The sequence below is a fragment of the Arthrobacter sp. ISL-28 genome, assembly GCF_018613875.1.
In the GTDB taxonomy this organism is placed as follows: Bacteria; Actinomycetota; Actinomycetes; order Actinomycetales; family Micrococcaceae; genus Arthrobacter.
The window spans coordinates 1-56,942 of the sequence record NZ_JAGGPJ010000024.1 but is presented as its reverse complement, the minus strand read 5'-3'; the positions used below and the strand labels follow the sequence as shown (position 1 = coordinate 56,942).

Below are 56,942 nucleotides of genomic sequence, written 5' to 3'. Positions count from 1 at the left end.
TGCCGACTGCGTGCGACTGCTCCGCGACGCCGGAGCTGTCATCGTAGGCAAAACCGTGACCACAGAATTTGGCTACTTTAAGCCGGGCCCGACCCGGAACCCGGCCAACCTGTCGCACACGCCGGGCGGATCCTCCAGCGGATCAGCCGCCGCGGTCGCGGCGGGAGCAGTGCCTCTTGCCCTCGGAACCCAAACCGCCGGATCCTTGACCCGGCCGGCCTCGTTCTGCGGGGCGGCAGGCTTCGTGGCGCCCACCGGCACGTTTTCACTGGAGGGCGTGACAGGACTAAGCCACTCCCTCGACACCCTGGGCTTCCTTGCCCCATCAGTCGCAGATCTTCACTTCCTATGGGAAGCCCTCAAAAACCCGGTACCGGCTACTCCAGCCAAGGATGCTGATCAGCCCGCGCGGGTGCTGCTGTGGAACGGCAGCGGCCTGGGGCAGATCAGCACAGACATGACCGCGGCAGTTGAAGACGCCGGCGCCCGCGTGGCCGCGGACGGGGGATCCGTAGGGGAGTGGTCAGAGCACGACCTCATCAGACGGCTCTCCGAAGCTCACATGGATGTCATGGCATTCGAAGCTGCACAGGAGCGCGCGGCAGAGCTCAACCATGCCGAGGAACTGAGCGCCCCGCTGGTGGAGCTCCTCACAACCGGGCTGCACCTTACCCAGGACGAGTACCGGGCCGCGCTGCAGACAATCGCCGATGGCCGCCAACGAATCATGACCGTCATGCAGTTCTGTGACGCTATCCTGGGCCCCGCTGCCCTCGGAGCCGCCCCTGCCGGCATCGGAGCGACCGGTTCCCCCGTGCTCAGCAGACCCTGGCAGGCCCTCGGATTCCCGGTTGTCACCATCCCAGGTCTTCGCGACGGCGCCGGCATGCCGCTCGGCATCCAGCTCATCGGGCTCCCCGGCTGCGAGGACCGGCTCTTCTCCATCGCGAAGAGGATTGAAACCGTCCTGTCTTCACCGCGCATCCCCATCGTCCCCAACCGTTAGGCACAAAGATGTCCCCAACGCACGTATCACCCAAGCCAGGGTCGCTGGCTGAAGCCATCTCGACGCGCACGATGAACAGGCGCGCCTGGGTAATCACCGCCATGCTCATCCTGTTCCAGATCATCGCCTTCGCCGACAAAGCCGTACTTGGCCTCGTGGCGCAGCAGGCCATCCCCGAACTGGGCATCAGCACGGTGGAATTCGGTTTCATCGGCAGCGCCTTTTTCTTCCTGTACGCCATCGCATCCGTAGTCCTTGGCCTGTGGGCAGGCCGGGTCCCGATAAAATGGGTGCTGCTCGTCATGGGCTTAAGCTGGGCGGTCCTGCAGTTTCCGATGTTCCTTGGTGGCGGCGCGGCCGTCCTGCTGGTCACGCGCATTCTGCTTGGCGCCGCAGAAGGGCCGGCCACTGCGATGTCCCTTTCCTCAGCCCACTCCTGGTTCCGGCCCGCTGAGCGTGCGCTTCCCAGCAACCTGATTGCGATCGGTTCAACACTGGGCCCGGTGATCGCTGCTCCCGCCCTCGCACTGGTGATCTCCTCCCTTGGCTGGAGGTGGGCCTTTGGAGCCCTGGGCATCATCGGAACCGTCTGGGTCCTGCTCTGGCTGATCATCGGTGCAGACGGGCCCTTCGGCGGCAAATTCGCCAGGAAAGCCGAACCGGAAGCCGTCCACAACGCGGCAGCGCAGGACAATGTCCCTGCCGAGCCGGCAGCGAAAGAGAACGACCGGCTAGCTGCCTTCGACTCCCAGCACAAGGTGCCCTGGCGCGCGATCCTGCTGAGCGGGTCCTTCATCGTTGCCGTGTTCGCGGGCTTCACCAACTTCTGGACGCAGGGCTTCCTCACCACCTGGTCACCCAAGTACCTGGCCGGGGCAGTGCATCTTCCACCCGAACTGGTAGCCCTGTTTTTCACCTTCCCCTGGCTCTTTGGCGCGGCAGTGCTGTTGGGCCTCGGAGTACTGGGAAGACATCTGATGCGCCGGGGCCATAGTGTCCACAAGTCCATCGGCATCCCGTTCGGCATTTCCCTCGCCGTGGCCGGACTGTGCTTCCTGCTGCTGCCGGCCACCACCGGCACGGCATCCGTAGTGCTGTTGACGGTCGCGGCCGGATGCAGCGTGATCTACCCGATGGCCCCGAGTGCCATGGCCTATGCAGTGTGCCCCAAGCAGCGGCCCGTGCTCATGGCCGTCCTCGGCGGGGTTGCCTCTGTCGGCGCCATCATTTCCCCGACCGCCGTTGGACTGTTCATGGACGGGGCCGGGTACCGGACTCCCGCTCCCGGGACGAAGGACACGGCGCAGATGATCCTGAACATGACCACCGGGGTCCATCAATCCTTCGGCGTGGCAGGCGCGCTGCTCCTCATCGCAGGCGTGCTCTCGGTCCTCTTCCTGAACCCGGACAGGACCGCCGCACGGCTTCAGACCAAACACGCAGCCGAAGCAGGCAAGCCCGACCCCGCCGCCTAGTTTCCTGGCCGCCTGGTTCCCCAGGTGTCCTGCTGAGACCTGAAAAGTTACGGTCCCTCCGGATTTCCGGAGGGACCGTAACTTTTTTGTTTGACCTAGGAATAATCCCGCCTGCGTCTGACGGACCCTTCAACGCCAGGGACGTTCACGCCCAGGCGGCATCAGCGGTCCAGTACTCCAAACCGTTCTCGCTGCGGCCGTGCTTCCATTCCGACGTGCGTCGCAGCTGCGGCTCCACCTTCGCGGTGACGGCGTCCGCGGCCTCAGGCCCGTCCTGATCCACCTGCCAGTGCACCCAGTTGACCTCCAGGTCATTCTCGTCATGAACGAACAGGTCGACATGGTGCCAGCCATAGCCAAAAGTGTCCGTGTAGCACGTCAGGAACATACGGTCATGGTTCTTGGGGTAAGGCATGGAGTTTCTCCTTTCACGTTGTTTGTCAGAAGGCTATTGGGGATTTCCTTACCCTGAAAGGGGATAAATCTTTACCCCAGGCGGGGATTTCTCGTCTTTTCCGGCCCTCAAATGCGGCCGAGGATATAGGTAGGCGGCGGCGCCCGGCTTCTTGAGTGGCCGGGTGCCGCCGCGGCAACCACCTCTCCTACCCGAAGGCACTCCCACGTGAAGAGTGAGCGAATCGAGGCCATTCCGTACTCGATCCCCTACGTCAAGCCACTGAAGTTCGCAAGTGGCGAGGTAGCGGACGCGGAACACGTCCTCATCCGTGTCCACACTGATGACGGGTTGGTGGGCACCGCGGACGCCCCGCCCCGTCCCTTCACTTACGGGGAAACCCAAGAGTCCATCATCGCGGTCATCAACAAGATCTTTGCCCCGGCCATCACGGGCCTCGATCCGCTGGAGCGTGGAAAAATCCATCACATCCTGAACAGGACGATCCACAACCAGGTGGCCAAGGGGGCCCTGGATATAGCGCTCTGGGACATCGTAGGGAAGGCCACTGCAACACCTGTTCACCGGTTGCTCGGCGGCTTCACCGATTCCATGGAAGTCAGCCACATGCTGGGCTTCAAGCCCGCCCAGCAGCTCCTGGAAGAGGCACTGAGCTTCCGCGAGACCTACGGCATCAACACCTTTAAACTCAAGGTCGGGCGCAGGCCCCTGGCACTGGACATTGAGGCCTGCCGTGTCCTCCGCGCTGGACTGGGACAGGACACCGAGCTGTATCTGGACGCCAACCGTGGATGGACGGCCAACGAGGCTCTGGAAGTGCTCCGTCGCACCTCGGACCTCGGCCTGTCCCTCCTGGAAGAACCTTGTGATGCCAAAGAAGTCGTGAGCCGCCGCCGTCTCGTGCAAAAGTCCCCGATTCCCGTAGTTGGCGACGAAAGCGTCCCGACCGCCGGCGACGCCTCCCGGGAACTCCTGTCTGGCGGATGCGATGCGATCAGCATCAAGACCGCGCGCAGCGGCTTCACCGAAGCGCAGCAGATCCTCGGCCTTTGCATCGGCCTGGGCGTGGACGTGGTCATGGGCAATCAGATCGACACCCAAATCGGAACGCTCGCCACAGTCACCTTTGGCGCCGCCCACGAAGCAACCTCCCGGCGCGCCGGCGAGCTGTCCAACTACCTGGACATGGCCGATGATCTGCTGGCCGAGCCAATCAGCATCCAAAACGGGCGGATAGCGGTCAGGGACGTCCCCGGTGTCGGTGCCGACGTGGATGCGGACAAACTCGGGCGCTACCGGCAGGACAGGTAGCCGGTCCCCGGCCAGATCCAACCACCCCTATTTGCGAAGGAGCACCCGTGCTGTACCTGGTCCGTATGGACGTTAACATCCCGCCCGAAATTCCCGAGGATAAAGCTGCGGCCATCAAACAGGAGGAGAAGGCCTACTCACAGGCCCTTCAAAAGCAGGGCCGCTGGCCACACCTCTGGCGGGTCGTGGGGGAGTACGCCAACTACTCAGTTTTCGATGTCGAAAACAATGACGAACTCCACGACCTTCTACAGGGCCTGCCGCTCTTCCCGTACATGAAGATCGACGTTACCCCGCTAGCCCAGCATCCATCAGCAATCACCGCATCAGGAAACTGAGCTTCCTCATAATCACCGCCTTATGAATAAGGCGGACCTAGAAAGGATCAAACTATGTCTGTGGAAACCGCAACAGCTGCCGCTTCCGGCGCCAACGCGACCGAAAAATTCCGGTTGAACAAGTCCGTCGGCGCGCAGGTCAGTGCCGAACGCGTAAACCAGCTGGCCTCCCGGGCCATTAAGGCCCTCGTCGACACCGTCACTGAGGAAAAGGTGACTTACGACGAATACAACGCCCTGAAGGCTTGGCTGATCCGTGTTGGAGAAGATGGCGAATGGCCACTGTTCCTGGACGTCTGGATCGAACATGCCGTGGAGGAAGTCGCCAATGCCGACCGGGAAGGAAGCAAAGGCACCATCGAGGGCCCCTACTACGTGCCGGGATCGCCCGTACTTCAGTCCCCCGCGACCCTGCCTCAGCGTGAGGACGAGGCCGGGACGCCCCTGCTGTTCCAGGGCCGGGTTACCAATGTCAATGGAGAAGCACTCCCTGGAGCGCATGTGGAAATCTGGCACGCTGACGACGCCGGCTTCTACTCCCAGTTCGCCCCTGGCATTCCGGAATGGAACCTCCGGGGCACCGTGGTCGCCGACGATCAGGGCTTCTACCAGATCAACACCCTGCAGCCGGCACCGTACCAAATCCCGACCGACGGGGCTTGCGGCCAGCTCATCTCGGCGGCTGGGTGGCATGCCTGGCGGCCGGCGCATCTTCACCTCAAGGTCAGCGCGCCCGAACATCAGCTCATCACCACCCAGCTTTACTTCACCTCTGACGAGCACCTGTCAGATGACATCGCGTCAGCGGTCAAGCCGGAACTCATCCTCGATCCGAAGCCGACGGCAGACGGTAAGGGCCGCGAAGTTTCGTACGACTTCGTGCTCGCGCCCGGGACGGCCGAGTAGTCGCCACGGATGCATAGCCCCGCCCTGCTCAGGCAGTGGCGGGGCTATGCGCCGTCGCCCTGGGAACCGGGTTTCGGACGCCGTTCCGCACAGAAAGGATCATGATCCTGAAAAACTGTGACCACCGAGAACACAAGATCGGCTGGGCGCCTGGGCGGCGATACACCCAAGAGACTTCGTCGTACTCCACGGAACTGGCATCAGGGCACGCGCAACCGTCGAGGAGCGGAACGAAGAGGGTCCATAATTTGGATCCGCAACGAATTCAACGAGCGGCGGCTTGTCCACGTCGATGACTGCCGGGACGTGCGATTCATTCCAGTCGCACCGCTGAGTGCATCAACCAAGGAAAACGCCCTCTAAGCCCCCTCGTCTTCGCGACGACAACTCCTGCGCCGACTCTGCTGGGGCGGCTAGGTGCGTCCGGGCATAACGCGCCGCTGCAAAGCGCCCTTTCTTTCGCTGTCCCCGGTAGCCGTGGTCATCAAGGGACAGCAACGCCTCCTACCCAGGACTCTGCGCGGCCCTCGGATGGTGCTTGCCGCCGTTGTGTGAAAGGGCTGCTTGCCAGTCAGCGTGCCTGGGTGAAAAGGCAGCCGGTCTGGGCGCGCAGCGATGGCACGGACCAGTCGGGCGGGGGCGAAAACTTCAAATATCAGGGCCAAGAAAGGCTGGAGCTATGGATGTGGAACAGGAAATGTCGGGGAAGCTGGCAACGGTTCAACCGCAACAATCACGAACCAAGGTGCTTCGAGCCCGGGCGGCGAGCATGGTTGGGACAATGGCGGAGGCATACGACTTCGCGCTCTACGGGGCGGCCGCCGGCATTGTCTTCCCGCGACTGTTTTTTGCGACTCTGCCACCGGCAACCGGTGCCTTATTGGCGTTCATAATCCTGTTGGGCGGATACGTTGTTCGTCCTCTGGGAGGTGTGGTTTTCGGTCATTTCGGTGACCGGTACGGGCGAAGAAAAGTCCTTTTCATAACGCTCATTCTGATGGGTGGCAGCACCTTCGCAATGGGTCTCCTGCCTCCTACAGAGCAACTGGGGCTGGCGGCTCCCGTAATTCTCGTATTGCTTAGACTCCTTCAAGGCCTCGCGTATGGAGGTGAATGGGCCGGGGCAACACTCATGTCAATGGAGCATTCGCCAAAGCACCAGCGCGGCTTGGGAGCAAGCATCGCGGCAGCCGGGGGACCGGCCGGAAGTTTGATGGCTGCGTTTATTCTAGGTATCGTCGCACTGTCGCCCGAGGAGCAATTCCTCTCATGGGGTTGGCGACTACCGTTCCTTGTCTCAATGCTCGTAGTCATATTCGGTCTTTGGCTGAGGGCGGGAGTTGAGGAATCCCCGGAATTCGTGAGCGAGCGTGAAACGCAGAACAAAAAGGACAAAGCTCCCCTGCTCAACGTGCTCAAGCTTTACCCAAAACAGGTCATTGGAGGGGTTCTCGTAGGAACGGGAGCCTTATTCGTTCAGGGACTGCTTGCCGCGTTCATGATCCCGTACCTGGTCGGGAGAGGGGACATCGACCGCTCCACGGCCTTCATGCTGTTCTCGCTTTCAAGCCTTCTGCAGATCTTTGCACTCCCATTTTTTGCCGCACTTTCGGACAAATACGGGAGGAAACGGTGGATGACAACCGCCAACGCGGCCTCAGTGCTGCTGGTTGCGCCCCTGTTCGTGCTTTTTGATTCCTCCAGCACGCCACTTATTGGGCTCGCCTTCATCGTCGGAAATACCCTGATCGTCGGCGCAACGTTTGGCCCTTTCGGTGCTTACATTAGCGAACGCTTTGAAGTGAGATCCCGCTATACCGGCGTATCCCTCAGCTTCCAAATCGCAGCGATGCTGGGGGCCGGAATGGCGCCGGTACTGGCACAAACATTGCTAGGAGAAAACGGGTCGATGGTCCCTGTGGCGCTGATCATCGCTGCGCTCCTGAGCCTTGCCAGCGTGGTGGTGGCAGTAAGTTCAATGCCAGCGGGAGCCAGAGACTAAACCTGACTGCACATCAGGGCAAGCACGATGGTTGGGCGGACGGGGTCGTCTATGCCCGTTTCCCCGCCGAAGCATCAACTACGGACCCATCCAGGTCCCCACGAGAACAGCCAGCAAACGCATAAGGATCCAATGGACTTCTCACGGGGCAAGGCCAAAGCCTCCGAGGCCGTGGGATTTTCCCTCCTTCCGCCAGGGCCGCGCCCGGCTCGGAGGTTTCACCGACATGGCGCCCATAACTGGAAAGGGCTCTGGGTAGGCAGCCCCGCAAGAGTCGGTACCCTTGGCCTGCGGATGATGCGGATGATGCCGATGATGCGGATGATGCGGATAGCCCGGATTCGCTAGTGCGGATCCACGTGACCGTCCAGGGTTCCGGCTTCGCCCGTCAAAACGTCCTGGGTTTCTTCAACTGCTCCAGAGCAGCCTGCCAAGACCTGCTGACACCTTTCGACGATCAATTTATAGGGCCCTTGTCATCTTGATAAAGCGGACTCCGCTTCGCGTTAGTCAGGAAAGCTACATGCCGAAGCGGCAGATTTCATGCCCCCGGTGAGCCAGTTTTACTGGCCCACCGGGGGCACTTTCGTGGCCGCAATATTCTTTCGTGCCTGGTTATGGCACTTCAGCTATTGGAAGCGGGACCGCTGGCGTGGGGAGGTTGAACCCGTGGATACAGCCCTTTGGCCTTAAGGACTTGACGGCCGGGCAGGAACACAAGTCACATGTGAACTCGTGTTCCTGCTGGCACTCACCCCCGCCCGCAAATGGCGGGGTCCTGATCCTCACCCTCTGGATCGCTTTCACGCGGTGCTAGTTGAGATCGAGTACAAACGATTCATCTGGCTGCTCCGCAGTTTCCTGCGGCGGCGTTTCCTTGTCTTCGCTTCCATGCCCTATGCCGGCGTATACAAGTGGCGCCCGGGTCTTGAGGTGATGTCCCCACCACAGGCCAGCAGCACCGGGAGCCAGCGCAACCAGTGGCAGCAGCCAGGACAGGACAGAAGGACCCGATGAACCGATAAGGACATCAAAGTTCAAAAGGATCTGAACGAAGACCCCTCCCAGGGCGGCCGCGCTCATAAGGGGCGCAACCAGCCTGGTCCAGGTGGATTGACTATGACGGCGGCGACGGAAATAGCCGACGACTGAAAGGGACACCAGGACCATGAGAAACACCAGGCCCAGAGCAGCAGAGTTCGACAGCCACGTGAAAAGAGTAAGGACGGGGAAGATCGGTCCCAGCTCGGAGCCGTTGCCGGCGAACGCGAACAGCGCTACAACAACTAGGGCCACAACGGACTGAGACAGCGAACCTGCTACCGGTGCGTGGCTGCGCGCGTTGACGTAGGCCAGGCGCTGGGGAAGGACTCTTTCCCTTGCCAGCGAAAAAACATAGCGGGCAACGGCATTGTGGAATGCCAGGAGTGACGCAAACAGGCTCGTCAGAAACATGACCTGTGCCACGTCAGCCATCAGCGTGCCCACGTTCGTGCTCAGAAAATTGAAGAGCAGTTCCGGGCCCTGCTCTCGTGATGTCGTGATGATCTGGCCGGGCCCGGTCCCGATCATCATCGCCCAAGCTGAGAAGGCATAGAAGACTGCGATGATGACCACGGAAATGAAGGTTGCACGGGCAATGGATCGCTTGGGGTCCTTAGACTCTTCGCTGTAGATCGCTGCGGACTCGAAACCCATGAAGCTTGCGATGCTGAAGGCCAGTACGGCGCCGACACCGGCTGTAAAGAGATCGGCGGGAACGAGGCCGGTCACGGAAACACCTTCCGGCTGCACAGCCAGTGATGCGACATCGAAGACAATGACTGCGAGGAACTCCATTGCCACCATGACAGCCACAACTTTCACGGAAAAGTCCACCTTGTTGACTCCTAGCCAGGCCACGACCACGAAGGCCACACCGGCGGTGGCCCACCAGGGTATGTCGATCCCGAGTTTGGCGCTGATGAAGGCCGCGGACGAGAAGCCGAAGAGCCCGTATACCGCTATCTGGATTGAGTTGTAGGCAATGAGCGCCAAAAATGCAGCGCCTACCCCAGCCCTCTTGCCCAGTCCCTGCGCGATGTACGCGTAGAACGCCCCGGCGTTCTTGATTCGGGCGCTCATGGCCGCGTACCCGACCGTGAACAGAGCCAGGCATGCACCGAGGACGATGAACGAGAGGGGCACGCCAAGGACACCGCTCACAGCGAAGTTGCTTGGGTCCCCGCCGGCAACGACGGTAAGCGGAGCAGAGGCCGCAATGGTCATGAATACCAGCGCGGGAACACCGAGAGTACGTCGACTTAGATGTGGCGAATCAGTGGAAATGTCAGAGTTTGAAATCTCTTGTGACACGAATTGCCTCCGAAATGGAATGAGAAGGGCCAAGATTGGTTATTCCGGCCGCGGGCAAACTGGCAAGTGGGTCCAGTTGAGCGTGGAGTATCGTCCCGCAACGGAACGTTGCCGGGCCTTGAAAAGATGTTGGCTATGGAGTGGATGCGATGGGCGGCAGACCGCGCCTATCCGCCTGTCAATGGTTCCAGTGGTTGTTTCCTACTGGTGCTGGTCAAATCGGCTTCTACGAAGTGATTCGTTATTAGTCCACGAGGCCGTCAGGCACTCGTAGAGGCTTTCCTGCCTTCAAAGACGGTCCCTGGGGTAGCGGCAACCGCGGAAGTGAAGTATCCCTGCCGGGTCAGCGAGGGAACATATTGTTTGGCGTCGTGCCTATGGCAGCGACCGGTTGGCGTCGCGCCAGATGGTTTGTGCCACAGGCCGATGCTGTCAGCGGCCTGAAGGGCTTTCGCAGGTGCGCGAAGGGAAGGGGCGCGCCTTGGTGCTTGGTTCTCACGGTGCTCCTTTGGACTCTGAGGGGGAACGCTGACCGTGTCAACAGTTGGGGGACCAGTGCCGGTCATCAGGAAGCAGCCACTCACAGTGTGGCCCATGACACAACAGAGTAAGGGGAGTGGACCCGGCTGTCATCTTTTTTCCCCAAATGTCGAAAAAAGATTTTCCACGAGCTGCCGGCTGGGGCCAGCGTAGCTGCTGTTCCAGGCAGCAGTCCCGCGGCGCGGAAGGCGTAATCAGGTGGTTACCGGGCAGCCGGCCAGCCTCCCGACCAGAAAGCGGAAAGAAGACAGCAGTTGGCCTGCTTTCTCGGGATGGAGGGCTGTTTCTATTCCTGCGTCCCGAAGGCTGCCGGCGAGCAGGACAGCTAACGGCTCCACGCTCTCGACTGGAATTTGTCCTTGGCCGGCTCCGAGCTCGAGTTCAGCACGGAAGGCCGAGAAAACTCCGGAGGAACCTATGCCTCGCTCCTTGCTGAAGCCCAGGAGCTGGGGGCCGGAGACGTTGTAAAAATAGCCGGGGCCTGGGTCGCCGGCGAGTTCAAGCAAGGCCTCTGCGTATGCCTGGATTCGCAGGGTCCAGTTCTCGCCTGCGATTCCCCGGGAACCTGCATATTCCCGGGCGTGATCCAGGAACTGGTGGGCGACTTGCTGGTAGGCCGCAGCCAGGAGCTCTTCCCTTCCGCCCGGGAAATGTGAGTAGAGGGTCGCGCGCGCCATCCCGCCTTCGGACAGAATCCTGTCAACTGTCACTGCAGCGAGGTCCTCAGCACCTGCTCTCGCGATGGCCGCCAGGGCCGACTCAATCAGGTCGTTGCGCGTCCGAATCTGCCTCCGCTCCCGCAGACTCAACCGCCCGTCGTTTTTGGCTGCCACTCGTTCCTCCCATTCCGGCCTAAAGCCTCACTTCACATTACGTCCTGGAAAAAAATACTTGTCATCTGAAAACCAGACTCTTAGTCTTCTTTTCATGACATCTTCCTTTCCGGCTTCCACGGACCTTGTCCGCGAAGCCCTGTCCCACTTCGGCATCGACGCCGGGGCGCGGATTACGTTCATAAAGCAGCGAGAAAACCAAGTCTTTCGCGTGGAGTCCGATGGGCAGGATTTTGCCGTTCGCATCCACCGGCCGGGTTACCGTACAGCAGAGGAAATAGAGTGCGAGGCTCACCATCTGCGCGCCCTGCGTGATGCTCAACTACTCGTGCCCGATCCTGTAGAAAGTGAGTTCGGCGTGTTCGCCCTGCCGGTGGGGTCCAACCAGCAATTGGTGTCCGTTCAACGCTGGCTGCCGGGTGCGCTGCCGATTGCCGACTCCTTCGAAGTTTTTACCGGAACGGGTAGCTTGGACGAACGCCACGTCTCTGAGCTGGGATCCGTTATGGCGCGCCACCATCTTCATGCAGAATCCGCACCTACACGCAAAGACTTTTCACGGCCCGCGTGGGACGCCGACGGGCTGTTCGGGCCGCGGGCGTTGTGGGGTGATGCTGCAGGACTGAGGACGCTTACTCCGGAGGACCGGCTGGTCCTGAGTGAGGCCGTATCGGCAGCCTCGCTTAAAATTCAGGCCCTGGGCAAAGACCCCAGCGTATTCGGCCCTATCCATGCCGACATGACGTTCGAGAATGTATTGGCGACCGACGAGGGCCTGGCCATCATAGATTTTGACGACTTCGGTGAAGGCTGGTTTGCCTTCGACATCGCTACCGCCCTCTTTTTCGCCACGCCGAGTCCCCAGTATCCGGCTCTTGAACGAGCTTTCCTCGAGGGATACCAACAGGTCCGCAGATTGGAGGCTTCAGTGCTCGCCGCCATGGACGCGTTCCTGCTGGCTCGAGGCCTGACCTATTTGGGCTGGGCCGCGGACCGTCCGGAAAACCCTGCGAGCGAATTCGCCGCAGCCCAGCTTTGCCCCTGGGTAATGTCCGCCGCCAAAAAATACGCCCTGTCCGGTTCGACCGGCTGGACCTCCTACCAGTATTCAACCAACCTTGCCCAAGGAGAACTAAGATGACCGCTTCGCTTTTGCAACGCCGTTTTGCAACCCTGGGCCCCTATTCTCCCCTTTTTTACGATGAACCCTTGGAGTTCGTCTCCGCCGCGGGAGTATGCCTCACCGACAGCCGAGGCGAGCAGTATCTGGACGCCTACAATAACGTACCTCAAGTCGGCCACTGCCACCCCCGGATAGTAGCCGCAATAGCAGAACAAGCAGGCCGGTTAAACACGCATACGCGCTACCTGAACAACCGCGTCGTGGACTACGCCGAGCAGCTCCTCAGCACTTTTCCTTCCCGCCTGGATAAGGTTCTCTTCACCAACAGTGGCTCGGAAGCAAACGACCTGGCATTCAGGATGGTCCGCCAGGCCACCGGCGCCTCAGGCGTTCTCGTATCCGACTTCAGCTACCATGGCCACACTTCCTATTTGGCCGGCCTCACAACTGGCTTGCGTACGGGCGAACGGCTGGCCCCTGAGGTCAGGCCGATTCGCATTCCGGACCTGGACCGCACCACGCTGAGCGAGTCCGAGCTCCTTTCGCAGTCCCTCGAGGAGGTGGACGCCGCAATCGACTCCCTGAACGCAGGCGGGTTCGGTGTCGCCGGCTTTCTGTTCGACTCCCTCTTTTCCACCGAAGGCCTGAATTCCTTGCCCAACGGATACATTTCAGCCGTCATCGACCGGGTCCATGCAGCAGGCGGACTCATTGTTGCCGACGAAGTACAGTCCGGGTTCGGCCGCACGGGAACTCATTTCTGGGGTCACCAGCGCGTCGGTGCCCAGGCGGACTTCGTCACTTTGGGTAAACCCATGGCGAACGGCCACCCGGTCGGGGGAGTGGTGACGAGCAGCCACATGCTGGATCAGTTCGGCCCGGTCAACAACTACTTCAATACTTTCGCAGGAACCCCCGTATCCGCGGCTGCCGGAAGCACGGTTCTGTCAATCCTGCAGGATGAGCAGTTGCCTGAAAAGGCCGTCCTCCTTGGCGCGGAAATCAAAGAAGCCCTTGAACTGCTGGGGGAGGAGTATTCCTTCATCGGTCCCATTAAAGGTGCCGGGCTGTTCTTCGGCTTCGAGATCTTCGCCGACGACTCACGGCAAACGCCCTCGCCTGAGCGAACGAAACGAATAGTTGAGGCAATGAAGAGCAATAAGGTGCTGATCAGCCGGATCGGCAGGGACGACAGTGTGCTGAAGATCAGGCCACCCCTGGTATTCAAGAGCAAGCACGCAGACCAGCTACTCGAATCCCTGAGGCTGAGCCTGAAGGAAGTCTGAAGCCCAGAACCTTTCCATCCCCTTGAGCCGGTGGTTGCCATGACGCAACCGCCGGCTCAAGAGGCTCGGAACGAGCGCAAGCAGGGGGAAAGCCGCGGCCCTTAGGGAGGACTTGTTCGAGCCGGTGATGCTCGCCCCGCAACCCAACCTGTGTAGGCAACTACAACGCCCGGTGGCCGCTGGTTTGGATCAGCAAGAGTTAGCGCAGCAGCTCCTGGCCCAGGCCAGAGAGCAAGGAATCGACCTGGTTGGCCCGGACGGGCTGTTGAACCGGCTCACGAAAAATGTCCTGGAGACGGCTTTAGAAGCGGAAACGGATGAACATCTCGGATACGTAAAGCTCGACGTGTCCGGGCGCGGCAGCGGGAACTCTCGCAACGGTACGTTCGTTGCCGAGCCCAAGCGCGTTGCCAATGGAATGCCTCCCGCACCCAAGACCACCATGGAAGACGGCACCTACGCGGTCGGAAAAGACATCGCGGCAGGCACCTACCAGGTGAAGGTCCCGACCGGGGCGAAGGGCATCCACGACTGCTAGTGCGAACGGACCGGATCTCAGGGCGACACGATCGCCAACGACTTCCTCACGTATGCGCCGTAGAGGCCGCTCGTCACCGTCTACGACGGTGAGGAGTTCGTAAGCAAGAACTCCGGGGCCTGGACGAAGATCGGCTGACCCACACGGGGCCCCCGCTACCTCCAGCTTCGCGAGTCCGTCGTAGCGGCCATTTCGAGTCCCGCAATGGTTTCTGACAGCTACTTTTCGTCCAACGCCCTATCGAGGCGCTGGAGAAGTTCGGCGTAGAACTGGGGGGGCGGTATATCGCCTGCGGGGTTCCTCGAGCACGGCACTAAGCCTGCCCGGCAGGATGACGGCCGGGTTCATTGAGGCGCCCGGCGCCTTCCGGATTCCGGCCCGGACTTACACACACCCCCGAAGGGCCAGACCTCATGAAAGCCCGAGGCTAGGACGGCATCTTGGCGCGGCGCGACAGCTGCATCGGGAGGCCCGTCAGTCCCGTAGCGTCGGGATTTCCACTTCGCGGATGACGGCCGGATAGTAGCCCTCGGCATAGCCGGTGGCCGTCGGGTGGAAGCTCACGCCGTCCAAGGGGTTCGCCGGATTGAAAGTGAACCAGGAATCGGGCGAGCCGAAGCCGTGGTCGGCGAACTCGTCGGTGACATCGACATAGACGGTTCCGGGGGACTTCTTGGCCGCCTCCTCGATGACCTTGTTCAGGGTGTCCGTGCCCTTGTTGAAGACCTTGGCGGCTTCGTCCGCGATCAAGGCGTTGTCCCCGAATTCCGGCGAGAACAGGTGCGGATATCCCAGCACCACGATCTTGGCGCTGGGTGCCTTGGCGCGGATGGCCGCGTAGGCATCGGTCAGGGCCGGGAGGACCTCAGCCTTTGCAGCGGCTTCGGCGGCCTTGACGACCGTCTTGCACTCCTTCAGGGGGCGGAACAGGCAGGCTTGGAGCACGTCCAGGAATTTGATGTCGTTGCCGCCCGCGGTAATGGTGACCAAGTCCGTTTCTGCGTTCAGCAGGCCGGCGGCCGACGCTACCTGGACCTGGAGGGGCACCATGGCGGCGGTCCAGCCCGCGCAGGCGGCGTTGGCGGTGAGCTGGACGTCGTCCCGCGCGTCCAGCACGTCCACGTAGCCCGGCGATGCCTGGTAACACGGCTGCGGATTCTCCGGATCAACGTAGAGCGGGGAGATGCTGATGTTCGGGGCGCCGATGCCCGAGGTATAGGAATCCCCCAGGGCGACGTAGTCCAGCGGTTCGGAGTCCTGTGCGGCTGCGGGTGTGGCTACGGAGCCGGCCACCAGTCCGGCGACAACGACGGCCAGCGCCCCCAGGCGCCCTGCAAAACCCGCTCGGGTGTGAGTGTGAGTAGTCATCATGCCCGGACCTGCGGAAATGGCAGTTCCACGGACAGTGCCCGGGTGTGCCCCTGACTCAACTCGCGTGATCTCTGTTCCTCGAGGCGATGGTTTCTTCATGATTCTTTTCCTTTCACCGCCAGCGTCGCGCAGGCGGTCGCTCCGCCGGCGGGAAGGAGCGTCGCCAGCAGGAGAAGCAAGAGCGTTATGAGTCGGATAAGTGAGGGCATGATGACCTCTCTGTCATCTGGAGGGAAGAAGGGTCAAAAGGGCCTTTTGGCTTGAAGGATGCGCGGGAGGATGCGCGACGCGCTGACGGAAGAGCCTCGAAGCCGTCACCGTAGGTATGCCCTCGGATGAGAAGCGTCATCCGAAAGGATTAAATAGTTATCGCTGAAACCTTGGGGAGACCTTGGTAGGACTACCGCTGCCCCCACAACTGGGGGTAGTCCTGCTCGCCTCGCTAGTCCTTCGCCAGGGCTCCGGACAGGAACGGGTGCACGGTAACGGTGGCATCGGTGCACGACGGCCGGAAGGTTCCGTCGTCCGGGTGCCCGGCGGAATCCGGGTGCTTCCTCCTCCGGCTTCATGCACGAAACCCTGCACAAAACCAAAACCGAACGATACGCCTTTTCTGTCGAGTTTCGTGCACTCCTGTTGGTCTGAGCTCCTGTTTAGTGTGAGCCCAAGAGCCGCGCACCAAGGGAGTTCCCTTGTGGCCACTGCCAAGAACCAGTAGCAGCCGCCGGATCGCCCTGTCTTTTTGGGGACCAGGGGCAGGTCATGTGTGCGTGAAAAGCCTCCCGGATCCAGGTCATGAAATCGGCGAGGACATGAAACTGTAGTAGTCGCAATACCGTGGCGGCGTGGCTTCTTCAGAGCCAAACCGTCCGGACAGTTTCCATCCTTCATTTGGGCCGACAGCTGCGTGCCGAGCAGCGTGGTGCTGTTTGCCGACGTGTTTGGGAGTTGCCGGCGGCTCCGGGGGACGGGAACCCGGCCAGGTCTGGTTTTCGGTCATTGTGCCCCTCCTGGCTCCCTGCAGTTCTTCCAGTCCGCGTGATGGTTTCGAGAACATGACCTCGCTGGAACAGCCGAATGGAGAACGGTTCTGATGCGCAGCACCATCAGGGCCCTTCAAGTCCACCAGGCCGGTAGGCCGTGTTCTTGTCGGTGTTCCAGCCTGCGATCATTCCGCAGCCGATCATTCGGTCGCTGAGTCTGGCGAGCCGGTACTCGGGGTCAGCTTCGAGCGCGAGCTGGAGGAATTGGTGGGCTTTGCTTCCTCGGCCTTCCCACCAGTTGATGTATCCGAGGGCGGTAAGTAGTGGGGCGGCGTGTTGGTTGTTGGTTCTGGTGTAGGCGTGGAGCAGCAGTTGCTGGGCCCGTTCGACGCGGGACCATTGCGGCTTGCCGTGTGTTTGGGCGAAGAGGACTTGGTGAGCGGGTTTCTTGATGCCCGGGATGTCTGCGATGAGCTGGTCGCGGATGCCCGCGAATTGGAAGTTGGCTATGAGAGTGATGATCTGGTCGTCGGTGGGGTAGGTTTTGGCGTCCAGCATGCCTGCCCAGAGCTTTCGGGCGTGGCCGACTGCCTCGTCGGCGGGGAGGGTCCGGATCGTGTTCATGTGGTGTTTGACGGCGGCACTTTTGGTAGCGTTTGTTTGTCGGTTCAGGCAGCGTGATCCGGTCGGTTTCTTCGACGCTGCTGCCGCGGTAGATGAATTCGGCGTTGATGGCGCTGGTCTGGGTCGCGGTCAGGGGGATTGCGACGCTGGTCTTGGGGGTCGCCGTCGTATTGGGTGAAGGTCTGGTTCCCGACGAGTAGCCCGTCGCTGATGGTGATGCCGCGTTCGGCCAGCACGCCGGTGAGTGCGGCGATGATCGCCGCGCGCGGTTTCGGCTGGTCGGCGTCCCAGGGTGTTGCGGTGTAGACGGCGAAGAGGACGGCCGTGGCGTTCCGGTCGTGGGTGAGGTAGCCGGCGACGGTTCGGGCGTAGCCGAGTTCGCCGCCGTCGCGCCGGGGGAGGTCCACCCGCAGGGTGGCCCCGATGCGGTCGGTGTCGACGGTGATGCAGACCAGGCTCTCCTGCGGCGCTAAGTGTCAGGTTGACTTCTCAGACTCAGTCGTCGGAGTCAGGAAAATGGCAATTCGAGTTCTATCTGACGTTTTTTGTGCCTAATCCTGAAGTTAGTTTGGGCCAACCTGAATCCATCGTTATTTAGACGCTCCCCGCTTAGTGCCTCGTGTCACTGTCCAGTGATCCGGAAGTGGATGGCTTCCTGTGATTCCGGGAGGTCAGTTTGGAAGGATAATCCAGCGTTGTGTGCTGCTGTCTTGAACTTTCCGGGTAACCATGAAGCGGAACTTCGGATCCGTGGATTCATAGGCGTCGACGAAGCGGCCGTTGCTGAGCTCCTGAAGGGTGTTCCGTCGTTGCCCAGGGAGATCGTCACCCAGCGTTGGCTGTCATTGTTCTGCCGCTCGCGCGTAACGAGGCCGAAGTCAAGTCCCCTATCGGCGGTTTCATGGGCGTCAACGAAGCGGCCGTTGCTCGCCTGCTGGATCGTGTGGACACGTCCAACGGAATTCAGAATCCAGAATTGACTGGGGTGGATTTGCGGATCGCGGGTGACGAGGCAGAAGTCCAGATCCGCGGATTCATGAGCATGTCCATGGTTCTCCGGCCGCTGCCCATCGGCGCGTTGCTGATGTGCAGGAGCCTTGGGAGCGGCTTGTCACCGCTGCCAACGCCGCCTCACGAAGCAGCGTAGAAACCGGGTCCTCCAGCCGACTAATGGTGCGACCAGGAACCCAGGACTGGAACCCCACGGGCAGCGCCGGATCAAGCGCTCCGGGAACTCACCTCACCGGCATCGACCTCAACATTTCCCACTCAGTCTGCCCGCATCGTTGTGGCGTGGGACTGACGGCCGTGGGGCCGCCACTCTCCGGTCGATGTGACGCCGGGCGGGACTACCCCTTGACCGTCAGACGCAACGGTGCCGTAATGAAAATTGTCCAGGGTACGACGTTTGCAGGGCTGGCGGCGCGGAGGTGAAAGCTACCGCGTTCCTGGCAAGGCTGGCGAAGGAATGCCATGCAGGCGAGTGGAGGAGACGATTGTGGACGTACTAGAGTCCGTGTCGAAGGGAATGCGGGTTGTTGATGTGTCGGGGAAGGATATAGGTACCGTCGAGCAAATCGTCCCGCCCAATGAGAAAGCAGAGGTGTTCGAAGAAGCTGTCGCCGCCTCCCAGCAAGACTTGATCACCCTCGGACTGAATTCCCTCTTCGGAAGGGAACCAAAAGTACCTGAGTTGATGGCGCGGCGGTTGTTCCACGCGGGATACATCAAGATCGACGCCCGCGGTTTCTGGGCCAGTGACTCCTATGCGGCTGCCGATGCAATCACCCGGGTTGAAGAAGGAAATGTGTACCTGAACCTGACCCGGCACGAGCTTGCCGCCCAGGTATGACGCAAGGGACCTCGTCTTCGTAAGTTGCCTCAAGCGTGAGGGCCTGCTGGGTCCGTGAAACCCGCATCAGATTAATCCCCGGCTCTAAACTCGTGGTATCACTCCGCGCGAATCGTCCCTTGACTGGCCCACCGAGGCCGGAATTTTCACGCTGAACGGTACCAAGGGGAGTTAGGCGGCTAGGCCGTGTCTCCTAAAGCTGTGAGCCAGATGCTGATGGCACGGAGAACGGCTCCGCCGCGGTAGTTGAGTGCGAGCTTGTCGTAGCGTGTTGCCAGGACCCGCCATTGTTTGAAGATGTTGAAGTTGCGTTCGACGACGTTGCGGCCTTCGCAGTCCTCTTTGTCGAAGGACGGTGGTCTGCCGCCTGCCGAGCCACGTCGTTTCCGATGGCCGATCTGGTCAGATGGTTGCGGGATGACCGCCAGGATCCCTCGATCGCGCAACTGGGCCCCGGATCGCCCGAGACGAATATGCCTTGTCGCCGCGGACACGGTCCGGGCGGGTGCGTGGCCTGCCCGGACCGGCCCGTTTGATCTTCAAGTGGTCCATCAAGTGCGTGAACATCGGCGCGTCCCCACCTTGGCCGGGGGCGACCAGCAGCACCAATGGCCTGCCTTTGCCATCGACCAGGGCGTGGATTTTGGTGCTCAGTCCGCCTCGTGACCGGCCGATCGCGTGATCGTCTGGTTCATCAAACAGATTCATGTAATTCGACATGGCCCCCTGTGGTGCGGGGAAGGTTGGTGCCATTGGCGGGCGAACTCTCGGTTTTCGCCCACGTAGGAGGCGACGACTCTGCGGACGCGGCGGTCAGCGAGCAGGACGCCGAGGCCCCAGTCGTCCACGCCGCAGTTGTTGGAGATGAGCTCGAGATCGCCGGTTCCTTGCTCGCGGAGGGCGGTGATGAGCGCTGTCAGTATTCCGCAGAGCCCGAAGCGGCCCACGGCTATGGATGCACCGTCGGGAATGTCGGCGACGGCTTCGCTGGCGGAACTGTATGTCTTGTCCACGTTGATTGTCCCTTTGCTCCGGTCAGAAGCCGACGTTGTCTTTGCCATTGAGACCGAGCATTTGCCGGGCTTCATCGGGGGTTGCGATTTCGAAGTTGAGCGCCTCGAGGACGGTGCGGATGCGGGTGACCTGCTCGGCGTTTGAGCTGGCCAGTTTGCCTGGGCCGATCCACAGGGAGGCTTCCAGTCCGACACGTACGTGCGAGCCCATGGCGTCACCGATGGTGGCCAGTGGCATCTGGTTTTTGCCCGCGCCGAGGATAGACCATTGGCAGTCATCGCCTAGGAGCCGGTCTGCCGTGCGGCGCATGTGCATCAGGTCTTCGGGGTGTGCGCCGATGCCGCCGAGCAGGCCGAAGACGGACTGGACGAACAGCGGTCCTTTGGCCAAGCCGCGGGAATGGAAGTGCGCGAGGTTGTTCAGGTGGGAGATGTCGTAGCATTCAAATTCGAAGCGTGTCCCGTTGGCGTTGCCGATTTCCAGGATGGTCTCGATGTCCTGGAAGGTGTTTTTGAAGACCAGGTCGCGGCTTCGCTCCAGCCCTTCGCGTTCCCATTCGTGGGCAAAGTCCTTGAACCGGTCCAGCATCGGGTAGAGCCCGAAGTTCATCGATCCCATGTTCAGCGAGGCCAGTTCCGGTTTGAAGAGGGCAGCCGGTTGCATGCGCTCTTCGACGCTCATGTGCGGCGATCCACCGGTGGTGATGTTGATGACCGCATTGGTGTTCCGCTTGAGCTTGTCCAGAATCGGTTCGAAGTGCTCAGGCTTTTGGGAGGGCCGGCCATCGCGCGGATCGCGGGCGTGCATATGCACGATGGCGGCCCCTGCTTCGGCTGCCCCGATGGCGGCGTCGGCAATTTCATCCGGTGACACTTTAAGGTATTTGGACATGGAGGGGGTGTGGATGGCGCTGGTGATGATGACGTTGCGTGCTGTTGCCACGGGAAGATCCTTTCCTGGGAAGTTTTTAGTAGAGTTTTTCGGTGTTTCCGTCAACAGCCAGCGCTTGGCCGTTGCGGGCCATGTCGCTGGCGGCGAAGACGGCCATGTTGGCAATGTCTTCGGCTTCGATCAACCGGCCCAGCGACGATTGGTTGTGGTACAGCTCTGAGACCTTCTCGACCGGTTCGCCCAGCATTTCGGCTTTGGCGGCGATCACGGCGTCGATCCGGGGCCCGTTGACTGCGCCGGGGCAGATGGTGTTGACCCTGATCCCCTCCGCACCGAGTTCGATGGCGAGGGTCTTCGTCAATCCGATGACAGCCCACTTGGAGGCCGAGTAGGCGCTGGGTCCAGCCATCCCCAGGCGGCCCGCCGCAGAGGAAAGGTTGATGATCGATGCCTCAGGAGCGCTGCGCAACAGCGACAGGGCATGTTTGATGCAGTGGAACTGGCCGTGGATGTTGACGTCGAACGTCGCCTTCCAGGCATCACTGTCAAGGGTTTCGATGGGGCCGGTCGGTCCCGCGATGCCGGCGTTGTTCACGAGGATGTCGAGCCCGCCGAGTTCGTCGGCGACCGTTGCCATCAGTTCCTGGACCTGGGCTTCGTCAGAGACGTCGCTGACGGCGGCGTGGAAGCCCTCGACACGTGCCTTCTCGACGGCGGAAGGGTCGATGTCGGTCACGAAGACGGCTGCTCCGAGCGCTTTGAACTTGGTGGCGATGGCCAGCCCGATGCCGTTGGCGCCAGCGGTGACCAGGACGCGTTTGGTGCTGAAATCCATGATGTTTCCTTGGGGTGTGTGGGGGAGGGGTTAGTGGGCGGCCGGGGCGCCGTGGGGCTTTTCCGTGCCGCGTTTGAGCATGAGGGACAGCAGGGCGCCGACCGTGCACATGGGCGCAATGACGCGCCGCACCGCCCTGGCCACCGCCGTCGCCGCAAGCCTCTCGCTCGCCCTCAGCGCCTGCTCGATGGACCAGATGGCCCTTCCCGGAACCTCCTCCACATCACACGACGCCATGGAGGCCATCTACAAGAGCGCCCCGGTGGCCAAGCCCGAACTCATCCTGCCCGGCTGGACCATGGAGACCATTAAGAAGCGCGGCAAGCTCGTTGTCGCCAGCGCGCTCGACGCGCCCCTCGTCTCCCAACAGAACCCCGCAAACCCCCAGGACGTGGACGGTTTCGACGCGGACCTGGCCAAGCTGCTGGCCATCTATATTCTCGGCAAGCCCGAAGTCGAATGGGTCCCATCGACCGCGGAGACCCGCGAAGCACTCCTAAGCAACGGCACCGTCGACGTCGTGTTCGGCACTTACACCATCACGACGAAGCGCGCCCAGCAGGTCTCCTTCGCGGGTCCCTACTTCATGTCCGGCCTCGCCGTGGCGGTCAAATCCGACAACACCACGATCAAAGGCGCCGAGGACCTCGCCAGCAAGAACGTCATCGTCCAGACGGGCGCCCCCTCCGTGACGAGAGTGCCCGAGAAAGTGCCCACCGCCAAGCTCATGCCTTTCGCCACAACGCCCGGCAGCGTCCAGGCACTCGTCCAGGGCCGCGGCGACGCGTTCGTCCAGGACTACGTGCTGCTGGCCAGCCAGTCCTCAACCAACAAGGACATCAAGGTCGTGGGAGCCCCGTTCACCGAAGAACCCTACGGAGTCGGCCTCAAACACGGCGACGCCGAGTTCAAGACATTCGTGAATACCTGGCTTTCAACCATGCAAGAACAGGGCATCTGGAGCAAGGTATGGAAGAACACCCTCGGCACCGTCGGCGACACCCCGATGCCGACCCCGCCCGCCATCGGATCCGTTCCGGGATCCTGACCGACAGGCCAACCTCATGATCGCGCTCTTCGAAAACCTCGGGCCACTCGTCCAAGGATCGGCATGACAATGCTGATCCTCGTCACCGCCGGCATAGGCTCCATAGCCCTCGGCGCCATCGTCACCGTGGCACGGATCAGCCCCCTGCAGGTTCTGCGCTCCGCAGCATTCCTCTACGTCCAGTTCTTCGTCAACGTCCCGCTCCTTGCGCTGCTGATTCTTGCCGTCTTCGCCCTCCCGGCCGCGGGCTTCATCCTTCCTCTGGTGCCAACCATCATCATCGTCCTGGCGGTCTACGAGGCCGCGTACGTCTCCGAAGCCCTTCGCAGCGGAGTCAACACCGTGCCGCAGGGCCAGATCGAGGCCGCGCGCGCCCTGGGCCTCACCTTCGGCAAGTCGCTGCGCTGGGTAATCGTCCCCCAGGCCTTCCGCTCCGTTATACAGCCACTGGGGAACATCATGATCGCCCTCGTGATGAACACCTCCCTCGCCGCCGTGGTCGGCGTCATCGAACTCACGGCACACGTCAACAAAATCAACTTCGACTACGCGCAGCCGGTCCTCCTCTACACCACCGGAGGCCTGATCTACATGGCGATAGCCCTCACCATCGGCCTGCTCACAGGTCGCCTCGAAAGGAAGCTGGTGATCGCACGATGAACCGCATCTACGACGAGCCCGGTCCCCGCATGCGAAGGAACATGCGGATCGGCTCGACCCTCAGCTTCGCGGCCCTGGCCGTCCTCGTCCTCTCCGGGGTGGCGCAGTGGGGAGATGCCAGGCGTCAGGCATCTTCCCTCTCTTTTTGCATCGAGGGGTCGGAAGTCGGCAGTTAGTGAACATGTGGCGGCGTGCCGAACAGTGAAGATGCTGAGCTGGGGATAACGGCACCAGCCTCACCTTCAACGGATCAGGAAAGAAGGACCTGCTGACCGGCCTGCCAGACAGTTTGATCGAGTGCATCCTGGACACCGCCAAGACACCCGATTATGTGCGTTCACAGATGGGCAGCACGCCCGCGCTGGACGGTACGCAGCACGAAACCTGGGGCGCCATCAGCGCCAGCTGGTCCTACCACCCGGATGCCGGGCTGGATGTTGTCCTTGTTTTCCCCGTTCAGGGGCCCTTTTTTGGGCCTCTGACTGTGTACAAAGCTTGACTTGTGGGCACCTCCGGGGGCCTATTTTTGTTGGTGGCCGTTGCTGTGGCCGGGTGCCTCGTTTCTATAGTGGCGGTGACGGTATTGCGTCATTACTCCTTCATGGTCGGGCCGGATTGAAACTGCATGACCTGGTTGGAGCTGGGGGAGCCCGTCTGTGGTGCGTCGTTGCCTGTCTCTGCCTTACGACAGTTCATGGCAGAGCCAGGGGACAACTGCATGACTACCAGGGCTCTTTTGCGCGGGAGTCTTGACTGACTTTCTGCAAATGCCAAGGCGGAGGCTCGTGACTCCGGTAACGAGCCAGAGGTCGGCTTGGCTCGGCTGAAGGCCGACGAGGGAGTGGTGACCGCATCTTCCGCCAAACCGGTTGGCTCAACTGCGAGCAGGATGCCACCACTGACTATGACGATCTTTGGACCGGACTTCGGCATCAGGTCGCAGGCTATGCCTTTCGGCGCCGGCGCGCGAGCTCCACCAGTTCTGTCATCCATGGCCGGTGGCCTTTGCGTAGTTCGATCCCTTCGGGCAGCCCTTGGACAGTTGGGACGGAATTGGCAATGTCTATGGTGATCCTGCCCTCGGCCAGGGGCGCGTTGGTGATGTGCAGGTCGCCGTAGGATTCCGGCAGTGCCGGGTCCATCCACAGCCCGCCGAGGGAAACGTGGGTGTCGTAGCGCATCAGGCTGGCCACTAGGTAGATGGGTGCGGTGGCTGCCCAGGCCTGGGGCGAGCATGCGGTGGGATAGGGGACGGGCTCGGCGTACTGGTTTCGGCTGAAGCCGCAGAACAGCTCCGGGAGCCTGCCGTTGGAGTATTCGGCCGCTTCCAGCAGGGCCGTGGAGATCCGCTGTGCTTCCGCTATGAAACCGTACCGGAGCAGGCCGGTCACGATGATGGCGTTGTCGTGGGGCCAGACGGAGCCGTTGTGGTAGCTGGCTGGGTTGTAGGCGCCCATGTCGCTGGCCAGGGTCCGGACGCCCCAGCCGCTGAACATTTCAGGGGACATTAGGCGTTCGACTACTTGCGGCGCCTTGTCCTCATCAATGAGGCCGAGCCATAGGCAGTGGCCCATGTTGGAGGCGCATGCGTCGACCTGCCGCTTTCTACCGTCGAGGGCGATGGCGTAGTAGCCGCGCTCGGGTATCCAGAACTGTTGGTTGAAGCGCTTCTTCAGCCGTGCGGCCCGTTCGGCGAGTTCATCACCCAAAGCGGCGTCGTCGGCGTCGTACGCCATCCATGCGCGCGCCATGTACGCGTGGTAGACATAGGCCTGCACCTCGCAGAGCGCGATCGGTGGCTCGGCCAGCGTCCCGTCGGCGAAGTTGATCCCGTCCCAGGAGTCCTTCCAGCCCTGGTTGATCAGCCCCTGGTCGTTGAGGCGCTGATACTCGACGAACCCGTCGCCGTCCTTGTCCCCGTAATCCCGGATCCACTCCAGCGCCCGGTCAGCGTGGGGTAGCAACGCCGTGATGGTGTCCTTGGCGAATCCCCAGCGGCTGACCGATCCCAGGGTCAAGACGAACAGCGGTGTCGCATCGACACTGCCGTAGTAGGTGGACTTTCCGCCCAAGGCCAATCCGCTGGAGACATCGAGCCGGACTTCATGCAGGATCTTGCCCGGTTCCTCCTCGCTCATCGGGTCCACCACGGTCCCTTGGCGGTCCGCCAGGGTCTGGAGGGTGCCCAGCGCCAGGGACGGGTCCACCGGCAACGCCATTTCCGACGCGAGCAGCGAATCCCGGCCGAATAGAGTCATGAACCAAGGCGCACCGGCGGCCACCACCACGCGCTCCGGATGGTTCGGATCCTCGATCCGCAAGGCCCCCAGGTCGTCGTAGCTGCGCCGCAATGTCCGTTCAATGGACCGGTTTCCCATCTGCACTACCGGAATCTTGGCCACCCACTCCCGCCGGCGCCGGTCACTCGGGGACAATCCGTCCCCGTCCGCATGGACGAATGCTGCAACGGGAATGGTTCCCTCGATGTGGGGAATCACGGTCAGTGCCGTGCGCCACTGGCCGTGTGGCGGGACGGAGATCCGGTATGTGAGGGCCTCCGGTGTGATGTCTGCTCCGGGGGCCTGGATGGCAACGCCCTTCCGGAGGTCCTTCCAGGTAGCACGGATGATCAACGCCGTGTCGTCTGCCTGACGGCTTTGGTCCCAGCGTCGCTGGATCCGAGCCTCCTTCACCTCGAAAAGATCGGCGAAATCCGCCTCAACTCTGAGGGAAATCACGCAATCGATGGGTTCCAGGGAGTAATTGCTAATGGTGATTTGCTCGTGGAGGCCAGCCCCCACCTCGCGCAGCCGTTCGACGATCAGCGCGCTGTCCGCATACCCGTCGGAGCGGGAAACGCGCGCTGCAAATTGTGCCCTGTAGGGCTCCTTCGTCTCCGCGGCCAGTGGCTCAAGCGACTGGCCATTAACGGTCATGCTCCAATCGGACAGGATGCGGGTGTCCTGGACGAAAAGACCGTGCGGGTGTTCGGCGTGCATGTCCCCGTTTTGCAACGAGATGCAGAAGGATGATCCCTCGACCAGAGTGACCGTTCCGGCCCCCAAAGGACCCGCCGCCGTGTCGGCATTCCACCCAGCCATTCCGGCCCCTTCAACCAGTATTAACCGAGTCGCCGTGGCCGGCTGTTGGGCTCAACCACTGCTTCGGCCTTCAACGTTCAAGACGCTACGCCGTTCTTCTCCCAGGCGCCAGAGTGTTGTTGACTCATGGCAACCTTCGCCGAGGCGGATACGTTGTCTCCGGTTCTGCATGGTTGCCACTGCACTTCTGCGGGGTTAGTCCGGTGGACGGGACTGACGATGGGTGATCGGAAAGCTGTGACGATGCAGCTGGACCACACCTACCTTGGAGGGGACGTGCTGGGTGGGAGGGCCAGATCCTGGACGGTCTGGTGAACCTGACAGACTTGCACCGGGATGGCGCCAGGTCCGGGCCGCGGCATGATCCGGACCAGGACTGCATGTACCCGGACCTCATCCGCCGCCGTCCCCCGGGAGCCAACTCCAACGGGCTCGGCGTACGCTCTTCGCCCTGTCGGAAAAAATCGCCCATGCCCAACCGGCCGGGCAGCCTCCGCAGCGCGGGCCCGAGAGCATCCAGAGCACAGTCTTCTGGCTCGCCTGCCAGGACGCAGAAGCACCGCGGTGGCTCACCGACGGGGACAGGGTCAGAACCCTCAGCGTCGCCAAGCCCGAACTCGGCAAACGCCGCGCCGCCGCTGCGGCCCTGATGGGCGACCTGCCCGGCTTCAAGGAATTACCGCCTGAGCAGGCCGAGTCCGTCCTGAACACCTTCGCGCGGCTCTCCGACGGCATGGTCCTGCGCGACCTTAGCCATGTCGTCCACCTGGCAGTGGACGCTGAAGTACCCGCTGCAAACGTTGAACAGGCCATTCGAAGCCTGCGTTTGGGAGTCCCGGAGAGCCCGTGGTCCGCTCCTGACCTGCTGCACCGGATCGCCCACGGAGAGGACAAGGTCAGCTCACGGGTACTGGGCCAACCCGCGGCGGTGCGGCGTTCACTGGACGTCCTGCTGCGCCGCGACCGGTCTTACCGGCCAATTGACGCCCGTGTCGCACGCCGCGGGGATCCCTTTGAGATCACTCAGGAGCGGGTTCATCAGGCCATCAGTCATCAGTTCAATGACGAGCTGCAGCGTCCGGAGATTCTCAACCGCATCGGCAACAACATCATCGTCTTTGACTTCATCTCCGAACCGGTGGCGCGGCAGCTTGTCGAAAAGTACCTGCACGCGGTCGTGCGGAGAGTGCGGTCACGCTTCGGACTGCGTCTTGCCATAGCCCCGGCTGTTGCCGACGTCGTGACGGAATCGGCGTTGGGTAACCTCGATTTCGGTGGCCGGGGTGTCAGTTCTGCCGTGGAGACAGCGTTCGTCAATCCACTCGCCCGCGCCCTGCTGGACGTTCCGCCGGAGTGGACACGAGTGCTCGCGGCGGACGTCCAACCGGCGCCGCACGGATGGGAACTGACGCTTGCCGGCGATATCTAGCGTGGGCATCGGAAGGTCATGTGCGTAGGGACCGTCGGAAAGCTTTAGTTCAGGAACGAGCCCAGTGCCTCCACGACGAGGTCATGGTCGGCCTGTTGTGGCAGGCCGGAGACGGTCACAGTGCCGACTGCCCCGGCCCCGTTGAGATAGATCGGGAAGGCTCCGCCGTGGGAGGCATAACGGAGCTGGTCGAACCAGCCATTGTCTTCCAGCCGGCCGCCGCCGAGACGTCCGCGCAGTCCCACCAACAGTGAGGGTTCGCAGTAGCGTTCGGCTGTCCTGGCCTTGCGCTCGATCCAGATGTCGTTGTCCGGTGTTGCCCCTTGGAGGGAGGCATGGAAGAGAATGTGCTGGTTCCGGCGGATATCGATGGCTATGGGCAGCTTCCGTGACATGCCGAGCCCTGTGAGCAACAGACCGAGGGCGAGGGCATCACCCTGGTCGAACTTGTCGAAGCGCAGGGTCTGGATTTCGGTTTCGATCCGCCGTATCAGGGATCGGAGCGCTGACTCGGGTTGTTCGCCCCCAAAGTCCGGGTCAAAGGCAAGTTCCGGCTGGGCTGCAGCGGCTGAAGTATTGAGATGCATGTGGGCGTGTTCTTTCTGTTTCACGTGCCCGCTGCCGTATCGCAGCGCCAGCAAGCGAAGATCAACTCCTGGAACGCCAGGTGGCAGTCGAGGATCTGATTTTGAGTTGGGGTTCGATGAGGGCCAGCTGTGTTGGTATGTCGGCGTTACCGTCGTCCAGCCTCGTCATCAGCAGTTCGGCTCCTTTGGCTCCAACCTGCTGCGGGAATCCCGCCACGGACGTCATGGGCGGAACCTGACCAGCGGCGATGCGTGTGTCGTCGAAGGATGCGACGGCGATATCCCGGCCGGGTTCGAGCCCGCGGCGGCGCAATTCGTCGTAGACGCCCTGGGCCACGATGTCGCTGTAGGCGACAACCGCGTCGGGCAGTTTTCCTTGGTCAAAGAGCCGGCCGAGTGCGGCGGCGCCGCCTTCAGGGCTGACCGGACTGCGCAGCTCTTCTTTGCTCCACACCTCAACCCCTTTGGGTTCCAGGGAAGCGCGAAGGCCCTCCTCCCGTTCAGCCAGTGACGGTGCGGGCCGGCCGCCAAGGAACGCCACGGTCCTGGCACCGAGAGCCGAGAGGTGCTCTCCAAGCATCTGCGCTCCCTGGACGTTCTCGCTGCCGACGTAGTCGAAGCCAGGGAACCGGCGGGCGAGCAGGACGATGGGAACGCTGGCCGCGTTGACCTGTTTGGCCAGCCGTTCCGGGTCAGTGCCCAGGGCCGGGAGGATGAGGAGCCCGTCGACCTGGCGTTCGATCATGGACGCGACGATTTCGTGCTGCCGGTCAGCCAGGTCGCGGCTGTAGCCGATGAAGATCGTGTAACCGGCATCGTGGGTGATTTGGTCCACCGCCATGGCAAGCTCGGCAAAGTACGGGTTGATGATCTCTGTGACAATCAGCCCGATGGTCATGGACCGGCTCTGGCGAAGGTTGGCGGCCTGCCGGTTATACACGTACCCGAGCTGATCCATGGCCTCGCGTACCTTCATGGCGGTGGATTCCGGGATCCGCGAGCTGCCGCGAACAACCAGGGATGCCGTGGACCGTGAGACGCCCGCGGCCTTGCTCACGTCTTCGAGGGTGATACGGGGGGCCATGCTCTGTTCCTGCCGGTAGGTCGATAGGCAAGAGGACGCCTCCGCCTGCCTATCGACTCTAGCAATCAGTGCACTTTTTTGAAGGGGCCTCGCCGCGGACCTGGGGCTGACCATGGAACGGTGGTCAGCCCCTGGTTCTCCGGCAGAAGCCGCGGCACCGGGGTGATCGGCCTTACGTCTCACTGGCGCTGCGGTGGTCACTGCCGGTCGCCTGTGTGCGGGCGGGGGAGTGTCCGGCGGCGAGGATGGTGTCTGCAACGCGCAGGGCGTTGGCGGCGATGGTCAGTGCAGGGTTGAGGGCTGCCGAGGAGGGGAAGAAGGAGCTGTCGACGATCCAGAGGTTGTCCAGGTCATGGGCCCTGCAGTCGGGGGTGAGGACGCTGGTGCGGGGGTCCTTGCCTGCCACCGCCGTGCCGCACTGGTGGGAGTTGGTCTCGATGCCCATCCGCTCGCTGAAGATCACCGGGTATCCGGCCTTCCTGACTGCCTTGCTAACCCGTCGCACAAGCTCCTGATGGGGCCCGAGGTTGTTCGGTTCCCACCAGACGTGGATCTTGCCGTCGATCACGCTGATGCCGTTGTCCCGCCGTGGCAGGTCCTCGGTGGTGAGGTAAATGTCGATACTGCGGTCCGACATCGCCTTCAGGATGGGGTTCGGCGCCCAGCTGCGGGCCATTTTGAGCATGCTGGCCCGCAGTTTTCCGAGCATCTGCAGGTTCCCCAAGGGGTACTTGTTGGTCGGGCCGGCTTCGTACCAGTCGTTCAGGCCCAGGGTTTTCTGCCACAGCGTGCGGTTGACCCTGAAGGGGTTGATGCCGATGAAGAAGGTGCTGTTGTGCACCATGTAGTTCCGGCCGAGCAGCCCCGAGGAGTTGGCCAGCCCGCGCGGGCTCTCAGGAGTCGCCGAGCGCAGCAGCAGTGCAGCCGAGTTCACCGCGCCGGCGGCGAGGATGAACTTGTCGGCCTCGATGCGGATGACCCGGCCGTTGTTTTCAGCCAGAGCAGCAACGATGGTCCGGCCGCCGGGTCCCGGGATGAGCCGTGTGACCTTGGTATCGGTCAGCAGGGTGGCGCCTGCTGCGATGGCAGGATCGATGGCGACCTTTTCCGCATCCGCTTTCAGCCCGGCCTCGTTCGGGGCCCCGTCACTGGTCGCGCACAGGGCGCGTTTTTCCGGTGTGTCCGCGTCAAGGCCGTTCGGCATCCGGAAGGGGTGCAGTCCCTGGCGCCGGAAGGAATCGGCGAGGTCCTGGATTGCCGGTTCGTGGTCCAGGGCCGGGTAGGGGTAGGCCTTGGAATGTGGCGGCTCGGTGGGGTCCTCGCCAGTCTGCCCGTGGACCTGGAAAAGCTCCTCGGCCCGGGTGTAGTACGGTTCCAGATCGTCGTAGCTGAAGGGCCAGGCCGGTGAGGTTCCGTCCTGGTGCTGGGTCTCTTCGAAGTCGCTGGCCCGGAACCTCGGCAGGCACGCGCCGTAGACTTTCGTGTTGCCGCCCACCCAGTAGTAGACGCCGGGCTTGAACGCAGCCCCGATGCGGCCGTTGTACCAAGTGTCGGCGTTCTTGTAGCGGCCTTTGAGGTACACCTCGTCCAGATCGGAGTTTTGCGGCTCCGCCGGCAGGCGGTGGCCGCGTTCGATGACCAAGACCTTGGCGCCGGAATCTTTCAGGGCGTAGGCCATGGTTCCTCCGCCCATGCCGGAACCGATGATGGCGATATCGGCGCGGATCACCTCCTCAGGTGCTGCACGCTCTGCCGGGGCCTGAGGCAGCGGCGCCTGGTCGATGGTTGGGTATGCCATGGCACTTACAAACTCTCGTGTGCTTCGTGGAATTGCTGGATCTGATCGATGGTGTCCAGGAACCAGTAGTCGCCCCACATGACGGATTCGTCGACTCCGAGGTCTTTGTCCTCGTGGTAGCTGCCGTGCTTGAGCACGCCTTCCCACTCCTCGTTCGGTGTGGCCAGGAAGTCGTCCTCGGTGAGGCGGCGGAGGATGTTCACGGCGTAGTCGGCGTAGAGGGTGGCCTTTGTGCGGTCCTGCACGAGCCCGGCGAGCTGCCAGAGGCCGCCTGCTGCGGCTGCCGCGGCCGATGTCTCGTAGGGGCGTTCCGGTGAGGGTTCTTCCCAGTCGTTGGGCGGAACGAGGCGGTCGCCGGTCTTTTCGATGTAGAAGTCTGCTGCGGCGACGGCGGTTTCGAGGAAGCGGCGCTCTCCGGTGAAGCGGTAGACGGTGCCGAAGCCGTAGAGGGCCCAGGCCTGTCCGCGTGCCCAGGATCCGTCGTCGGAGTAGCCCTGTTGGGTGGTCTGCTTCAGGAACGCGCCGGTTTCCAGGTCGAACATGCCTTCGTGGGAGGCGGATCCGTCGCCGCGCATGAGGAAGCGGCGGGTGGTGAGGCAGTGATCCACGGCTTTGCGGGCCATGTCCCGGTCGCCGGTCTGCTGGGCGGCGTAGAGGGCCATGTGGATGTTCATCATGATGTCGATGAACAGGCTGTCGGGTTGGCGGAAGCTGGGCATGTAGCGGCCGGCTTCGCGGTAGCGGCTGGCGGTGGTGCGTCCTGCCTCCACGACGACGTCGCGTTTGGTGGTGTCACCGGTGGCTTCGAACCAGCGCCGGTAGGTGGACCAGAACAGGAATCCCAGGTCGTGGACGGTGTCATCGCTCTTGCGGTGTTCGATGAGTTCGGAGTAGTGTTCGGCGGCGGCGCGGAAGCGGTCCTGGTCGCTGGCGTCGGCGCGGCGGGAGAGCATCCACAGCTGGCCGCCGAGGAATCCTTCGCACCAGTTGGTCCACGCTTCGCCGTCGACAACCCATTTGCCTTCCTCGGTGTAGAGGGGGAACCGGTCGGGGTGTTTGGTGATGAGTCCGGCCAGTTTGGCCGAGGCTGTTTTCCAGGCCTTGGCGGCAGCGTCCCCGAATGCTGCCGGCACTTCATATCCGGCGGGCAGGGTCAGTGGCAGCATGGCTGGCAGGACGGCGCGGGCGTGGGCGGTGGGGGTGGTGGCAGTGGCAGTCATGGTGGTTTCCTTCAGGTAATTGGCTTATCGGCGGGGGCGTCGGGGGCGTCCACCCAGCGGGTTTCACGGGTGCCGACCTGGAGTTGGATGGTCTTCAGTTCGCTGAATTCGGCCAGCGCCTGGCGGCCGAGTTCGCGTCCGATGCCGCTTTGTCCGTACCCGCCGAAGGGTACTTCCGGGTAGCCGTCCATCCAGCGGTTGACCCAGACGGTCCCGGCGCGCAGGTCGCGGGCGGCAGTGAGGGCTTCGTTGATGTCGTTGCTCCAGATCCCTGCGGACAGGCCGAAGGAGGTGGAGTTGGCGATGCCGATGGCCTCCTCGAGGGCGTCGTAGGGCAGGACGGAGAGGACGGGTCCGAAGATTTCGTCCGTGGCGATGGACATTTTCGCGGTGACGCCGGTGAAGACGGTGGGCTGGTAGAACCTGCCGCCGTCCAGGCCGGTGTCGAGGCGGTCACCGCCGGTGAGCAGGCGGGCGCCGGCTTCACGGCCTTCGGCCACGTAGCGTTCGACGACGGCGAGCTGGGCGTCGTTGACGAGCGAACCGACCAGGGTGTCGGACTTGAGCGGGTCGCCCACACGCATGTGCTGGGCCCGATCGACGACGGCGGCAGCGAACTCATCTGCGATGGAGCGGTGCACGATTAGTCGGCTTCCGGAGTTGCAGCACTGCCCGACGTTGAAGTAGCCGCCGAACACGCCTGCGTCGACGGCGGCGGTGAAGTCGGCGTTGGCGGTGATGATCTGGGGGTTCTTTCCGCCCAGTTCGAGCTCAACTTTTTTCAGGTCCCGCCCGGCGGCCGCGGCGATACCTTTGCCGACTCCGGTGGAGCCGGTGAAGCTGATCATGTCGATGCCGGGGTGCTCGGCGATGGCTGAGCCGACGACGCGGTTGCCGGTGACGATGTTGACGACGCCTGCCGGGAAGCCGGCTTCACGGATGAGCTGGCCGAGCATGACGGTGGTAGCGGAGGTGCTTTCGCTGGGTTTGATCACGGCGGTGTTGCCGGCGGCCAGGGCGAAGGGCAACTTCTGACTGATGATCAACAGTGGGAAGTTCCACGGTGTGATCATGCCGATGACACCGATGGGTTCGTGGACGACCAGGGCCAGGGTGTCGGGTCCGAGGGCGTTATGGGCGTCGCCTTGGGTGTTGCGGGCCAGGCTGGCGGCGTATTCCCACAGTTCGGCGGTGCTGGCTACCTCGTTGCGGGACTGGGTGATCGGTTTGCCCACTTCGAGGGTTTCGGCCAGTGCCAGCGCTTCGGCGTCGCGGCGCACCAGGTCGGCGACCTTCAGCAGCAGCTTGGACCGCTGGGATCCGGTGGATTGCCGCCAGCCGCGGTCCAGGGCCTGCCGGGCTGAGGTCACGGCCCGGTCGACATCTTCCTTGCTGCCCTTGGGGAAGGAGGTGACTTCGACTTCGTGGGCTGGGCTGAGCCGGGTGAACGTCTCACCGCTGCTGGCCTGGGCGTCTTCGCCGTTGATGATCATAGGGCGGTAAGTGGGTTCCACGTCCGCGAGGGTGTAGTTCTTGGTTTCCATTTTCAGGTGTCCTTAGTACGTGGTCGGTCTTAGTTGTCGGTGAACTGGGCAGTGCGTTTGCCGCGGAACGCGGCGACGCCCTCTGCCAGGTCGTCGGTGGCGGCTGCGAGGCCGCCCGCCAGGGCTTCCAGCACCCGGGAGGGAGCGCCGTCGGCGGCTGCGTCGATCAGCTGCTTGCCGAGCTGCACCGCCAGGGGTGCGCCGGCGAGCAGCTCACCGGCCAGACGTGCGACGGCGTCCTGGAGTTCGGCTTTGGGCGCCACGGCCGTGGCCAGTCCCCAGGAGACAGCTTCGTCGCCGGTGAGCTGCCGGCGGGTCAGGACGAGTTCTTTGGCCCTGGCTCTGCCGATAAGCTCGGTGGCGCGTTTGGTGCCTCCCCATCCGGGGACCGTGCCGAGGCCAGTTTCCGGGAGGGCGAGGCGTGCCTCTGCGGCGATGACGCGGAAGTCGCAGGCCAGGGCCAGTTCCAGGCCGCCGCCGAAAGCCAGTCCGTCGATGACCGCGATGCTGGGCTGGCGCAGCCCGGCAAGGGCATCGAAGGCCCGGTGGCCTGTGGCGATCCAGTCCCGCCACATCCCTGCGGCGGACAGGTCGGCGAAGTGGTTGATGTCGGCCCCGACGCAGAAGACCTTCTCCCCGGCAGTGCGCACGATGACTAGGCGGGCCTTGGAGGAGGCGACCTCGCGAACCGCTGCAGCCAACTCGTCCAGCAGGTTCAGCGTGAGCGCGTTCAGTTTGGCGGCGCGGTCGATCAGGAGGGTGGCCGTGTGGCCGTCCGGAGAATATTCGACGGTGACCTGGCCGAGGTTCAGGTCGGGGGCCGGTGCGGTGTCGGTGCTCATAGCTGGTCCTTTTGCTGGCCGCCAAGTTCGGCGGCGAGGTGTTCTGCCGCGCGCATCACGACGGCCCAGATGGTCAGGGTGGGGTTGATGCCTGGGCAGCTGGGGAAGGCGGCGCCGGAGTACATGTACAGGTTGCGGGTGTCATGGACGGCCAGGTGCTCGTCGAGCACAGCGCCGGCGGGGTCGTGGCCGAACCGTGCGCCGCCGAGGTCATGGCTGGAGCCCACGCCGGTGAAGTACGGGCCCTGCCAGGTCTTGGTGGCGCCCATGTCCTTCAGCAGCCCGGTCGCTTTGTCTGCCATCCAGGACGCCAGACGGCGTTCGTTCTCCCGCAGGCGGTAGGTCACCCGGACCAGTGGCATGCCAAGGCCGGAGGAATCGCGGTGCCGGGGGTCGATTTCGAGGCGGTGCGAGGCGTAGGGCAGGGCATCGGGCTGGATCCGGATCACACCCTGTTGGGACCAGAGCTTCAGGTGGTCGCGGTAGCCGGCGCCCCAGCGGCGGACGTCCTCCGGCAGGGTTTCGCGGGCGATCTGCAGCGGCAAGGCCTGCTGCTCGGCGCCCAGAGTTGCGCCGCCGATGAAGCCGTGGTCAAGGGACCGGAATCCGGGGGAGACGAAGTCGTCGAGCACCACGCCCTGGGCGGCGGGGCCGGTGTGCCGGTTGAATTCGGTGCCCGGGAACAGGGCGTCGACGTGGCCGAACATCTTGGTCATGTAGTGCAGGCCCAGCTGGCCGGTGTTGTTGCCGAGGCCGTTCTCGTGCCGGGAATCGGCCGAGAGGTACATCAGGCGCAGGTTCTCGTAGGTGTAGGCAGACAGGATCACTGCGCGGGCGTACTGGCGCCGGACCCGGCCCAGCGGATCAACCCACTCCACGCCGCGGGCGGCGCCGGCGTCATCCATGATGATCCGCGTGACGCGGGCATGGGTACGCAGTTCAAAGTTGCCGGTGGCGATGGCAGCCGGTACAGGGCCCAGGCCGGGGTGCCAGCGGTCTCCGCGGAAGGAGCCGAGGCCGTTGTTCCAGGCGCTGTAGCCGGTGGCCGGCCGCCCTCCGTAGGACTCCGTGGTGAACCCCACCGGAACGGGGTGCGGGTGGAGGCCCGCTGCCCGGGTGGCTTCGGTGAACTTGTTGCCCAAGGTGAAGGGCCGGGTCGGAGGCAGCGGCAGGGGCCTGCTGCGCGAGACGAACGGATTGGATTCGTCGCCGGCGATGCCGATCAGGTGTTCGAGCTTCGTGTAGAAGGGCTCGAGCTCCTCGTAGGTCACGGGCCAGTCCGCGAGCGTGCAGTCCTCGGGCAGGGCGCCGGGTCCGTACAGGCCGTCGTAGTGGCTCTTGGGGGCGAACTGCCAAGGGTGGAAGCGGCGCAGCCAGGAGCCGTAGTGCCCGGCGGATCCGCCGACGCCGTTGACCATGCGGCCCAGGGAGAACGTCGCCTCGCGGCTGTCCTCCTCGTCCGGGGTTTCGCGCCAGCGCGGGGTTTCCTGCTGGAATTTCGGGCCTAGCCCGCCGCGGGTGTAGTAGGCGTGTTCGAGTTCGTCGGGGAGGAACTCATCGAGCGGGCGGAAGGGGCCGGCTTCCAGGCCGACCACGCTGAGGCCGGCCTCGGCGAAGACCTGGGCGCTGAGTCCGCCCATGGCGCCGACCCCGACGAGCAGGACGTCCACTTCATCGGTCATCTGGGGGTTGACGGCGTTCTCGTAGCCGAGCTGCTTGAGCCGATGGCCTTCGGTATCGCGCGGGATCTCCTGCATGGCGTCGGCAAGGGTCTTGATGACCCCGTCCTTGGTCACGTGCTCGGTGCTGAGGTTTTCCTCGGCGGAGTTTTCCAGCCAGACGCCGGGGTGGTTGAGGAACTTCCAGCCCACGGCGTTCTTGTTGCCGCCGTGGGCTGGGTCGGCGAACAGGCCTTCCTGGGTGTGGGCGACGACCAGACCGAAGAGGTCACGCTGTTCCTTCACCGGCAGCTGGTCGGTCAGTTCGCCCTGCTCGAGCAGGACCAGCATGTCGGTGCGCTCATCCAGGGTCAGCGACGCGAAGTTCCGCCCGTGCTTGTCCTGGGCGTAACGGTCCAGGGCGCCGAAGAGCCACTGGTACTTGGGCAGGTCCTTGCGTCCGTAGCCTTCGAGCGTCAGGTCGAGGTAGTCCGTGACTCCGGCCTCGCGGACGTCGGGGCTCTGCCCGTTGGAGGGGAACATCGTCTCGAACAGGGCGTCGGCTAGCTCGGTTTCGTACGGCGTCAGGATGCGGAAGCTTCTCATCGCAGAAAGTCCTTTCAGGCGGGTTGGTCGGGTCGGTCGGGCGTCAGCGCACGGCCAGGGAGGGGGTGCGCTGCTCGATCCGCTCGTGCAGCGGCAACGCGGGAAGGTGGATGCCAGCCGGGGCGTCGGCGAACAGAGCGAGGTCCATGGAGCGCAGGTCCTCGGAGACGATCAGCGGGAACTCGCTGCGGTCCAGGACGTCCTTTTGCAGGTCGACGCCGGGTGCGATTTCTGTGACGATCAGTCCGTCGGGGGTCAGTTCCAGCACGGCGCGTTCGGTGATGTATTTGACCTTCTGGCCGTTGGCGAGGGCCCGCGGTCCGGAGAACGTCACGGCGGAGACGTCATTGACGAGCTTGGTGAAGGGCCCGTCGGAGCGGATGTCCAGGCCGTTCTCGCCGGCGGCGATGTCCCGGCGTCCGGCAGTGAAGGCGCCCATAAATATGATCTCCGGAGCCGAGGAAGTGATGTCGGCGAAGCCGCCGACTCCGGCGGTGACGTGGCGCTTCTTGGGCAGGTAGTGGACGTTGACGTTGCCGTGGCGGTCGATCTCGAGGAAGGAGAGCAGCGAGCGGTGGAAGCCGCCGCCCTGCAGGAGGGTGAACTGGTCGATGCTGGGCATGATCGCGTCCGGGTTCTGGGCGCATCCGAAGGCGAAGTCCAGCAGCGGGATGCCGCCAACCGCTCCTTGTTCGATGACCCAGCTGACTTCCCGTCCCTGGTTTTCTTCGACCAGGATGTGGGGGACAAGGGCTGAGACGCCGAAGCCGAGGTTGACGATTTCGCCGGCTTTGAGCTCCTGCGCGGCGCGACGGGCGGTGATTTTCTCCAGGGAGAACCCGACGTGGGGGAGCGAGCTCAGAGGCCGGCGCAGCTGCCCGGAGATGGCGGGGTCGTTCGCGGTCAGGGTCGTCTGCAGCTGGTCTTCAGCGATCACGATGGCGTCAACGAGGATGCCGGGGACTTTCACATGCTGGGGGTGCAGGCTGCCGGCCTCAGCAAGGCGCTTGACCTGGGCGATGACGACGCCGCCGTTATTGTGCGCGGCGTAGGCCAGGTCCAGGGCTCCGAGGGGGGAGCCTTCGTCCTCGAAGGTCAGGTTGCCGTATTCATCGGCGGTGGTGGCGCGGATGATGGCGACGTTGGGGATGACTGAGGGGAAGAAGAGCCATTCCTGTCCGGCCACTGTTGCGGTTTCGACGTGGGCGGCGGGGGTGGTGCCGTTCATGCGGCCGCCCTGAAGACGCGGATCGATGAAGGTGTCGAGGCCGACCTGGGTGAAGACGCCGGGCTGTTTGGCGGCCGCGGTGCGGTGCATCTGGTAGATGACGCCGGAGGGGAAGTTGTAGGCTTCCACTTCGTCGCGTTCGATCATTTGCCAGATCAGGGGCGGTTCGGCGCTGGAGGGGCCGGACGGGTAGGATCCGGCGATGACCTTGCGCAGCAGGCCCGGACGGGCGATGTGGTCGATGCCTTTAACGCCGTACATGTCGCCGGCGGCAATCGGGTGCACGGAGGTCAGGTTGACCGGGTGGGAGGTTTCCTCGAACCGGTGGCCGATGCCGGCCAGGACGCTGTCCGGGCAACCGAGGGCGCTGGAGGAGCTGATGGTGATGACGTCATCGTCCTGGATGAGGTCCGCTGCCTCGCGGGCCGAGAGGATCTGTACTTTCTGCATGGCGTTCTTTCTGCTGTTAGTTGATGCGGACTGTGCGTCCGGTAGCTGCTGATTCCTGGGCGGCGAGGGCGACCTTGAGGGCCATCAGTCCTTCCCGACCGGTGGCCGTCGGGGTGCCGGTGCCTTCCACGGCGGCGGCGAAGGCACGCAGGCCGATCACGTACAGGTCCTCTGAGCAGTCCACCTCGACGTCGCGGATGCCGGCCTTGGTGGTCAGGAGGACCTGGCCTTTGGTGTCCTGGGTCATGGCGTCGATGACTTTGATCGTGCCTTCGGTGCCGTGGACTTCCAGGGAGGTATCGGCATAGCCGACGGTGAAGGAGTCATGGGTCTGGGCCAGGACGGGGGGCGTGCCGTCGCGTTCGTAGCGGATGACCGTCATCGCGGCATCTTCCTGGCCGCCAATGTTCCAGTCGGCCTGTTGGACGGCCACTGCGGTGACCGCCGCAGGGTTGCCCAGCAGCGGGTTCAGGACGGAGGCGTCGTGGCAGGTGATGTCCAGGATAACGCCGCTGCCCGGGGTGCTCTGCCCGAGCCGCCAGCCCCGCAGCCGCTGCGGGAGGAGGACGGCGTGGGCGACCTTGGCGGAGAGGACTGTTCCGATGGCCCCGTCGGCGACGAGTTCACGAACCTTGGCGTGCAGCGGGCTGCCGGGCAGATGATGGTTGGCGGCCAGGACAAGGCCCAGTTCCTCGGCCAGTTGCACCATGGCTTCGGCGTCGCCGGCATTAAGGGCCAGCGGTTTCTCGCACAGCACGTGCTTTCCGGCGCGAAGCGCCCGGCAGGCCTGGTCGAAGTGCTTGTCGTTCGTCGAGGAAATGTAGACGGCGTCGATGTCCCATCCGAGCAGTTCGTCAAGGTCCGTCGTCGCGTAGCGCAGCCCGTGAACTGCTGCGAATTCATCGGCCCGTCCGGCCGATCCGCTCATGACGCCCTCGATGTGGCCGCCGCTGGCGCGGATGGCGTCGATGACGCGTGTTGCGGCGATGTCGCTGGCGCCGATGAGGCCCCATTTCAGTGCTGACATGGTGTTTCTCCTAGGTTCGTGGTCGCCATTGGGCGGTTGAGGCGCGGACCTTTAGCGCCGGTTCGATGAGGGATCGCTGGGGTTCCAGCGATGGGTTGCGGATCCGGTTCAGCAACAGCTGTGCCGCCCGGCGGCCGATGAGTTCCGGGTATGTGGCTACGGACGTCAGCGGGGGCAGCAGCAGTTCGGCCATGGCGATGTCATCGAAACTTGCAACCGATACATCACGGCCGGGTTCGAGGTTCCGGCGGCGCAGTTCGGCATAGATGCCCAGCGCGACGGCGTCGCTGTAGGCGATGATGCAGTCGGGCCAGATCCCCTGGTCAAGGACGAGGGCGATTCCTTCGGAGCCGCCGACGGCATTGTTGGTGGTGGCTGCGGACAGCGTCGGGTTAAAAGACACGGCGCTTCCCGCGAATCCGGTTTCCAGGCCTTTGACCCGCTCGCCTCGCGCCGATGAGTGCTCAGGGCCGCCGACAAGCACTGCCGACGATACGCCCAGGGTTGCCAGGTGGTGGGCCAGATGCTGCCCGGCGGCGATGTTGTCCGGACCGACGTAGTCGAGCTCTTCCGAGAAGTAGCGGGCCAGTTGGAGGACGGGAACGGCTGAGCGGTCAATGATGCCGCAGACGGGAGTCAGTTCAGACCCCGTCGCCGGCAGCAGGAAGATGCCGTCGACCTGCTGCTGGACCATGGTCTCCAGCTGGACGTACTGGCGTTCGACATCGTCGCGGCTGTACCCGACGAAAAGGGTGTAGCCCGCCTCGTGGGCGGCCTCCTCAATGGTCATCGTCAGGCCGGCAAAGTAGGGGTTGCGGATGTCGGTAACGATCAGCCCAAGGGTCATGGATTCGCTGCCCCGCATGTTCGCTGCGTGCCGGTTGTAGACGTATCCCAGCTCAGCCATCGCCAGTCTGACCCGGTCCGCCGTCGCTTCGGGTATCCGGGGACTCCCGCGAAGGACCAGCGAAGCAGTAGATCGCGATACTCCTGATGCTCTGCTGACATCGTCCAGGGTTGTCTTTTTCACTGCTCTTCCACCTCCTTGCGGGTTGTCATGGATTATTTCTACCATGTTACTCGGCAACGCGCTAGACCGATCTACAAGGAATCTACTCACGCAAATGTGCTAGAAATCGCGGATTTTCTCGCTGCTCCGCTACTCATGTCACCTCTCAGGGGCAGCGGAGCATCCTGCGGAAAGAAATCTATTGCATCGATCTACTTAGTTATGTAATCTGGACCACAACGCAGGCTGTGGCCGGCTCTGACCGGCGTCTGACAACCCAAAGGAGAGTAGTCATGCGTGCATCAAACAAGCTCAAGATATCGCTGGCCGTAACGGCAGCAGTAAGCCTCATCACAGTGACCGGATGTTCTGCCAACCAACCCGCCGGGAGCTCTGCTGGGGGCGGAACCGACAAGCTGGAGATCACGTCCTGGTGGACCTCCGGCTCCGAGGCCGAAGCACTGAACGTGTTGATTGAGGGCGTAAAAGCCTCGAAGCCCGGACTGTCCGTTGACAACGCCGCGGTCTCCGGCGGCGGCGGAGCCAACGCCCGCCAGGCCTTGGCCGCGCGGCTGCAGGCCGGCAGCCCCCCGGATTCGTGGCAGCTGCACCCGGCAGGGCAGCTGAAGAGCTATGTCGACGGCGGCCAGGTGGCGGATCTGACGGAGCTGTGGACGCAGAATGACTGGGCATCCAAGCTCCCCAGGGACGTCGCGGAAGCCCAGCAGGTCGACGGCAAGTACTACACCGTGCCCATCGGCGTGCACCGCGGCAACGTGCTGTGGACCAACCCGGCCGTCCTGTCCAAGGCCAACGCAAAGATTGACCCTGCCGGGGGAGTGGACGGCCTGATCAGCACCCTCAAGCAGGTGCAGGCCTCCGGCACCACCCCGGTCTGCCTCGGCGACAAGGACATCTTCGCCTCAGCCCAGCTGCTGGAATCCATCATCATGTCCCGGACGGGGGCCGATAACTGGAAGAAGCTGTTCACCAACGAGTACTCCTTCGACGCTCCCGAGGTGAAGCAGGCCCTGGAAGACTACAAGACCATCCTGTCCCTTTCCAACAAGGACCATTCGGCCATCACCTGGGACGAAGCCGTGAAGAAGATGGCCAACGGCAGCTGCGCCGTCAGCCTCATGGGTGACTGGGCATACGGCGAACTGCTCAACGCCAAAAAGAAGCCCGGCACCGACTTCGCCTGGGTGACCTTCCCCGGTAAGGAAGACATCTTCGACTATGTGGGCGACGGGTTCTCCATTCCCGCCAAGAACATCCCCCATCCGGAAGCCGCCAACGCCTGGCTGAAGACCCTCATGGACCCGAAGGTCCAGACCGAGTTCGCCGCCAAGAAGGGCTCAATTCCGGCCGTCACCAACGCCGACATCTCCACCCTGTCCGAATACCAGCAGGAAGCCGCCAAGAGCTTCGCGAAAGCATCGGTTGTTTCGTCCCTGGCCCACGGACAGGTCACTACCGCCGAATTCGCCCAGACCTACGCCGACGCCGTCTCCACCTTCAACGGAAGCGGCAACGTGGCGGCATTCATCGCCAGCATGACGCAGGCGCAAAAGACCCAGCTGTAGCAGCCGGCAGCCAATCAAGTCGCAACGGGTGTGGCTGCAGGTTCCTGCAGCCACACCCGGACAGGATCAGTTCTCACATGACAACCTCAACAGCACTTCCGCCGGCGCCGGTCCCACCCGTCAGCGCCCGCCCGCGATTCAAGAAACAAGTACCCCATAACGTCAAGACGTCCCGCCGTGCCGCGTGGATCTTTGCCCCCAGCCTGCTGGTCAGCTTCGTCTTCGTCTACGTCTTCATCGGCATCACCGTCTACATCTCGCTGTCGAACTGGAAGATCGGGACAAGCCCGGACCTGACACTGCGCCAGCCGTTCGGAGGCACCTACGGCGAGATCATCCAGGAACAGCGGTTCCAGGCCGACATCCGCAACGTGGTGATCTTCACGGTCATCTTCCTGGTCCTGGCCATCCTCGGCGGACTCATCGCAGCCCTGTTCATCCACCACGTCACGGTCGGCAAAGGCCTGTTCCGGACAGTGTTCCTCCTGCCGTACGCGCTGTCCTTCATCGTTACCGGTGTTGCCTGGCGCTGGATTTTCGCGCCCTCCACCGGAGTCAACGAAATCCTGCGGAGCATAGGAATCCAGAACCCTCCGGGCTGGACAACCGACACCACAATCCTCGGAGCATTGAACGACCCCTCCGGGACCGACTTCCTGAAAGTCCAGCTCGGCGTCCCTGTTGCGCTGCTGCCCATCATCTTTGCCGCAGCGTGGCAGCTCGTGGGCTTCGCCATGGCCATGTACCTCGCCGGCCTTGCATCCATCCCGGAGGAATATATGGAGGCCGCAAGCGTCGACGGTGCCAACACCTGGCAGCGCCTGCGTCTGATCGTGCTGCCCCAGCTCTGGCCCTCAACCATCACCTGCTTCGTGCTCCTGCTGCACGTAGCCCTGAAAATCTTCGACCTCGTCGTCGCCATGTCAGGCTCCGGACCCGGCTTCGTCACCGACGTGCCCGGTATTTACATCTACAACTACCTCACCAGCCGGTACGACAAAGCCTCGGCAATGGCGATCATCCTGCTCCTGCTGACCCTCGCGGTGATCGTCCCCTACCTGATCCGCGGCTACCGGAAAGAGCGAAAGGCATAGACATGGCCGTCGAAACCCTCGAACCGACCCCCTCCCAACCCGCCCCCGCGGTACGCCGAAACCCTGGAACCCTGGCCCCCAAGCCCCGGTCCTGGAGCATTCCCAAAACTCCGGGCGGCTGGATTGTCCTGGCAGTCTGCACGCTGGCCACGCTGGGCATGCTCGTTCCCGTGTACGTCATCATCACCACGGCTCTCTCCGGAAGCACCGGCGCACCAAACTTCTTCCTCGCCTTCCCCGACGCACCCAGCCTCGATGCCTTCAAGGGCGCCTGGACAAAACTTCACGGCTCACTCGCGAATTCCCTCCAGATCACCATCCCCGCTGCTGTCATCTCCTGTCTGCTGGGTTCGCTCAACGGCTACCTGCTCTCCAAGTTCCCGTTCCGGGGATCCAATGCGCTCTTCACCGTCCTGCTGGTCGGCATGTTCATCCCGTTCCAGGCCGTGATCATCCCCGTCTTCCAGTTCCTGAACATGCTCCAGCTCCAAGGCAGCCTCATCGGGCTGATCGTCGTGCACATCATCTACGGCATCCCGATCACGACCCTGATCTTCCGCAATTACTACGAGGGCATTCCCAGCGCGATTGTCGAAGCGGCAGCCATTGACGGGGCCGGAATCTGGAAGACCTATCTCCGCGTAATGCTCCCCCTATCCGTGCCCGGCTTCGTCGTCGCCGGAATCTTCCAGTGCACCAACATCTGGAATGACTTCCTGTTCGGCTTCATCCTGGCCTCTCCGGCCGCCTGGCCCGCCACCGTGACCCTGAACAACCTCATCGGAACCACCACCGTTGACTACTCCGAGCTGATGGCCGGCGCCGTACTCGTCGCTTTGCCAACAGTTGTGCTCTACCTCGTCCTCGGCAAGTTCTTCGTCAGCGGCCTCACCGCAGGAGCCGTGAAATGACCATCCTGGACGTACTGTGCGTCGGCGAAACGATGGCCGTAGTGACTCCCGCCAAGACCCAGCCACTCAGAGAAGCTGAAGAGTGCCTGCTGGGTTTCGGCGGAGCGGAATCCAACGTCGCCGCCCACCTGGCCGAATTCGGGTACCGGGCGGGTTGGGCCAGCCGGCTCGGGCAGGACCCCTTCGGTGACCGCATCTTGGATGGACTGGCGGCCCGCGGTGTAGACATCAGTCTGGTCACCCGTGACAGCACGGCCCCCACGGGCGTGTATTTCAAGGACCCGGACCTCGGCCACGGCGCCAGGACCCTCTACTACCGGGCCGGGTCCGCCGCGTCACGCATGGAACCGAACGATTCCGGATTCTGGCCACTGGAACAGACCGGATGGATCCACACGAGCGGCATCAACGCGGCACTGTCGGCCAGCTGCTCGGCCCTGACAGAACACCTCCTGGCCCAAGCCGGGGCCACAGGCTACAAGGTCTCCTTCGACGTCAACTACCGGCCCGCGCTCTGGAGCGTCGACGTGGCGGGACCCCGCCTGCTTGAGCTGGCCGGCATGGCCACCGTCGTCCTCGTCGGTCTCGACGAGGCAGAAACTCTGTGGGGCTGCAGCACCGCAGATGAAGTGTCCACCCTCCTGCCCGGTCCCCGGCATGTGGTCGTCAAAGATTCGGCAACCGAGGCCGTGGAATTCATCAGGGTACAAAACCAGCCAGAACGCCTCTGCCGGGTGCCCGCCCACCGCGTCGACGTCGTCGAACCTGTGGGAGCGGGTGACGCGTTCGCCGCCGGATACCTGGCCGGGCTCCTCCGCGGAGACAGGCCAGAGGGCAGGCTCGCCCTGGGACATTCCTTCGCGGCCTGGACCCTCGGTACCAGGGTGGACTTCCGCCCCGGCCACGGAACCAGGCCCCGCAGTTACCAACCAGGCCAGCACCATGCAGCGCTCGGCTAAGCAGCACAGGCACGCCGGGTTCACCAGCCCCAGCACGACACGTGAAAGAGAACACCTTGGCACACACAAAACCCAACGACTGGTTTGACGACGACTTCTTCCGGGTTCCCGTCATCGCGGTACTCCGTGGCCTTACGCCCGGGGAAGCAGTCCGGTCCGCCACCCGGGCCTGGGACTCCGGCGTCCGGCACGTCGAAGTCACCATCGAAACACCCGAAGCCGTCCCCACGCTGGCAGCAGTGGCCTGCGCCGCCGCGGAACGCGGCGTGGCTGTCGGCGCCGGCACCATCATCCGGATCGAGCAACTGGACGCTGCGGCATCCGCCAACGCGTCATTTACTGTTTCCCCGGGCCTTGATGAAGGAATCATTCAGGAAAGCATCAGGCGCGGCATCCCGCACCTCCCCGGCGTTGCCACCGCGAGCGAAATACTCCGTGCCAAGGCCTTCGGCCTCACCTGGCTCAAGGCGTTCCCGGCTTCACTTCTCGGTCCCGAGTGGGTCAAGGCCATGAAGGGACCTTTCCCCGACGTGCACTTCGTTGCCACCGGGGGGATGAAAGCAGCAACGGCCCGAGACTACCTTTCTGCAGGTGTCAGTGTTGTCGGCCTGAGCTCGGACTTCTCCACCGATGACGGAGCCTCAGCCGTCCGCGAGCTGCTGGCCTCACTCTCAGGAACCGCCGCGGCCTCCTAGGAACACGGTGGGACCTGAGCGTATCCTCCCAGGCGCTGGCGACAGCAGCGCTTCAGCATCCGCCAGCGCTTCAGCATCCGCCACTGACAAGGCTCTCCGGGCAGAAGCGTCAGTGGCCTACAACCGCAAGAAGTCTTGCCATTCACGATAGGTAATTCACCATGTCAATTAACGACGACCTTAGGGACGCCCGGGCCAGCGATAACACGGTGACCCGCACGGACCTGCTCCGTGCCGCTTGGGCAAGTTCCTTGGGCAGTGCCCTGGAGTACTACGATTTTGCTCTCTACAGTCTTGCTTCGGCACTGATTTTCGGCCCGCTCTTCTTCCCCGGGAACAACCCCTCAACAGGGCTGATCCTCAGCTTCGGCACCTACTTCCTCGGCTTTGCAGTCCGCCCGCTGGGCGGGATCATCTTCGGGCGCCTCGGGGACCGGCTTGGACGAAAATTCGTGCTGCTCGCCACCGTCACGCTGATGGGCGGCGCCAGCACTCTCATCGGTGTCCTGCCGACCTACAACGGCTCCGCCGGCGACTGGTACGGTGGGGGAGTCGGCATCCTCGCCCCGATCCTGCTGGTCGGCCTTCGGCTCCTCCAGGGCCTCGGCGCAGGGGCGGAAATGGCCGGCGCCTCGATTCTCATGACCGAGTACGCTCCCCGTAAGGAGCGCGGCTTCTACGCCTCCCTTCCGTTCCTTGGCGTGCAGGTTGGTACGGTCACCGCGGCACTGGTGTATTTCGTCCTGCTCAATGCCAATCAAGCTGTCAAGATCACCGACACCTGGCTGTGGCGGATCCCGTTCCTCGCCAGCGTCGTCATCCTGTTTGTGGCCATCTTTATCCGTCTGAAGCTCAAGGAATCCCCGACGTTTACCAAGCTCGAGGCCCACGAAATGATCGTGGAGAAGCCCCTGACCACACTGGTCAAGACTTCCCGTAGGACGCTGTTGCGAGGCATCGGACTCCGTCTTGCCGAGAATGGTTCATCCTCCATTTACCAGGCGTTGGCCATCGGCTATGTCACCAGCGCGGCCGTCGGGGTGACCGGTCCCATCGGCGCCCTGTCCCTGGTGTTCGCCGCTAGCCTGGGCGCCATCGTGGTCCCGATAGCCGGCAAGCTTTCCGATCACTTCGGACGCGTCAAGACCTATCGCGGGTTCGCTATCTTCCAGCTCATCGCAGCATTCCCCATCTGGTATGTCCTCAGCCTCGGAGACACCGTCCTGACCATTGTGGTTCTCTCCCTCGGTCTTGGAATCGGCACCTGGGGTATGTTCGGCTCACAGAGTGCCTTCATGTCCGAGCTCTTCGGCTCCCGCCAGCGGTACCTTGGCGTATCTGTGGCCCGCGAGATCTCCGCCGTGATCTCCGGAGGCATTGCACCTCTCATTGGTGCATGGATCATCTCTCTGGTTGTCGCGGCAAATGGAGGACCCGACGTCGCCGAGGCCGGACTTGGTGCCTGGATTCCGATCGCCGGGTATCTTGCCCTCCTGACGGTCATCACCATCGTGGCTACGTTCTTCACGCCGGAAACCATCGGCCGCGACCTGGACGACACAAGGGACGCCGTTGACGATCCCGCGACCGTGGCGGCACACCGAACAGCCGTGTACCCCAGCCGGACCCCGGTCTAGCAACATGCAGCCCTCCTCTGCGGCGGCCACGAGCCGCCGCAGGGGAGCAGGGCCAGAGCCCCCAGGGCAGCTTCAGCCATCGAAGGACGGAGACAACAATGAAAGCAATCCATCCCGGTGCTTCTCCGCAGCCCCCGATCCTGTCCCGGGACCGTTTCATTGGCGCTGTCATGGGCCGGCAAGACCTCTCCGACGCGGCAGCCATCTTGGCAGGACGAAAAATGCATGTGCCAATGAGTCACCGCGTGGAGCATCTGCGGCACCGCTCCGAAAAGGCAGCATCCGGCAATCCCGCCGCGTCCCGGACGGGCGCCGACGGATGATCGGCTTGATCCCTGACCAGGACACCTTCACCAGCCCCGCGACAGCCCATCTCGGACAGGCCCGCCGGACAGGAGAAGGGGAATGGGTTGCCGTGGACAAGGGCGGCCACCCCGTAGCGACCATCTGGTCGCCCTATCTCCGGCGCCCCGAGACGATCCGTTGCGATCCGCTGCCCCACTCGCGGTATGTCGACGCCGTCGAGGCTGACAACTTCACAGCTGTACTCGACTACGCGTTAAACAACTTCAGCACGGCATATTGACCCCGCCGAGCGACGGTCCGTGAAGCTGGCCGACGGTCAGTCGGTCCGCCGCCTACGTGCGATACCTCCCGCCAATCGGCGACGCTTTCTGGACGTCGGCTTTACGTAATACCGCGTATCAGCGGCCGGCCAACCAGCCGTATTTTTGCTTTGGGATGCCGCAGCTCCGCCGCAGCGCATTCTTGGCGGGTCGGCTGGTTCGGCATTGCTGGCTTTTCTGCAGGGACTGGTGAGCCCCTCACCCCGCTAGCTTTGCCGGCAACCGGGGGAGGGGCATCGCGTTCAGTATTGGACAAGAGTCAGATGTGCAGCCGGATACGCCTGCGGCGCCTTCAGGGGCTGATTCACATCCCGGAAGCGACAAACCCGTCACCGACCAGCCTCAGCGTCGTCACCAGAACAGCCATCAGCGTGAACGCAGCACCGAACCACCGAAGCCAGCGGGGGTTCGCGAACGGGGTCTCTGAATAGTCGAGGCCCCACATCCTGAGCTTTTCCATCATGGCCGCATAGACGGTGGCCGATCCCCGGAAGTTGGTCGCCAGAATGAGGCCGAACAGGGCGGCGATTAGCCCTATGCCTGCTGAGGCCCAAGACATCACGACTTCCTGGGATTCCCGGAAGACCATGGTGCCAGCGAGCATCGCGAAACCGAATATCAGGGCAGCTGCCAGATACACCATCATGATGGCTTTCTGGGGCTGGGGCAGAGCCTTGACGAGCTTCCATGCGTCCACGAGTCCCCCTGGCTTCTCGGAGCCAGCGGCTCGTTGCACCCTAACCTAATCCACGTGCTTCGGAGCCACAACCGTACCGAACATGCCCACTGTCCAGCAGGACTCTGGCCACCTTGCAGCGCAAGAAATGCGGGCGGCCGTGGTGCGAACGGCGGATTCGTGGAGGAGTCTGTAAGGATCAACGTACGGGGATTACGAGTTGGTTTACTGGCAACGACCGCGAGAGGGACAGCGATGTTGTTACCGCCCACGTCCCCGCGCAGCCGACAGGCCGTCCCGAACAGGGGCATGTTGGAATGCATGGGAACACTGCAGCGCGAGCCGGACAACCCCGTGGACCCCAAGGCCGTCGCCGGGCACATCGAAGGTGAACGCATGGGCTACCTGCCTTCGCATCTTTGCTCGCGATCTGCTTCTGCCAGAAGGACAAGCTTGGCCGGTCCACGTTCAGCTGTTCGGCATTGCAGAGTCCAAGGGAGCCCGCGCCCGGGCATGGGTCTGGCTCGACCAAGGATCGCCACAATGGGAGTACGCCGCGGACAACCCGCCACCCCTCACAACCCAGGAAAGGCGGCTGGCGGACCCGAAGGGCCGCTCCGAGATGGTCGGCGAAGCACTTGCCGAGGGCGGGCAGCGCGCAGCTGACTTCCGCTCCGGAATGGTCGAGGGCGTCCATTACCTCGAACTGATCGAGCCCATCAAACAGCTCAAACGCGAAGGACGGCTGCGTGAAGCCGTGGAGCTTTGCTACGCAGCGATTGAGGGCGCAGAGAAGTCTTCGAACGGCCGGGAGCCCACCCCCTGGTACACAGAGCAGGCTGCCATCATCCACCGCAAACTCAAGGAACACGACGAAGAAATCGCCGTACTCGAACGCTGGCTGAAGCAGGCACCGGCCGCGCTCCAAAAGAACAGCACCATCGCCGAGCGGCTCGCTCGACGCCCTCAGGTCGTCCCCGGATTTCCAACCTGCCCAGTCCAAGCTGGCGGTGTCCTGATGACGAAGGTAGCCCGCGAAACCCTCAGTTCAGGAATTGCCGGGCCCGGAAGCATTCCCCCATGACACCGGCACCGGCTACCGGCCAGACTGCTCCTGCACCGGCGTACCTTGGCGGATGTAAAGCCTCGACGTCTGGGACATCCCACGAGCACTGCCGCGGCGTCGGGAATCCTACGGGCCGCCAGCGTGTCCTCGAGATCATGGCAGTAGCGCTACATCCGGAGAGCCCCGGCCATCGCGGAAGTGACCTTCAGATTCACCACGGCCTCCTTGGCCGCCTCCACATTGCTGCTGCTCAAGCACCCGGCAACCCTGGACACCCGAGACGGCAGCATTTCCAGATACTCGGTAGGAAACCTCTGCGCAACCGTCTACCCCGCGTGGTCGGTGAGGTTCAGCAGTGGAGCGGGGTCCAGGACTGGCAGGGACTCATCCACGACGGGCGCCCCGTCCCGCGGGAGCGCACGATGCTTCTTCTGTACCCAACAGATGATGCGAAGCAGGCCATCTTCCGTCAGATCATCGAGCACGCGGGCGACCCGGCGTCCGTGCTGGAAACCCAATTCGCCTCCTGAACGACTGCTCCAGAAGATCACTGCGAGGAGTGCTTTGAGATCAAGGTCGGGGCAGACGTGCCCCTGCTCCCGGCCGACACCGAGCGCCCCATCGGTTTTGGTGCCGACATCAACGGCAGTGAGGCCATGGCCTGGATTCTGCCGTGTCATGACGGAGGTCGCGTCGACGGTCTGGAGATTTCCTGGTTTAAAAACCAGCACCCTGCATTAGCCGACCTCGTGATAATTGAGTAACCGGAGCTGCATTCAAGTCGACTTGATTCTTGCCCGGTCCGTTCTAGTGGACTGCGTGATCACTGGACACAGCCGTTCAGGCACACCGTTCCGGCTGCGGGGCGACACTCCCGGCGGCCCGGATACGCCGTGGATTTCTGGTGGATAACCGGACGGCACTTTTGCACAGGTCCCTGAACCGGCCCAGTGGTCCCGGTGGACATGCTGTGCAGAGCCGGCACTCGCCCCTCTTCCGGCTCCTCGAACTGTCAGCACCCCGCCCCACGATCGTCACCCAGCAAGCGAAAGGCGGTCTCAAATGAACGAACAAGGCAGCAGCAAATCCACCCGCGTCCTGCCGGACTGTGGATCGCGGCGTGCAGCCTGGCCTTGGCGTTGCTCCGCACCGTATTTCGACGTGCTGGAGGTGATGGGGCGGTAATCCCCGAACATCTATCACGCACCGCCCGCCGGCGTCATCGAATTGGTCCTGGCATTCCAGGAACCTGGCAACGATCGCTGGGCGTGGACGCCGGATGATCTATTCCTGTCACGGGCCAGGCTCCTGCCGACAGGACCCGCTCCCATGAGCCCGACGAGCCTCTTGGTGGTTCCCGACCAGGCATTGCCGCATGGTGCAGGCAAAGCGGCGCCCCGCCTCCCCCTGGGAGCGTGGCACCGCTTTTACTTGGCTTTACCTGCTGTCACCATTGGTGGGCGACGTCGATCACGAGCCTGGATCCGTTGCCGGGACCTGCAAGGGTGAAGACCTTGAAGGGCAGCCGGGCGCGGACTCCGAGGCCCAGGGTGGTGTGGCCCTCGAAGCTGCCGGCCCAGGCAACCTGCCTGAACGTCTTGTACGTCGAAACGTTGGTCACCTCGGAGCGGTTGGCCGGCACGAAGGTGGCCTTGCCCGTGGCGCTGTCATAGCTGGGCGAGTGGGCGGTGACCTGCAGGAATGCACCGCCCCTCAGCTTGATGGGCAGTCCGGACCCGTCCTGTACAACCTTTGAGACGTAGCGGACGTTGTAGCCGGTTGCCTTGCCCCTGATGTCGATCACCAGTCGGTCGAAGCAGTAGTACTTTCCCGAGCGAACATTGGCTACTGATGCGGCGCTCATGGCCTGGTTGGACTTGGCCAGCGAGCCCCAGGCCAGCCCGCAGTAAGAGGCTGCGGAGGCGGTCCCCGGAACCAGCAGGCCCAGCCCGAGAGCCATGATGATGCCAGTCAGCCAGGCGCTTACTTTTTTCATGTGGTCCCCTTTCGGGTGTGAGTGATTGGATGAATCCAGCGTAGGAGCGCCAAAAGCCCGAAACGAGGGATGTTTCCGGTTCTTCGTGCAACCGTTAAGCGGCCGGGAATCCGATCACGGGAGCGTAATTCCGGGGGGCATTTCGGGGCCGTCGAAAGACATTTGTGGCCCTTTCTCCACTCGCCTGTTATCGCCGGTAACGGCCGACACTCGCCGGCAGGCAAGGATGCTGCTCAAAAGCTGCGGCACTCGGCGGCACTGGCCTTCGAACCGCCGGTCCGCGAGTAGCGCACGTTGCTGCGCTACTGCACCGCGCTCTCCCCGCAACAGGGAAATGACCCTAGACTTTTATCGCACTGAATCAACCGGGCACCCGCAATACGGCAGGCCGGCGCAGATTGAAGTACACCAGCTATCCTTGGCCCCGAAACGAGCTTGCGCTAAACGCGTCAACTCTTGAGACTCGATACCAGGCAGCTTTGGGCGGGACCGATGATCGAAGTCGCGGTAACTATGGATATGAAACCGGAAGTCGGCGAACCCAATTAAGGACAATATGACTGGACCGCATGGATCAGCGCGGGTGCCGCTTGCACGGTAATGGCTGATGAAGGCCAGCAGAAGCAAAGTTTTTCAGGGCCCGGATGAGCGAGGACTTTGGATGAATCAGCGGGGCAGGGGTTGAAAACCGGTGTAGCTGGCGCCTTCACAAGGACCCCATAATGGGGGTGGACTAGGAGATTTTATGGGCGCAGGGGAGGGGCGGAGCGGTGATCCCCGCGAAGCACGGCGGGTGATTTCTGCTGCCCGGCGCAGGGCTGCGGACCCCGCCCGTCCGGAGACGGCGTCGCGGAACTCTGAGGTTCGTTTGCAGGTGCTGCAGGCCGCGGGTGGGTTGATTGACCGGCTCAGTTACAGTGAGGTCACTATTGATGCCGTGGCCCGGGCCTCCGGGGTGAGTAAGTCGACCCTGTACCGGTATTGGCCCTCGCGGCAGGTTCTGGTGCTGGAGGCGTTCACGTACACCACCAATCTCCTGACCCAGATCAACGATACCGGTGACGTGTCCCGTGACCTGTATTCGTACCTTGTGGCGTTGACCAGGTGCCTTGATGATGGTCAAACCGCTTCAACGGTGGCGAACCTCCTTGCGGAAGCGATTCGCAGCGATGATTTCGCCCTCCTGTACCGTCAGACGCTGTTGCGGGAGCGCCGACAGGGTTTCCTGGACGTATTGGAGCAGGGGCGCAGCCGAGGGCAGATACGTCCGGATGCGGACCTCGGAACGGTTATCGATGCACTGTATGGAGCCATTCACCACCGGCTCATTTCCACAGCAGAGGCCCTCGACCCCGCGTTCCTGCGTGACCTTACCCGGCTTGTCATACGGGGATCTGCGACCCCCGCCTACGTCGAGCGTCTGGGCTGACCGCGTTCCGGGCCAACGGAACGTTTGGTGCCAGTTCGTCCCATTCCTTCGCCCCTGGGAAGCCGTAGGGCAGAAAGTTAAATCAGGGCCGAAACAGGCACCAAGCCCATCAGAAAAGGACGCAGGACATGACCATCACCCCCACACCGGCACGCACGAATATCGGCACCCGGCATCCGGATCTCTACGCAACTGTCGGCTCGATGGCACAGATGTCCGAGCAGGCGGCTCTAGGGGAGGGCATCTCCCCGCTGCTCATCGAACTCATCAAGATCCGGGTATCCCAGATCAACGGATGCGCCTACTGCCTGCGCATACACACCGCTGATTCGCAGGCCAAGGGGGAGACCCCGGAGCGCCTGAGTGTCCTGTCAGCCTGGAAGGAGACCAAGTATTTCGATGGGCGGGAACGCGCCGCTCTGGCTCTGGCCGAGTACGTCACGCTGATCAAGGATTCGCATTCGAATAGGGGCCTCTACGAGTCCGCTGCCGGCCAGCTGACCGCAGGCCAGGTGTCAGCTGTCATCTGGGTGGCGATGGCAATCAATGCCTTCAACCGCATCGCGATTAGCAGCTCGTACAAGGTAGCGCCGGCAAAGTAAGGTTTGCGAGCCCATCACCCCGGGCCGTTGAGTTCAATCAGTCGGCCCGGGGTCCGGGGGTGCTCCCAGACCGTCGTTTCGACAGTCAGTTCTGTGCCGCACGACCGGCATCCGGTGCCGGAATCGGCTTCCGATCCGCAGTTGGCGCAGATGATGCGCAGTATTTTTCCGCTCGGCGATTCAGTGTGCCTTTGCGCCCAGCCCACCATGGCATGGAGCACGGGAAGGGCATCTGTTCCGGCCGCCGTGAGGTGGTATTCGTTCCGGGGACGGGCACCGGCACTGTAGGGGCGGGCAACAAGCACTCCAGCATCAATCAGGCGCCGGAGGCGTTCGCTCAGGATGTTGTCAGCCACCGCCAGGGCCTTTTTGATGCCTTCGAAGCGCTTGTTCCCCATGAACACCTCTCTCAGGACTAGCAGCGACCAAGGGTCGCCGAAGATATCCGCGGCCCGTGCGATGGGGCAGTTGTCCTGAGACCAGCTGGTGCGAAGCGGCATCTCAATCCCTCCTCAAGGCATTTACTATCTTAGAGCAAGCTTATTTACTTTTCTAAAGAAAGCTTGTAGCTTTTTTCCTACCAGCGCTTCCGGCCAAGGCGCCCCCTGATCACCCGACTGCCTTGCGGTCTAAAACGGAGTTCACCAATGCCTACAGCATCAGTCTTATCCGACCAGCGCGCACCCGCGAAGCAGCCCCAGGGCCGCCTTCCGCAAGGGACGGCCTTTGCAGGAACGGCGGCCGCATTCGTCAGCTTGTATCTGGCTGCGGGCGCGCCGACTCCATTGCTCGCTTTCTATCTGCGGCAGTGGAACTTCGCGCCACCGCTGCTCACCTTGGCCTTCGCCGTGTACGCCGGAGGGTTCCTCGCTGCCCTTCTTACCGTCGGTTCGCTTTCGGACCACATCGGGCGCCGCCCGGTTCTGCTGGGTGCGCTGCTCGTCCAATTGGGATCAATGATCATGTTCCTTAGCGCAGCAGACATCAGGCTCGTCATTGCGGCAAGGATTGTTCAAGGCGCCGCCACTGGTGCCGCCACCACCGCCTTCTCGGCCACGCTGGTGGAACTGGCACCCCTAGCCAGGAAAAATTTGGGAACCATTCTGGGAAGCGTGGGGATGGCGGGCGGCCTGGCCGTGGGGGCACTGCTTTCAGGGGTGGCCATCGAGTACTCGTCCCAGCCAAACAACCTGGTGTTCATCTCCCTGGCCGTCATCACCGTCCTCGGCATCATCGTCGTTGTCTTTGCCCCCGACACCGCACAACGGCGGGCGGGTGCACTGCGCTCCCTCATTCCCAGGTCCGCCATCCCGCGCGCCGCCCGGGCGGAGTTCGCCGCCGCCGCGCCGGCGGTGGCAGCTGCGTGGATGCTCGCCGGACTGTCACTGGGCCTCGCCCCGGCGATCGTCCGCAACGTCTTCCACTTTGACAGCGGCCTCGTGAACGGGCTCGCCAGCTTTGTCGGCCCCATCGCCTCGGCGGTAGCTGGACTCGCTTTCATCCGCGTAGACGGCCGAAGCGGTATGATCCTCGGCATCCTCGCCTCCATCATCGGTACCGCAGGCATCCTCGCTGGCATACTCGCGGGTAGCATCGGACTCATGATCGCCGGGCAAATCCTCGGCGGAATCGGGTTCGGGGCCGCGTTCAGTGCTGCACTGCGCCTGATCATTCCGCTCGTCTCCCCAGAGGAAAGGGGCGCCACCGTTGCATCGATCTATATCGTCGCTTACCTCGCCTTCAGTGTCCCCGTCGTCCTGGTCGGTCTACTCGCCGCGTCCGTCGGACTCCTCCCCGCCGTCGCCGCCTACGCGATCGCCACCTGCCTCCTTGGCAGCATCAGCCTCTTCGGTCAGGCCAAGCAGCACCAGCGGCAGGCGCCTGCCCTAGTCCCCAGACCCACAGCGTGATGGATCCCGCTTACCTGCTTACATCTGCTCCCCGTATGCGGCTAGCCTCATTATTGGGAAGCCCCATCACCTACGATGCAGAGAACTTCGGAAACGACACGGTTCGCTTCTGGCTCTACAGCTTGGAATCTGTACAGCTGGAGGACTGCTGAAGGAGATGGAGCGGAAGTCCCTGCGTCCGGGGAGGCTCGGTCGGACGGGACCGATTGCTCACGCCACCTCGGCTGGCCGGTGACTAGTTGAATAACGACGCTATCGGCATCTAACTTTGAAGTGAAGCGGTTCTTCCCCGGGTGGAGCTTCTGGAGGCGTTATGGAGGCGAAGCAACAAGCGGCCTGAAGTTGGTGACCATCGCGCCCGGAGCGTTAGTGGCCTACACGGGCATACTCGCTCTCTCCGGAGGAAATACCTGCCCGCCGATGCTTGCGGGACCGCCGTCGGCCTCGCTGGGAGTCTTTAACCCCAAGCCAGCAACCAAGTACCGGGGGCACAGAAAATCAGGTAGTGCCAGCCGATATTCGGGTACCTGGCGTTATTCTGGGCTGGTCCGGCCGCGGGTAGCATTCATCTACGGCGCTGAATGTTGCTGGGTGCACACTGGGGTCGAAACAGGTGTGCACGCATCTGCTCGTCAGCCTCCTACGGTGCCTTCGTGCAGCGCACCGGCCCAGTGATAGGAAATCCATGGCTCACCCTGTTAGTGTTCGAGGCACGCAGGCTGTTGGCGGATCCTTGCGCCACGGTCCCACGCTGCTCCGGCTCCTG

General features: G+C 63.0%; 49 protein-coding genes and 3 pseudogenes (1 of these 52 running past the window's edge). 27 read left to right on the top strand and 25 right to left on the bottom strand.

Features of this window, described 5'->3' with window-relative positions; translation table 11 throughout:
- Nucleotides 1-1,006 carry the 3' portion of an amidase gene (locus J7E80_RS16570; protein ID WP_215053336.1) on the top strand. It extends 287 nt beyond the left edge of the window, so the window shows 1,006 of its 1,293 coding nt (coding positions 288-1,293); its start codon lies off the left edge, out of view; its stop codon occupies nucleotides 1,004-1,006.
- An 8-nt stretch (nucleotides 1,007-1,014) separates the two neighbouring features.
- Nucleotides 1,015-2,481 (top strand): MFS transporter, encoded by a 1,467-nt coding sequence (locus tag J7E80_RS16565; protein WP_215053335.1) that lies wholly within the window; start codon nucleotides 1,015-1,017, stop codon nucleotides 2,479-2,481.
- A 145-nt stretch (nucleotides 2,482-2,626) separates the two neighbouring features.
- On the opposite strand, the gene J7E80_RS16560 is transcribed toward J7E80_RS16565, so the two are convergent.
- Nucleotides 2,627-2,896: a hypothetical protein gene (locus J7E80_RS16560; RefSeq protein WP_215053334.1), complete on the bottom strand. Its 270-nt coding sequence runs from the start codon at nucleotides 2,894-2,896 to the stop codon at nucleotides 2,627-2,629.
- A gap of 207 nt (nucleotides 2,897-3,103) precedes the next feature.
- On the opposite strand from J7E80_RS16560, the gene J7E80_RS16555 reads away from it, so the two are divergent.
- From J7E80_RS16555 to J7E80_RS16540, 4 genes are all read left to right on the top strand, one after another.
- A complete protein-coding gene (locus J7E80_RS16555; protein ID WP_215053333.1) occupies nucleotides 3,104-4,207 on the top strand; it encodes an enolase C-terminal domain-like protein in 1,104 nt (367 codons plus the stop codon).
- A 47-nt stretch (nucleotides 4,208-4,254) separates the two neighbouring features.
- The gene (catC, locus tag J7E80_RS16550) at nucleotides 4,255-4,545 is read left to right on the top strand and encodes a muconolactone Delta-isomerase (RefSeq protein ID WP_215053332.1); all 291 of its coding nucleotides are present in this window, start codon (nucleotides 4,255-4,257) and stop codon (nucleotides 4,543-4,545) included.
- 54 nt (nucleotides 4,546-4,599) lie between these two features.
- Nucleotides 4,600-5,451 carry a catechol 1,2-dioxygenase gene (gene catA, locus J7E80_RS16545; RefSeq protein WP_215053331.1) on the top strand — a complete coding sequence of 284 codons (852 nt, stop codon included), beginning with the start codon at nucleotides 4,600-4,602 and terminating at the stop codon, nucleotides 5,449-5,451.
- 679 nt (nucleotides 5,452-6,130) lie between these two features.
- Nucleotides 6,131-7,453, top strand: a complete 1,323-nt coding sequence (locus tag J7E80_RS16540) for an MFS transporter (protein ID WP_215053330.1) — start codon at nucleotides 6,131-6,133, stop codon at nucleotides 7,451-7,453.
- An 813-nt stretch (nucleotides 7,454-8,266) separates the two neighbouring features.
- Here the strand turns inward: J7E80_RS16540 and J7E80_RS16535 are convergent.
- Nucleotides 8,267-9,808: an APC family permease gene (locus tag J7E80_RS16535; RefSeq protein WP_396020796.1), complete on the bottom strand. Its 1,542-nt coding sequence runs from the start codon at nucleotides 9,806-9,808 to the stop codon at nucleotides 8,267-8,269.
- A gap of 734 nt (nucleotides 9,809-10,542) precedes the next feature.
- Complete coding sequence (locus J7E80_RS16530; protein WP_311380861.1) at nucleotides 10,543-11,181, bottom strand: TetR/AcrR family transcriptional regulator; 639 nt, start codon at nucleotides 11,179-11,181, stop codon at nucleotides 10,543-10,545.
- 58 nt (nucleotides 11,182-11,239) lie between these two features.
- Here J7E80_RS16530 and J7E80_RS16525 point away from each other — a divergent pair, with 58 nt between their 5' ends.
- The 3 genes and pseudogenes from J7E80_RS16525 to J7E80_RS16515 form a co-directional block, all read left to right on the top strand.
- Nucleotides 11,240-12,322 (top strand): phosphotransferase enzyme family protein, encoded by a 1,083-nt coding sequence (locus J7E80_RS16525; protein ID WP_215053328.1) that lies wholly within the window; start codon nucleotides 11,240-11,242, stop codon nucleotides 12,320-12,322.
- Nucleotides 12,319-13,590 (top strand): aspartate aminotransferase family protein, encoded by a 1,272-nt coding sequence (locus J7E80_RS16520; RefSeq protein ID WP_215053327.1) that lies wholly within the window; start codon nucleotides 12,319-12,321, stop codon nucleotides 13,588-13,590. The genes J7E80_RS16525 and J7E80_RS16520 overlap by 4 nt, the downstream gene beginning before the upstream one ends.
- Before the next feature lie 127 nt (nucleotides 13,591-13,717).
- Nucleotides 13,718-13,975 (top strand): annotated as a pseudogene (locus tag J7E80_RS16515) (transposase); the annotation flags it as partial.
- Nucleotides 13,976-14,602: 627 nt separating this feature from the next.
- Here the strand turns inward: J7E80_RS16515 and J7E80_RS16510 are convergent.
- From J7E80_RS16510 to J7E80_RS16500, 3 genes are all read right to left on the bottom strand, one after another.
- A complete protein-coding gene (locus J7E80_RS16510) occupies nucleotides 14,603-15,499 on the bottom strand; it encodes an SGNH/GDSL hydrolase family protein (RefSeq protein WP_215053326.1) in 897 nt (298 codons plus the stop codon).
- 1,106 nt (nucleotides 15,500-16,605) lie between these two features.
- The gene (locus J7E80_RS16505) at nucleotides 16,606-17,106 is read right to left on the bottom strand and encodes a DUF4192 family protein (protein WP_251036990.1); all 501 of its coding nucleotides are present in this window, start codon (nucleotides 17,104-17,106) and stop codon (nucleotides 16,606-16,608) included.
- A 44-nt stretch (nucleotides 17,107-17,150) separates the two neighbouring features.
- Nucleotides 17,151-17,513: a hypothetical protein gene (locus tag J7E80_RS16500; protein ID WP_311380860.1), complete on the bottom strand. Its 363-nt coding sequence runs from the start codon at nucleotides 17,511-17,513 to the stop codon at nucleotides 17,151-17,153.
- Between the two features lie 428 nt (nucleotides 17,514-17,941).
- Between J7E80_RS16500 and J7E80_RS16495 the strand changes: the two genes are divergently transcribed.
- On the top strand, nucleotides 17,942-18,253 hold the full coding sequence (locus J7E80_RS16495; RefSeq protein WP_215053325.1) for a hypothetical protein: 312 nt from the start codon (nucleotides 17,942-17,944) through the stop codon (nucleotides 18,251-18,253).
- 336 nt (nucleotides 18,254-18,589) lie between these two features.
- On the top strand, nucleotides 18,590-18,958 hold the full coding sequence (locus J7E80_RS16490) for a hypothetical protein (protein WP_215053324.1): 369 nt from the start codon (nucleotides 18,590-18,592) through the stop codon (nucleotides 18,956-18,958).
- A 179-nt stretch (nucleotides 18,959-19,137) separates the two neighbouring features.
- Here J7E80_RS16490 and J7E80_RS23920 read toward each other — a convergent pair.
- The 4 genes and pseudogenes from J7E80_RS23920 to J7E80_RS16465 all read right to left on the bottom strand — a co-directional run.
- Nucleotides 19,138-19,684, bottom strand: a pseudogene (locus J7E80_RS23920) (IS5 family transposase); the annotation flags it as partial.
- A gap of 23 nt (nucleotides 19,685-19,707) precedes the next feature.
- Nucleotides 19,708-20,019: pseudogene (locus J7E80_RS16475) on the bottom strand (CoA-transferase); the annotation flags it as partial.
- Nucleotides 19,994-20,914 (bottom strand): 3-keto-5-aminohexanoate cleavage protein, encoded by a 921-nt coding sequence (locus tag J7E80_RS16470; RefSeq protein ID WP_215053320.1) that lies wholly within the window; start codon nucleotides 20,912-20,914, stop codon nucleotides 19,994-19,996. The pseudogene J7E80_RS16475 and the gene J7E80_RS16470, both read right to left, overlap by 26 nt.
- Nucleotides 20,915-20,939: 25 nt before the next feature.
- Nucleotides 20,940-21,698 carry an SDR family oxidoreductase gene (locus J7E80_RS16465; protein WP_215053319.1) on the bottom strand — a complete coding sequence of 253 codons (759 nt, stop codon included), beginning with the start codon at nucleotides 21,696-21,698 and terminating at the stop codon, nucleotides 20,940-20,942.
- A 79-nt stretch (nucleotides 21,699-21,777) separates the two neighbouring features.
- Here J7E80_RS16465 and J7E80_RS16460 point away from each other — a divergent pair, with 79 nt between their 5' ends.
- From J7E80_RS16460 to J7E80_RS16450, 3 genes are all read left to right on the top strand, one after another.
- Nucleotides 21,778-22,746: a glutamate ABC transporter substrate-binding protein gene (locus J7E80_RS16460; protein ID WP_251036989.1), complete on the top strand. Its 969-nt coding sequence runs from the start codon at nucleotides 21,778-21,780 to the stop codon at nucleotides 22,744-22,746.
- A gap of 63 nt (nucleotides 22,747-22,809) precedes the next feature.
- On the top strand, nucleotides 22,810-23,406 hold the full coding sequence (locus J7E80_RS16455; protein WP_251036988.1) for an amino acid ABC transporter permease: 597 nt from the start codon (nucleotides 22,810-22,812) through the stop codon (nucleotides 23,404-23,406).
- Nucleotides 23,403-23,582 (top strand): hypothetical protein, encoded by a 180-nt coding sequence (locus J7E80_RS16450; RefSeq protein ID WP_215053318.1) that lies wholly within the window; start codon nucleotides 23,403-23,405, stop codon nucleotides 23,580-23,582. Before J7E80_RS16455 ends, J7E80_RS16450 begins: the two co-directional genes overlap by 4 nt.
- 768 nt (nucleotides 23,583-24,350) lie before the next feature.
- On the opposite strand, the gene J7E80_RS16445 is transcribed toward J7E80_RS16450, so the two are convergent.
- The gene (locus J7E80_RS16445) at nucleotides 24,351-26,507 is read right to left on the bottom strand and encodes a glycogen debranching N-terminal domain-containing protein (RefSeq protein WP_215053317.1); all 2,157 of its coding nucleotides are present in this window, start codon (nucleotides 26,505-26,507) and stop codon (nucleotides 24,351-24,353) included.
- 649 nt (nucleotides 26,508-27,156) lie between these two features.
- Here J7E80_RS16445 and J7E80_RS16440 point away from each other — a divergent pair.
- Nucleotides 27,157-27,936 (top strand): hypothetical protein, encoded by a 780-nt coding sequence (locus J7E80_RS16440; RefSeq protein ID WP_215053316.1) that lies wholly within the window; start codon nucleotides 27,157-27,159, stop codon nucleotides 27,934-27,936.
- Between the two features lie 44 nt (nucleotides 27,937-27,980).
- Here J7E80_RS16440 and J7E80_RS16435 read toward each other — a convergent pair whose 3' ends face one another.
- From J7E80_RS16435 to J7E80_RS16390, 10 genes are all read right to left on the bottom strand, one after another.
- The gene (locus J7E80_RS16435) at nucleotides 27,981-28,547 is read right to left on the bottom strand and encodes a heme-degrading domain-containing protein (RefSeq protein ID WP_311380859.1); all 567 of its coding nucleotides are present in this window, start codon (nucleotides 28,545-28,547) and stop codon (nucleotides 27,981-27,983) included.
- A gap of 37 nt (nucleotides 28,548-28,584) precedes the next feature.
- Complete coding sequence (locus tag J7E80_RS16430) at nucleotides 28,585-29,607, bottom strand: LacI family DNA-binding transcriptional regulator (protein ID WP_215053315.1); 1,023 nt, start codon at nucleotides 29,605-29,607, stop codon at nucleotides 28,585-28,587.
- A gap of 172 nt (nucleotides 29,608-29,779) precedes the next feature.
- Nucleotides 29,780-31,405: a GMC oxidoreductase gene (locus J7E80_RS16425; RefSeq protein WP_215053314.1), complete on the bottom strand. Its 1,626-nt coding sequence runs from the start codon at nucleotides 31,403-31,405 to the stop codon at nucleotides 29,780-29,782.
- 5 nt (nucleotides 31,406-31,410) lie between these two features.
- A complete protein-coding gene (locus J7E80_RS16420; RefSeq protein WP_215053313.1) occupies nucleotides 31,411-32,625 on the bottom strand; it encodes a glycoside hydrolase family 88 protein in 1,215 nt (404 codons plus the stop codon).
- 11 nt (nucleotides 32,626-32,636) lie between these two features.
- On the bottom strand, nucleotides 32,637-34,169 hold the full coding sequence (locus J7E80_RS16415; protein WP_215053312.1) for an aldehyde dehydrogenase family protein: 1,533 nt from the start codon (nucleotides 34,167-34,169) through the stop codon (nucleotides 32,637-32,639).
- A 29-nt stretch (nucleotides 34,170-34,198) separates the two neighbouring features.
- The gene (locus J7E80_RS16410) at nucleotides 34,199-35,011 is read right to left on the bottom strand and encodes an enoyl-CoA hydratase/isomerase family protein (RefSeq protein ID WP_215053311.1); all 813 of its coding nucleotides are present in this window, start codon (nucleotides 35,009-35,011) and stop codon (nucleotides 34,199-34,201) included.
- On the bottom strand, nucleotides 35,008-37,275 hold the full coding sequence (locus J7E80_RS16405) for a GMC family oxidoreductase (RefSeq protein WP_215053310.1): 2,268 nt from the start codon (nucleotides 37,273-37,275) through the stop codon (nucleotides 35,008-35,010). The genes J7E80_RS16410 and J7E80_RS16405 overlap by 4 nt, the downstream gene beginning before the upstream one ends.
- Before the next feature lie 43 nt (nucleotides 37,276-37,318).
- Entirely contained in the window at nucleotides 37,319-38,953 is a 1,635-nt protein-coding gene (locus J7E80_RS16400) for an acyl CoA:acetate/3-ketoacid CoA transferase (RefSeq protein ID WP_215053309.1), read from the bottom strand.
- A gap of 16 nt (nucleotides 38,954-38,969) precedes the next feature.
- Nucleotides 38,970-39,980 (bottom strand): Gfo/Idh/MocA family protein, encoded by a 1,011-nt coding sequence (locus J7E80_RS16395; protein ID WP_215053308.1) that lies wholly within the window; start codon nucleotides 39,978-39,980, stop codon nucleotides 38,970-38,972.
- Nucleotides 39,981-39,990: 10 nt separating this feature from the next.
- Entirely contained in the window at nucleotides 39,991-41,010 is a 1,020-nt protein-coding gene (locus J7E80_RS16390; RefSeq protein ID WP_215053307.1) for a LacI family DNA-binding transcriptional regulator, read from the bottom strand.
- Between the two features lie 272 nt (nucleotides 41,011-41,282).
- Between J7E80_RS16390 and J7E80_RS16385 the strand changes: the two genes are divergently transcribed.
- The 8 genes from J7E80_RS16385 to J7E80_RS16350 all read left to right on the top strand — a co-directional run bounded on the left by J7E80_RS16385 (nucleotide 41,283) and on the right by J7E80_RS16350 (nucleotide 48,457).
- On the top strand, nucleotides 41,283-42,575 hold the full coding sequence (locus J7E80_RS16385; RefSeq protein WP_215053306.1) for an ABC transporter substrate-binding protein: 1,293 nt from the start codon (nucleotides 41,283-41,285) through the stop codon (nucleotides 42,573-42,575).
- Between the two features lie 77 nt (nucleotides 42,576-42,652).
- Nucleotides 42,653-43,669, top strand: coding sequence for a carbohydrate ABC transporter permease (locus tag J7E80_RS16380; RefSeq protein WP_215053305.1), 1,017 nt, complete (start codon nucleotides 42,653-42,655; stop codon nucleotides 43,667-43,669).
- Between the two features lie 2 nt (nucleotides 43,670-43,671).
- The gene (locus J7E80_RS16375; RefSeq protein ID WP_215053304.1) at nucleotides 43,672-44,580 is read left to right on the top strand and encodes a carbohydrate ABC transporter permease; all 909 of its coding nucleotides are present in this window, start codon (nucleotides 43,672-43,674) and stop codon (nucleotides 44,578-44,580) included.
- Nucleotides 44,577-45,539: a sugar kinase gene (locus J7E80_RS16370; RefSeq protein WP_215053303.1), complete on the top strand. Its 963-nt coding sequence runs from the start codon at nucleotides 44,577-44,579 to the stop codon at nucleotides 45,537-45,539. The genes J7E80_RS16375 and J7E80_RS16370 overlap by 4 nt, the downstream gene beginning before the upstream one ends.
- Nucleotides 45,540-45,595: 56 nt before the next feature.
- Complete coding sequence (locus J7E80_RS16365) at nucleotides 45,596-46,234, top strand: bifunctional 4-hydroxy-2-oxoglutarate aldolase/2-dehydro-3-deoxy-phosphogluconate aldolase (protein WP_215053302.1); 639 nt, start codon at nucleotides 45,596-45,598, stop codon at nucleotides 46,232-46,234.
- 161 nt (nucleotides 46,235-46,395) lie between these two features.
- Nucleotides 46,396-47,871, top strand: coding sequence for an MFS transporter (locus J7E80_RS16360; protein ID WP_215053301.1), 1,476 nt, complete (start codon nucleotides 46,396-46,398; stop codon nucleotides 47,869-47,871).
- A gap of 98 nt (nucleotides 47,872-47,969) precedes the next feature.
- Nucleotides 47,970-48,194 (top strand): hypothetical protein, encoded by a 225-nt coding sequence (locus tag J7E80_RS16355; RefSeq protein ID WP_215053300.1) that lies wholly within the window; start codon nucleotides 47,970-47,972, stop codon nucleotides 48,192-48,194.
- A gap of 5 nt (nucleotides 48,195-48,199) precedes the next feature.
- Entirely contained in the window at nucleotides 48,200-48,457 is a 258-nt protein-coding gene (locus tag J7E80_RS16350) for a hypothetical protein (RefSeq protein ID WP_215053299.1), read from the top strand.
- 344 nt (nucleotides 48,458-48,801) lie between these two features.
- On the opposite strand, the gene J7E80_RS16345 is transcribed toward J7E80_RS16350, so the two are convergent.
- Nucleotides 48,802-49,194 carry a hypothetical protein gene (locus J7E80_RS16345; protein ID WP_215053298.1) on the bottom strand — a complete coding sequence of 131 codons (393 nt, stop codon included), beginning with the start codon at nucleotides 49,192-49,194 and terminating at the stop codon, nucleotides 48,802-48,804.
- Between the two features lie 367 nt (nucleotides 49,195-49,561).
- Between J7E80_RS16345 and J7E80_RS16340 the strand changes: the two genes are divergently transcribed.
- Complete coding sequence (locus J7E80_RS16340; RefSeq protein ID WP_215053297.1) at nucleotides 49,562-50,257, top strand: hypothetical protein; 696 nt, start codon at nucleotides 49,562-49,564, stop codon at nucleotides 50,255-50,257.
- A gap of 308 nt (nucleotides 50,258-50,565) precedes the next feature.
- On the opposite strand, the gene J7E80_RS16335 is transcribed toward J7E80_RS16340, so the two are convergent.
- Nucleotides 50,566-50,919 (bottom strand): hypothetical protein, encoded by a 354-nt coding sequence (locus J7E80_RS16335; RefSeq protein WP_215053296.1) that lies wholly within the window; start codon nucleotides 50,917-50,919, stop codon nucleotides 50,566-50,568.
- 767 nt (nucleotides 50,920-51,686) lie between these two features.
- Nucleotides 51,687-52,235 carry a hypothetical protein gene (locus J7E80_RS16330; protein WP_215053295.1) on the bottom strand — a complete coding sequence of 183 codons (549 nt, stop codon included), beginning with the start codon at nucleotides 52,233-52,235 and terminating at the stop codon, nucleotides 51,687-51,689.
- A 745-nt stretch (nucleotides 52,236-52,980) separates the two neighbouring features.
- On the opposite strand from J7E80_RS16330, the gene J7E80_RS16325 reads away from it, so the two are divergent.
- Both J7E80_RS16325 and J7E80_RS16320 read left to right on the top strand, forming a co-directional pair.
- Nucleotides 52,981-53,664 (top strand): TetR/AcrR family transcriptional regulator, encoded by a 684-nt coding sequence (locus tag J7E80_RS16325; protein ID WP_215053294.1) that lies wholly within the window; start codon nucleotides 52,981-52,983, stop codon nucleotides 53,662-53,664.
- Between the two features lie 128 nt (nucleotides 53,665-53,792).
- Nucleotides 53,793-54,266: a carboxymuconolactone decarboxylase family protein gene (locus tag J7E80_RS16320; RefSeq protein ID WP_215053293.1), complete on the top strand. Its 474-nt coding sequence runs from the start codon at nucleotides 53,793-53,795 to the stop codon at nucleotides 54,264-54,266.
- Nucleotides 54,267-54,280: 14 nt separating this feature from the next.
- Here the strand turns inward: J7E80_RS16320 and J7E80_RS16315 are convergent, their stop codons facing one another.
- Nucleotides 54,281-54,766 (bottom strand): helix-turn-helix domain-containing protein, encoded by a 486-nt coding sequence (locus J7E80_RS16315; RefSeq protein ID WP_215053292.1) that lies wholly within the window; start codon nucleotides 54,764-54,766, stop codon nucleotides 54,281-54,283.
- 147 nt (nucleotides 54,767-54,913) lie between these two features.
- Between J7E80_RS16315 and J7E80_RS16310 the strand changes: the two genes are divergently transcribed.
- Nucleotides 54,914-56,176 carry an MFS transporter gene (locus tag J7E80_RS16310; protein WP_215053291.1) on the top strand — a complete coding sequence of 421 codons (1,263 nt, stop codon included), beginning with the start codon at nucleotides 54,914-54,916 and terminating at the stop codon, nucleotides 56,174-56,176.
- Nucleotides 56,177-56,942 lie beyond the last annotated feature (766 nt).

What these genes read in the sequence shown, in the direction of transcription:
- J7E80_RS16510 (WP_215053326.1), bottom strand. Translation starts at nt 15,499, where the DNA reads ATGATGACTACTCACACTCACACCCGAGCGGGTTTTGCAGGGCGCCTG.
- J7E80_RS16540 (WP_215053330.1), top strand. Translation starts at nt 6,131, where the DNA reads ATGGATGTGGAACAGGAAATGTCGGGGAAGCTGGCAACGGTTCAACCG.
- J7E80_RS16320 (WP_215053293.1), top strand. Translation starts at nt 53,793, where the DNA reads ATGACCATCACCCCCACACCGGCACGCACGAATATCGGCACCCGGCAT.
- J7E80_RS16335 (WP_215053296.1), bottom strand. Translation starts at nt 50,919, where the DNA reads ATGACACGGCAGAATCCAGGCCATGGCCTCACTGCCGTTGATGTCGGC.
- J7E80_RS16310 (WP_215053291.1), top strand. Translation starts at nt 54,914, where the DNA reads ATGCCTACAGCATCAGTCTTATCCGACCAGCGCGCACCCGCGAAGCAG.
- J7E80_RS16565 (WP_215053335.1), top strand. Translation starts at nt 1,015, where the DNA reads ATGTCCCCAACGCACGTATCACCCAAGCCAGGGTCGCTGGCTGAAGCC.
- J7E80_RS16520 (WP_215053327.1), top strand. Translation starts at nt 12,319, where the DNA reads ATGACCGCTTCGCTTTTGCAACGCCGTTTTGCAACCCTGGGCCCCTAT.
- J7E80_RS16425 (WP_215053314.1), bottom strand. Translation starts at nt 31,405, where the DNA reads ATGGCATACCCAACCATCGACCAGGCGCCGCTGCCTCAGGCCCCGGCA.
- J7E80_RS16455 (WP_251036988.1), top strand. Translation starts at nt 22,810, where the DNA reads ATGACAATGCTGATCCTCGTCACCGCCGGCATAGGCTCCATAGCCCTC.
- J7E80_RS16450 (WP_215053318.1), top strand. Translation starts at nt 23,403, where the DNA reads ATGAACCGCATCTACGACGAGCCCGGTCCCCGCATGCGAAGGAACATG.
- J7E80_RS16400 (WP_215053309.1), bottom strand. Translation starts at nt 38,953, where the DNA reads ATGCAGAAAGTACAGATCCTCTCGGCCCGCGAGGCAGCGGACCTCATC.
- J7E80_RS16440 (WP_215053316.1), top strand. Translation starts at nt 27,157, where the DNA reads ATGGGCGACCTGCCCGGCTTCAAGGAATTACCGCCTGAGCAGGCCGAG.
- J7E80_RS16445 (WP_215053317.1), bottom strand. Translation starts at nt 26,507, where the DNA reads ATGGCTGGGTGGAATGCCGACACGGCGGCGGGTCCTTTGGGGGCCGGA.
- J7E80_RS16460 (WP_251036989.1), top strand. Translation starts at nt 21,778, where the DNA reads ATGAGGGACAGCAGGGCGCCGACCGTGCACATGGGCGCAATGACGCGC.
- J7E80_RS16560 (WP_215053334.1), bottom strand. Translation starts at nt 2,896, where the DNA reads ATGCCTTACCCCAAGAACCATGACCGTATGTTCCTGACGTGCTACACG.
- J7E80_RS16505 (WP_251036990.1), bottom strand. Translation starts at nt 17,106, where the DNA reads ATGAACACGATCCGGACCCTCCCCGCCGACGAGGCAGTCGGCCACGCC.
- J7E80_RS16380 (WP_215053305.1), top strand. Translation starts at nt 42,653, where the DNA reads ATGACAACCTCAACAGCACTTCCGCCGGCGCCGGTCCCACCCGTCAGC.
- catA (WP_215053331.1), top strand. Translation starts at nt 4,600, where the DNA reads ATGTCTGTGGAAACCGCAACAGCTGCCGCTTCCGGCGCCAACGCGACC.
- J7E80_RS16405 (WP_215053310.1), bottom strand. Translation starts at nt 37,275, where the DNA reads ATGAGAAGCTTCCGCATCCTGACGCCGTACGAAACCGAGCTAGCCGAC.
- J7E80_RS16330 (WP_215053295.1), bottom strand. Translation starts at nt 52,235, where the DNA reads ATGAAAAAAGTAAGCGCCTGGCTGACTGGCATCATCATGGCTCTCGGG.
- J7E80_RS16375 (WP_215053304.1), top strand. Translation starts at nt 43,672, where the DNA reads ATGGCCGTCGAAACCCTCGAACCGACCCCCTCCCAACCCGCCCCCGCG.
- J7E80_RS16420 (WP_215053313.1), bottom strand. Translation starts at nt 32,625, where the DNA reads ATGACTGCCACTGCCACCACCCCCACCGCCCACGCCCGCGCCGTCCTG.
- J7E80_RS16325 (WP_215053294.1), top strand. Translation starts at nt 52,981, where the DNA reads ATGGGCGCAGGGGAGGGGCGGAGCGGTGATCCCCGCGAAGCACGGCGG.
- J7E80_RS16395 (WP_215053308.1), bottom strand. Translation starts at nt 39,980, where the DNA reads ATGTCAGCACTGAAATGGGGCCTCATCGGCGCCAGCGACATCGCCGCA.
- J7E80_RS16360 (WP_215053301.1), top strand. Translation starts at nt 46,396, where the DNA reads ATGTCAATTAACGACGACCTTAGGGACGCCCGGGCCAGCGATAACACG.
- J7E80_RS16430 (WP_215053315.1), bottom strand. Translation starts at nt 29,607, where the DNA reads ATGGCCCCCCGTATCACCCTCGAAGACGTGAGCAAGGCCGCGGGCGTC.
- J7E80_RS16355 (WP_215053300.1), top strand. Translation starts at nt 47,970, where the DNA reads ATGAAAGCAATCCATCCCGGTGCTTCTCCGCAGCCCCCGATCCTGTCC.
- J7E80_RS16385 (WP_215053306.1), top strand. Translation starts at nt 41,283, where the DNA reads ATGCGTGCATCAAACAAGCTCAAGATATCGCTGGCCGTAACGGCAGCA.
- J7E80_RS16315 (WP_215053292.1), bottom strand. Translation starts at nt 54,766, where the DNA reads ATGCCGCTTCGCACCAGCTGGTCTCAGGACAACTGCCCCATCGCACGG.
- J7E80_RS16370 (WP_215053303.1), top strand. Translation starts at nt 44,577, where the DNA reads ATGACCATCCTGGACGTACTGTGCGTCGGCGAAACGATGGCCGTAGTG.
- J7E80_RS16415 (WP_215053312.1), bottom strand. Translation starts at nt 34,169, where the DNA reads ATGGAAACCAAGAACTACACCCTCGCGGACGTGGAACCCACTTACCGC.
- J7E80_RS16410 (WP_215053311.1), bottom strand. Translation starts at nt 35,011, where the DNA reads ATGAGCACCGACACCGCACCGGCCCCCGACCTGAACCTCGGCCAGGTC.
- J7E80_RS16465 (WP_215053319.1), bottom strand. Translation starts at nt 21,698, where the DNA reads ATGGATTTCAGCACCAAACGCGTCCTGGTCACCGCTGGCGCCAACGGC.